General features: G+C 36.3%; 38 protein-coding genes, 4 tRNA genes and 3 pseudogenes (1 of these 45 running past the window's edge). 26 read left to right on the top strand and 19 right to left on the bottom strand.

The window, feature by feature from the left end; all coding sequences use genetic code 11:
• Nucleotides 1-71, bottom strand: partial view of a carbohydrate binding family 9 domain-containing protein gene (locus tag H4J65_RS17770; protein ID WP_182199010.1) — the start only. The gene continues 2218 nt to the left of window position 1, outside the view; the window shows 71 of its 2289 coding nt (coding positions 1-71); it begins with the start codon at nucleotides 69-71; its stop codon lies off the left edge, out of view.
• An 818-nt stretch (nucleotides 72-889) separates the two neighbouring features.
• Here H4J65_RS17770 and H4J65_RS17765 point away from each other — a divergent pair.
• The 8 genes from H4J65_RS17765 to H4J65_RS17730 all read left to right on the top strand — a co-directional run bounded on the left by H4J65_RS17765 (nucleotide 890) and on the right by H4J65_RS17730 (nucleotide 4945).
• On the top strand, nucleotides 890-1654 hold the full coding sequence (locus tag H4J65_RS17765; RefSeq protein WP_182138417.1) for a DUF599 domain-containing protein: 765 nt from the start codon (nucleotides 890-892) through the stop codon (nucleotides 1652-1654).
• A gap of 6 nt (nucleotides 1655-1660) precedes the next feature.
• Nucleotides 1661-2152, top strand: coding sequence for a DUF2919 family protein (locus H4J65_RS17760; protein ID WP_182199009.1), 492 nt, complete (start codon nucleotides 1661-1663; stop codon nucleotides 2150-2152).
• 62 nt (nucleotides 2153-2214) lie between these two features.
• The gene (dnaQ, locus tag H4J65_RS17755; protein ID WP_220460855.1) at nucleotides 2215-2949 is read left to right on the top strand and encodes a DNA polymerase III subunit epsilon; all 735 of its coding nucleotides are present in this window, start codon (nucleotides 2215-2217) and stop codon (nucleotides 2947-2949) included.
• A 110-nt stretch (nucleotides 2950-3059) separates the two neighbouring features.
• Complete coding sequence (locus tag H4J65_RS17750) at nucleotides 3060-4316, top strand: TIGR03503 family protein (protein WP_182199008.1); 1257 nt, start codon at nucleotides 3060-3062, stop codon at nucleotides 4314-4316.
• Between the two features lie 169 nt (nucleotides 4317-4485).
• Nucleotides 4486-4562: transfer RNA gene (locus tag H4J65_RS17745), tRNA-Asp, on the top strand.
• Between the two features lie 51 nt (nucleotides 4563-4613).
• A tRNA-Asp gene (locus H4J65_RS17740) sits at nucleotides 4614-4690 on the top strand.
• A 51-nt stretch (nucleotides 4691-4741) separates the two neighbouring features.
• A tRNA-Asp gene (locus tag H4J65_RS17735) sits at nucleotides 4742-4818 on the top strand.
• A gap of 50 nt (nucleotides 4819-4868) precedes the next feature.
• Nucleotides 4869-4945 (top strand) — tRNA-Asp (locus H4J65_RS17730).
• 236 nt (nucleotides 4946-5181) lie between these two features.
• Here the strand turns inward: H4J65_RS17730 and H4J65_RS17725 are convergent.
• Nucleotides 5182-5748, bottom strand: a pseudogene (locus H4J65_RS17725) (integron integrase); the annotation flags it as partial.
• A 132-nt stretch (nucleotides 5749-5880) separates the two neighbouring features.
• Here H4J65_RS17725 and H4J65_RS17720 point away from each other — a divergent pair.
• The 4 genes from H4J65_RS17720 (at nucleotide 5881) to H4J65_RS17705 (ending at nucleotide 12198) form a co-directional block, all read left to right on the top strand.
• A complete protein-coding gene (locus H4J65_RS17720) occupies nucleotides 5881-7977 on the top strand; it encodes a hypothetical protein (RefSeq protein ID WP_182199006.1) in 2097 nt (698 codons plus the stop codon).
• Nucleotides 7967-10162 carry a hypothetical protein gene (locus H4J65_RS17715; RefSeq protein ID WP_182199005.1) on the top strand — a complete coding sequence of 732 codons (2196 nt, stop codon included), beginning with the start codon at nucleotides 7967-7969 and terminating at the stop codon, nucleotides 10160-10162. The genes H4J65_RS17720 and H4J65_RS17715 overlap by 11 nt, the downstream gene beginning before the upstream one ends.
• On the top strand, nucleotides 10155-10757 hold the full coding sequence (locus tag H4J65_RS17710; protein ID WP_182199004.1) for a hypothetical protein: 603 nt from the start codon (nucleotides 10155-10157) through the stop codon (nucleotides 10755-10757). The genes H4J65_RS17715 and H4J65_RS17710 overlap by 8 nt, the downstream gene beginning before the upstream one ends.
• A gap of 142 nt (nucleotides 10758-10899) precedes the next feature.
• Nucleotides 10900-12198, top strand: coding sequence for a tyrosine-type recombinase/integrase (locus H4J65_RS17705; RefSeq protein ID WP_182199003.1), 1299 nt, complete (start codon nucleotides 10900-10902; stop codon nucleotides 12196-12198).
• Between the two features lie 532 nt (nucleotides 12199-12730).
• On the opposite strand, the gene H4J65_RS17700 is transcribed toward H4J65_RS17705, so the two are convergent.
• The gene (locus H4J65_RS17700) at nucleotides 12731-14413 is read right to left on the bottom strand and encodes a DUF262 domain-containing protein (RefSeq protein WP_182199002.1); all 1683 of its coding nucleotides are present in this window, start codon (nucleotides 14411-14413) and stop codon (nucleotides 12731-12733) included.
• Nucleotides 14414-14940: 527 nt separating this feature from the next.
• Between H4J65_RS17700 and H4J65_RS17695 the strand changes: the two genes are divergently transcribed.
• The gene (locus H4J65_RS17695; protein WP_182199001.1) at nucleotides 14941-16347 is read left to right on the top strand and encodes a GGDEF domain-containing protein; all 1407 of its coding nucleotides are present in this window, start codon (nucleotides 14941-14943) and stop codon (nucleotides 16345-16347) included.
• 677 nt (nucleotides 16348-17024) lie between these two features.
• Here H4J65_RS17695 and H4J65_RS17690 read toward each other — a convergent pair.
• From H4J65_RS17690 to H4J65_RS17675, 4 genes are read right to left on the bottom strand one after another with little or no spacing between them, the layout of a single operon-like run.
• Nucleotides 17025-18152 carry an efflux RND transporter periplasmic adaptor subunit gene (locus H4J65_RS17690; protein ID WP_182199000.1) on the bottom strand — a complete coding sequence of 376 codons (1128 nt, stop codon included), beginning with the start codon at nucleotides 18150-18152 and terminating at the stop codon, nucleotides 17025-17027.
• Between the two features lies 1 nt (nucleotide 18153).
• Nucleotides 18154-21294: an efflux RND transporter permease subunit gene (locus tag H4J65_RS17685; RefSeq protein WP_182198999.1), complete on the bottom strand. Its 3141-nt coding sequence runs from the start codon at nucleotides 21292-21294 to the stop codon at nucleotides 18154-18156.
• Between the two features lie 44 nt (nucleotides 21295-21338).
• Nucleotides 21339-22103: a thiol:disulfide interchange protein DsbG gene (gene dsbG, locus H4J65_RS17680; protein ID WP_182198998.1), complete on the bottom strand. Its 765-nt coding sequence runs from the start codon at nucleotides 22101-22103 to the stop codon at nucleotides 21339-21341.
• 4 nt (nucleotides 22104-22107) lie between these two features.
• On the bottom strand, nucleotides 22108-22938 hold the full coding sequence (locus tag H4J65_RS17675) for a TlpA disulfide reductase family protein (protein WP_024592049.1): 831 nt from the start codon (nucleotides 22936-22938) through the stop codon (nucleotides 22108-22110).
• Nucleotides 22939-23109: 171 nt separating this feature from the next.
• On the opposite strand from H4J65_RS17675, the gene H4J65_RS17670 reads away from it, so the two are divergent.
• The 4 genes from H4J65_RS17670 (at nucleotide 23110) to H4J65_RS17655 (ending at nucleotide 27995) form a co-directional block, all read left to right on the top strand.
• A complete protein-coding gene (locus tag H4J65_RS17670; RefSeq protein WP_024592048.1) occupies nucleotides 23110-23784 on the top strand; it encodes a response regulator transcription factor in 675 nt (224 codons plus the stop codon).
• The gene (locus H4J65_RS17665; RefSeq protein WP_024592047.1) at nucleotides 23781-25103 is read left to right on the top strand and encodes a histidine kinase dimerization/phospho-acceptor domain-containing protein; all 1323 of its coding nucleotides are present in this window, start codon (nucleotides 23781-23783) and stop codon (nucleotides 25101-25103) included. Before H4J65_RS17670 ends, H4J65_RS17665 begins: the two co-directional genes overlap by 4 nt.
• Before the next feature lie 780 nt (nucleotides 25104-25883).
• Nucleotides 25884-26786, top strand: coding sequence for a tyrosine-type recombinase/integrase (locus tag H4J65_RS17660; protein WP_182198997.1), 903 nt, complete (start codon nucleotides 25884-25886; stop codon nucleotides 26784-26786).
• Nucleotides 26787-26795: 9 nt separating this feature from the next.
• On the top strand, nucleotides 26796-27995 hold the full coding sequence (locus H4J65_RS17655; RefSeq protein WP_182198996.1) for an IS91 family transposase: 1200 nt from the start codon (nucleotides 26796-26798) through the stop codon (nucleotides 27993-27995).
• Nucleotides 27996-28713: 718 nt separating this feature from the next.
• Here H4J65_RS17655 and H4J65_RS17650 read toward each other — a convergent pair.
• The 10 genes and pseudogenes from H4J65_RS17650 to H4J65_RS18130 form a co-directional block, all read right to left on the bottom strand.
• Nucleotides 28714-29064 carry a DUF3147 family protein gene (locus H4J65_RS17650; RefSeq protein WP_182198995.1) on the bottom strand — a complete coding sequence of 117 codons (351 nt, stop codon included), beginning with the start codon at nucleotides 29062-29064 and terminating at the stop codon, nucleotides 28714-28716.
• Nucleotides 29065-29215: 151 nt separating this feature from the next.
• Nucleotides 29216-29548 carry a DUF6488 family protein gene (locus H4J65_RS17645; RefSeq protein ID WP_182198994.1) on the bottom strand — a complete coding sequence of 111 codons (333 nt, stop codon included), beginning with the start codon at nucleotides 29546-29548 and terminating at the stop codon, nucleotides 29216-29218.
• A 51-nt stretch (nucleotides 29549-29599) separates the two neighbouring features.
• Nucleotides 29600-30151 carry a hypothetical protein gene (locus H4J65_RS17640; protein ID WP_182198993.1) on the bottom strand — a complete coding sequence of 184 codons (552 nt, stop codon included), beginning with the start codon at nucleotides 30149-30151 and terminating at the stop codon, nucleotides 29600-29602.
• Nucleotides 30152-30209: 58 nt separating this feature from the next.
• A complete protein-coding gene (locus tag H4J65_RS17635) occupies nucleotides 30210-30908 on the bottom strand; it encodes a HupE/UreJ family protein (protein ID WP_182198992.1) in 699 nt (232 codons plus the stop codon).
• Nucleotides 30901-34044, bottom strand: coding sequence for an efflux RND transporter permease subunit (locus H4J65_RS17630; protein ID WP_182198991.1), 3144 nt, complete (start codon nucleotides 34042-34044; stop codon nucleotides 30901-30903). The genes H4J65_RS17635 and H4J65_RS17630 overlap by 8 nt, the downstream gene beginning before the upstream one ends.
• Before the next feature lie 72 nt (nucleotides 34045-34116).
• Complete coding sequence (locus H4J65_RS17625; protein ID WP_182198990.1) at nucleotides 34117-35352, bottom strand: efflux RND transporter periplasmic adaptor subunit; 1236 nt, start codon at nucleotides 35350-35352, stop codon at nucleotides 34117-34119.
• A 2-nt stretch (nucleotides 35353-35354) separates the two neighbouring features.
• Complete coding sequence (locus H4J65_RS17620) at nucleotides 35355-36770, bottom strand: TolC family protein (RefSeq protein ID WP_182198989.1); 1416 nt, start codon at nucleotides 36768-36770, stop codon at nucleotides 35355-35357.
• A 35-nt stretch (nucleotides 36771-36805) separates the two neighbouring features.
• Nucleotides 36806-37774: a M56 family metallopeptidase gene (locus H4J65_RS17615; RefSeq protein WP_182198988.1), complete on the bottom strand. Its 969-nt coding sequence runs from the start codon at nucleotides 37772-37774 to the stop codon at nucleotides 36806-36808.
• Nucleotides 37771-38160, bottom strand: a complete 390-nt coding sequence (locus H4J65_RS17610; RefSeq protein WP_182190357.1) for a BlaI/MecI/CopY family transcriptional regulator — start codon at nucleotides 38158-38160, stop codon at nucleotides 37771-37773. The genes H4J65_RS17615 and H4J65_RS17610 overlap by 4 nt, the downstream gene beginning before the upstream one ends.
• 675 nt (nucleotides 38161-38835) lie before the next feature.
• Nucleotides 38836-39722, bottom strand: a pseudogene (locus H4J65_RS18130) (IS3 family transposase); the annotation flags it as partial.
• Nucleotides 39723-39990: 268 nt separating this feature from the next.
• On the opposite strand from H4J65_RS18130, the gene H4J65_RS17600 reads away from it, so the two are divergent.
• The 7 genes from H4J65_RS17600 (at nucleotide 39991) to H4J65_RS17570 (ending at nucleotide 53140) form a co-directional block, all read left to right on the top strand.
• A complete protein-coding gene (locus tag H4J65_RS17600) occupies nucleotides 39991-42954 on the top strand; it encodes a SusC/RagA family TonB-linked outer membrane protein (RefSeq protein ID WP_182198987.1) in 2964 nt (987 codons plus the stop codon).
• A 46-nt stretch (nucleotides 42955-43000) separates the two neighbouring features.
• Nucleotides 43001-44707 (top strand): RagB/SusD family nutrient uptake outer membrane protein, encoded by a 1707-nt coding sequence (locus H4J65_RS17595; RefSeq protein ID WP_182198986.1) that lies wholly within the window; start codon nucleotides 43001-43003, stop codon nucleotides 44705-44707.
• 73 nt (nucleotides 44708-44780) lie between these two features.
• Complete coding sequence (locus tag H4J65_RS17590; protein WP_182198985.1) at nucleotides 44781-47906, top strand: FG-GAP-like repeat-containing protein; 3126 nt, start codon at nucleotides 44781-44783, stop codon at nucleotides 47904-47906.
• Between the two features lie 408 nt (nucleotides 47907-48314).
• A complete protein-coding gene (locus H4J65_RS17585; protein WP_182198984.1) occupies nucleotides 48315-48545 on the top strand; it encodes a hypothetical protein in 231 nt (76 codons plus the stop codon).
• A gap of 354 nt (nucleotides 48546-48899) precedes the next feature.
• Nucleotides 48900-50210, top strand: coding sequence for a sugar porter family MFS transporter (locus tag H4J65_RS17580; protein WP_182198983.1), 1311 nt, complete (start codon nucleotides 48900-48902; stop codon nucleotides 50208-50210).
• A 9-nt stretch (nucleotides 50211-50219) separates the two neighbouring features.
• Nucleotides 50220-51833 (top strand): glycoside hydrolase family 32 protein, encoded by a 1614-nt coding sequence (locus H4J65_RS17575; protein ID WP_182198982.1) that lies wholly within the window; start codon nucleotides 50220-50222, stop codon nucleotides 51831-51833.
• Between the two features lie 59 nt (nucleotides 51834-51892).
• Nucleotides 51893-53140, top strand: coding sequence for an MFS transporter (locus tag H4J65_RS17570; RefSeq protein ID WP_182198981.1), 1248 nt, complete (start codon nucleotides 51893-51895; stop codon nucleotides 53138-53140).
• 67 nt (nucleotides 53141-53207) lie between these two features.
• Here H4J65_RS17570 and H4J65_RS17565 read toward each other — a convergent pair whose 3' ends face one another.
• Entirely contained in the window at nucleotides 53208-54200 is a 993-nt protein-coding gene (locus H4J65_RS17565; RefSeq protein WP_182198980.1) for a LacI family DNA-binding transcriptional regulator, read from the bottom strand.
• Nucleotides 54201-54457: 257 nt separating this feature from the next.
• On the opposite strand from H4J65_RS17565, the gene H4J65_RS17560 reads away from it, so the two are divergent.
• Both H4J65_RS17560 and pgi read left to right on the top strand, forming a co-directional pair.
• Nucleotides 54458-55459 carry a carbohydrate kinase gene (locus H4J65_RS17560; protein WP_310649953.1) on the top strand — a complete coding sequence of 334 codons (1002 nt, stop codon included), beginning with the start codon at nucleotides 54458-54460 and terminating at the stop codon, nucleotides 55457-55459.
• A gap of 127 nt (nucleotides 55460-55586) precedes the next feature.
• Nucleotides 55587-57215: a glucose-6-phosphate isomerase gene (gene pgi / locus H4J65_RS17555; RefSeq protein WP_182198979.1), complete on the top strand. Its 1629-nt coding sequence runs from the start codon at nucleotides 55587-55589 to the stop codon at nucleotides 57213-57215.
• 287 nt (nucleotides 57216-57502) lie between these two features.
• Here pgi and H4J65_RS17550 read toward each other — a convergent pair.
• Nucleotides 57503-57671, bottom strand: a pseudogene (locus H4J65_RS17550) (IS110 family transposase); the annotation flags it as partial.

The following is a 57671-nucleotide window of genomic DNA, read 5'->3' as shown; positions in this document are numbered from 1 at the left end:
GCAACACTAGGCTGTATAAATAGTATAAATGCGCTGGCGAGTGCAGATAGGCCACGAATACTAAATTTCAAATTTACCACTCCAATCTTTTTATTATTTTATATTTTAACGTAATAATTTCTACGTTAACGAGAATTCCTTTTAACAAATTGTTACAAATTTGCTAAACAATGGCAATGTAAACTTCTGTTTTGGTAGAAAAAAACTCTTTTAATGATGGTTTCTTTAGCCATATAAAAATATGGCCTTATTTATATGGCTACTTATGACGCTATTTATGGTGTTATTGATGAGACGAATTATGAGGCTTATTTAAGCTAAGCATAGCTAGGTTTGATGAACAAACTTGGCCGTTCGTAGTTTGATTTTATTGCGATAGAGAGTCGTTTGGTAGATGACTTTTTGCTATGTTGGTTCATGTTTTTCGGTGCTAATTATGCGGCGCTATATCAATAGTTGAATGGGCTTGTGTGGCTATGATAAATAAAAGTACAAAATTTTTAGACTAAATTGCTAGCCAGTGTGTCAATCGGTTAATTGAGTAATATATACCTTTTGCCATCGGGATTCAGTGGGCTAGGTTTTGCTTAAGTTTACCTTAGGTTTAACGTCGAGGTACTTATTTAGGTTGCAATTAATTTGGCTGCTAAAGCGGTTTTTATTAGCTAGTTACTTGTTAACACGATTAATTTACCATCCTATTTTTTAGCTTTTTTTAGTATAACGCCAAGTAACCTCATTCGTTATTTCAATTGATATTATCATATAAAAGTTATTCAGAAATTATGAAGAATTAATGAATAATTAATGAATAATTGCTCGAATCTTAAAAAATTGTAGAGCATAATAACTTCATCTTTATTAAAAATGATAAGTCTTTGTAATTACTATGCCATTTTCTCTGCTTGATGTTATCGCGCTTTGCTGTTTTTTTATTTGTTGGGTGGGGTATACCGGATTTGCACGTAAAAAAGCAAAAACAACCAACTGTGTTGCAAGATGCTTGCATCAACATAGAATTTATTGGATGTATGAAATTATTGGTCGTGATGTTCGGGTGAGTGAGGCCGCCTTACTCGCTAATTTAGAACGTAATATTTCCTTTTTTGCTTCTTCTACCTTGTTAATATTAGCGGGTGTTTTAACATTGTTTGCTCAAGTAGAGCGACTTGAGTCAGTGATTGGCTCAATTCCATATGCTAGCTTTCCTAATCATGTCATGATCCAATTAAAGCTCAGTTTGCTCACGTTTATTTTTGTTTTGTCATTTTTTCAATTTACTTGGTCAATGCGCCAATATGGTTTTGTGAACGTCATGATTGGCGCTTGTCCGTTTGACCAAAGTGGTGAGAATGAAAACTTGAAAAAATATGCTGAACAAATGGCCGTAGTGCAAGACCAAGCGGCTCATTCTTATAACTACGGTTTACGCTCTTATTATTTCTCTATTGCTGCTTTATGTTGGTTTTTTCATCCATTAATTTTTATGATAGCCAGCTTATTTGTTGTTTATACTTTGTACAACCGCGAATTTCGCTCAAAAGCAGTCAAAGCGATTACTTTAGGGCAAAAGTATTTGGAGCTTGAGTCTGTTGCTAGGCATGCAAAGGCCAGTAATACAACAAACACTAATCAAAACGTTAGTGATAAGTAATGCTTTATGTCAGCTAAATATTACGCGCACTTTTTACCAAAACACTTTGATAGTTTTGACTGCTTAAAATTAGCACCCGGTATTTACATTATTTTACTGTTTATATTGCGTGCCTATATTATTTGGATCATGTCAGTGACTAATATGCGTGATCACGTGGGTATGATTCAGTGGGTTTTTCCACAAACTGCACTGTTTTATTTAAATTTAGCTTCAGGTGTTATTGGCTTGTTTATTGTACTTATTTTAAGTTTACGCCGACCTAAAGCGCAAGCTTGGGTGCGTATTTGTTGGCGAAAATGTAAGGTATTGCTCATTGTAGCGTTAACTTTTGATTTGTTTATTGGGGTTTTAGGCTATTTTATTTGGCAACTTCAATCGATAACCTGGTTGCTAGTACATTGTTCGTTGGTAATATCCGCGATTGTCTATATTTTATTGAGTAAAAGACTTACCATTAACATTGCAGAATTTCCTGAAGCTTTACCTGAAAAGTGACATTAAAAGCCTTCATACCACCATGTAAAAACAGGCATGACAAAAAATTAAAGGGTTAGACATTGATTGAACAAAATACACAAGACGAACGGCTGATCATACTGGATACAGAAACCACAGGTCTTAACCCTCGTGAAGGACACCGTATTGTTGAAATTGGTTGTGTAGAAATGATCAACCGTCAGCTAACTGGCAGAAATTTTCACGTTTATGTCAAGCCAACGGTGCGCGGCATACAAATGGTTATGGACCAAGAAGTTATTAATATTCATGGGTTAACCGACGAATTTTTACGTGACAAACCAGTGTTTGAGCAAGTAAGCCAAGATTTTGTTAATTTTATTAAAGGTGCTCGTTTAGTTATTCATAATGCCAAGTTTGATGTTGGTTTTATGGACCATGAGTTTTCGATGGTGCGAGGCCTGCCTAAAACAACCGATATTTGTAGTATTACCGATACCTTAAAAGTAGCCAAAGACGAATTTGGCTCACCTAAGACCTTAGATTATTTAGCCCGTTTTTATAAGGTTGATAAATTAATTGACCGTACTTACCACGGTGCGTTAATAGATGCGCAGTTACTGGCGTTTGTTTACATTGAAATGACCCGCAAACAGGCAACGTTGAACTTGCAATCAGGTGATAGCCAAGGAGAAGATGCCAACGCCATTCGCAGAGTTAATAGTAATCACCAAAAATTAAAGGTTTTGGTTGCCACTGCCGATGAACTAGCTGAGCACGAAAAACGTTTAGTTATTGTTAATGACAAAGGGGCTGCGCCACTATGGTCGAAATAAGTAGGGTTGAAATAATCAGGGCTGAAATAAAGACGACAAAAATAAGTAAAGCAAAAATAGCTTTGTTTAACACCAAACCATTATTCCTAGCACGCTGTGCTAGGGTGATAATGGCACTAATGTTCAGCCTAAGCGCAAATGCACAGCAAATAGGCGCTGAAATTGAATATGTTGATGATAGCGCCACCAATCAAATTCCTTATTTTGACAATCGCTTTCGTATTGACGAACAACTCGATGAAGTAACACTGATATTTTATCGCCGCAGTGGCGCCAAACCCATTATTCTTATCCGCCCCGATGGTTCAAAACTAAACATCAACAATTACCCTGAAGACACAGTGCAATGGTTTGATGATGAAACCTTCGATATGCTCAAGATAAAATCACCGATGATTGGTCCATGGCAAGTGATAGGACAGGTACAAGCCGACAGCAAAATTATGGTGGTATCAGAAATTAGATTAGAAGTGACACCACTACCCGAAATTATTCTAAAAGGTGAAACATTAAAAGTGGTAGCGCGCTTATTTAATGGTGATTTGATCATTGACGACCCTTTATTTCAAGACGTATTAACACTTAATGTTGATTTTTTTAGTACCAATAACTCGGCCTTCGACAATTTTGGCGCAGCGCCCATTCAATTAGCTTCATTTTATGATAACGGCAGAGATTTAGACGAACGTGCCAATGACAGCTTGTTTACCGGTGAATTTGAATTGGATTTTGCACCAGGCGAGTGGCAACCTATTTATATTGTTAAAATGCCTATGATCACAAGAGAGTTACGACAAAAGCCGATTGTAGTGCAGAAAAACCCCATCAGCATATCAGTAGTGACAAACCAAGGTGAAAATAAGACACATCTGGTTACCTTTACTATTGATGATAGTTTGGTTAAAGCTGACAGTATTCTCATTCAAGGTAAAGTGACTTTTCCCGATCAACAAGTAGAACCTTTTACTGTAGTGCAAGAGCAAGGCCTAACCCGTTCGCATACAATTGCCTTTACCGAGCCTGGAGTGCACCGGATAAAAGTAGGGGTGTTTGGTGATATTCAAAATGGCAGAGAGTTTCAAGCAATATTACCTGAGTTTACTTTTAATGTTGACCGCTTACCCGAAGGAGGTATATTAGCGGTTAACCGCGGGTCTAATAATTTAACCTCTGAGCAAAAAAGTGCACAAGCAATTGCTAATGCAGCAATGGAAGCTGAAAAGCTTGCGCAAGTAAAAGCCATGCAAGAAGCTAAAGTTGCCAACCAACAACAAGCAACACTTTTGTATATTGTTGGCGGAAACACCTTAGTGATCATAATTGCCGCATTGATGTTTGTTTTTATACGACGTAAAAAGCGTAAATAAAATTCCTTAATGGTATTGTATTATAGATTTTTGCTGTTAAAAACGTCGTATTGCTCATCAATTAGACATATAAGCAAATGAATGAAAAAAACTGGTTGACGGCATCGAATCTTAACCGTATTATCTCGCCGCATTCAACGAGTTGTGTTGAAAGCAGCGATTAATATGTGGAGTGGTAGTTCAGTTGGTTAGAATACCGGCCTGTCACGCCGGGGGTCGCGGGTTCGAGTCCCGTCCACTCCGCCAATTAATCCAAAGGTTGTAAGTCCTTTTAAAATTTACAGAAGCAAGATGTGTGGAGTGGTAGTTCAGTTGGTTAGAATACCGGCCTGTCACGCCGGGGGTCGCGGGTTCGAGTCCCGTCCACTCCGCCAATTGTTTCAAAGGTTGTAAGTCCTTTCAAAATTTACAGAAGCAAGATGTGTGGAGTGGTAGTTCAGTTGGTTAGAATACCGGCCTGTCACGCCGGGGGTCGCGGGTTCGAGTCCCGTCCACTCCGCCAATTGTTTCAAAGGTTGTAAATCCTTTTAAAATCTACAGAAATAAATACGCGGAGTGGTAGTTCAGTTGGTTAGAATACCGGCCTGTCACGCCGGGGGTCGCGGGTTCGAGTCCCGTCCACTCCGCCAATTTATTTTATTTGTATATGTGATTTCAATCTAATTAGCATTTTAATGTAAAATGTAATTGGCAATAAAAAAATCCAAAATCCAAAATCCAAAATCCAGTTATATCCTCCTTTATTATAAAAACGTAATTTTTTTAAAAGATATTGTTACTTGCCTGGCCTATCAGTTCATTTATTTGAATTTTATTCAATAGTCATAAAGCCATTATTAAAACATAGCCAGTAGGCTGTAACTGCTTATATTAAAGCCGATAATGGACTTGTAACACCGTTTGCACCTCGTTCTATGACATGTGTGTATATTTGCGTTGTTCTAATGTCGCTATGCCCCAATTGTTCTTGCACAGTACGAATGTCTGCACCTCTTTGAAGTAGATGAGTTGCGAAAGAGTGACGTAAGGTGTGACAAGTTACATTTTTATTTATATTTGATTTCATTGACGCTACTTTTATTGCCTTTTGAATAACAGTTTCGTTTATATGATGCCGTCTTAACTTATTAACTTCAGGGTCTAGCGATAATCGACTTGATGGAAATAAATAATGCCAATTAAATGTTTTAGCTGCACTTGGATATTTTCGTGCTAAAGCAAAAGGTAAATATACCCCAGAGTAGTCAGCATTATTCATATCTAATACGTAATAAGCTCTTACTTGTGATATTTGATTTTTTAGCACCTCAGTTAACTCAGGGGCTAATGTAACCGTTCGATGCTTACCCCCTTTTCCATTCCAGACTTCAATGCAATGATAATCAAAATTGATATCTTGAACTCGTAAACGTACCGCTTCCATTAAACTTAAACTTTTGTGGACATACAGAACGTATCAACTAATGAAAATCATTGAAATACACTTTAAATTTAGTGGTTTAATTTTAAAATATGCACTATACCTGATACCTATCATTTGACACTTTTTTCTGTGATATAAATTGTGAAATATTCCATTTTAAATAATGAAATTACTTTTACCATTGGTGAAATTAATAAACCAATGTATAGGTATATATCTATTGTTAACTTAAATGTAGATATTCAACTTATAGATAATATTTGTGGAAGCATTTGTCGAAATGGTCAAGGTAAATCTGTGCATACTCAATCCCAGTATATACATAACAATGGCAAGGCACTTATATACTTTTTCATACATAAAGGTATAAGTAACCCTACTAGTTCTTCAGATTGGCAATCTATAATTCTTGAATTCTTGAATTTTTATATAAGCGCCAATAATTTTAGTAAAGCAACATTATCAACAAAAATTGAAATTTGGCATACACGAATAACAGCTTTCTTAAATATTTTAACCGATGATGGAGTTATCCCGGTAGGACTTATAATACCAAACATAAAATTACAAAAAGAGTCTTCTAGAACCACCTTTAAGAAAACATTACAAAATACTTTGCCACAAAAAACCTCAACATTAGATAAATTACTTATTGATACAAGCTTTGCTTTAGACGATGAAATGTTTCTAGATAAGATTGAAGCTAGCCTTAGACGCCAAGTTTCCATTTTAAAAACGGTATGCTTACAGCATTGGGAAGCAATAGTCGCTGATAATAATTTATTTAAGAAATATACAGAACATACTGAATACTCTGAAATAAACACTCTCTTTGAACCATGTGGAAGGGTGGTGAATAATCCCCCCAAAAAATTTAGTTTGATTTGTAATAATGAAAGTACTGAAGGTTGTATTTGGACGATATTAATAATAAGAAAATTGTTATTAATAAGTAATAATACGGATTGTATCTCTAATGAATCCTTAGCCAAGCTACCTTATTTTCACTCAAGACCTTTTAATCATAAGCAATCTCTACTACTAAGCCCAGTAACTTCATTAAAAACATCTGCTTTCAATATACTGAATGCTCCAGGCGTTTTTCACCATTTTTGTGGGGTATTATCAGGTGCTGATGTAGCCGCAATATGCACACTATTGACTATCGAGCATCCTAACTTTAACCCTATGTCACTGCAAGATGCAAAACTAGTTGGTGTAAAAGGAAAAATGCACTTAATTACTACAGATGACAATGAAATTAGTATTTTTAGTATTGATAAACCTAGAGCAACAAAGAGAAAAAGTGCCGTATTAACACTTTTATCTCAAAAAATAATATTATCCATTATAAATATAACTCAACCATTAAGAAATATTCTTAAACGAAATAATAACCCTGACTGGAGATACTTGTTTTTAGGTAAACAAAATGGCGGAGAGGTAGGAAAAATGAAGGTAGCTACTTCTGACGGATTAACTTGTAAAAAATCAAGGAGTTTAATTCGTATGTATCCTGAACTTGAAAAAGCAGGTTTAACACGTGGAGTCCTCAGTTTAAGAAAAGTACGAAATACAATGGGGGTATTAAAATGGTTTGAAACTGGCTCTATCCAAGAAATGAGTAAATGCCTTGGTAATTCATATAGAGTTGTTTTAGAACACTATATTCCATCTTCTTTGATTGAGGAATGGAATACTCGAATAATAAGACGGTTTCAAAATACTTTGATTATTCTTGCGTGCAAAGATGAAGATTTTCTATTAGATGTTACCGATTTTACAACAATGGATGAATTAATTAACTTTACTTCACAATTAGTTATTGAGTATAAAAAAGGTACAAGCCCTATTGCTAACTTAATTCATATTTTTAGTTCTGAATTACCAGATAAAAAAGTTAAAAACGAGGCTGCTGTTCTTAACATTAATTTAAGTAGCAATGGAATAGCATACTTATATGCATTCCATGAATTTACACTTAAAAACATTCCTCAAATAGACAAAACAAATCAGTCAAGTGCAATATCTGACTCAGTTCAAGCCTTAATGAACCTATCTTCGTTTATAAAGCATGCATGCGAAACTAATGCTATATCACCAGCACTAAGAGATATTATTGATTATGAATCCTTACTGTTAGTTCATAGCAAGGCGCTAAAACTAAAGGATATTATATTAGATAAATTTGACAATATGCATTTATCTCATTCTTTCTGGAGTGACGATGAAAAATAATACTAATTTGTCCAACCAACATAAAAAACGTGAAAATGAAGTTATCCGACAGATAATGGAAACAGCATACAATGATTGTAATTTTTCTAATGATGATTTTACAGCTGACTGGCTATTGTCTGAATTTGATGATGATTTTTGGTTTACTACTAATAAAGGGCGAGAAGAGTTTATAGACGGTAAGTGGAAAAACACAAAAAATATAAATTTTAATATCACTTTTTCTGACGGGTGTAAATTAACAGAGCCTAAATATACGAACCTATTATTAGTTATCAAAAAAACAAGCTTTATTGTACGTAGCGGAAGAACAGGAAAAATTTACGGTTTATTACGTTGGGCTGACTTTGTCATACAATTATTGAACTTTTCTAAATGGCTTGTGTTAAATGATAAACGATTTAATCCTCAGAGATACGGGTTTAAGGCTATATCTCAAAATGATTTAGATTCACTGTTTATGGAGTTAGCTATTGGGGGGTGGTTTTACACACTAAACATTCCCTTTAGATTTATTTCAAAAATACAGAAATCTTCATCTGGTATTTCTCCTGAAATATTAAACTCATGCGATTTTTTTAATTTGAATATAAAATATAGGAATGAAGTTATTGAATGGCTTGAGGATAATGATTATTTCCTAAGAGCTCAATCAGGTACCTTTGCAGGTTTTAAATACATTAATAGAAAAAAAATATCTGTTTTTATTGATGAGGAAATGGGAATTCTATCTGGTAGTAATAGATCTGCTAGTTTTTTTAGACAATTTGAAAGAGACTATCAAATTTCAAACTTGTTATTACCAATAATTCAAAAAACCGAATATCCTGATCAAAAGACTCCTTTATTAACTAACATTAGTGGATTACGATCTTCGACAAAAACTATTGAAAGTATTTCAGAGTCTTTTAATATTTTACTTTCTACCCACCTCCATAATATAGAACTAATTCCCGACCCCTTGTCTTTATCATCTAAATCTTCTCTAAAAAAGTCAATCAAAGAAACTAAAACAGGTTCACATACTCCGTTCATACCAATTGATATTGGACTAAAATACCTTAATAATTCCGTGAAATGGGTAAACTGTTATGGTGATGCGATTATCCAGGTATTTGAACAATGGATTGGGCAAATTGATTTCATTGAATATAAAAAAGAAAATAAACATAAAAAAAGATACCGAGTAGAAATGGCAAGAGAGAATGTGGCTTTTGAAGATATAAACTTAAATGACAAAGATAATTTAAATATCGGTGAGCTTATTGATACAACTATGTATTCCCGTTATTTAGTCGAGTTGACTCATGATAAAATACGAGATAAGCCTAGTCTTTTTGAGGCAATCAATATACTTGTTGGTGCTTGCACTGTTTGTATCGGTTTATTGAAACCATCAAGAAGAGAAGAAGTACAACACTTAGATGTTAACTGTCTAATCAAAAAGAGAGGCGGATATTATTTAAGGTTTGAATTAGGTAAAAAAAATGTTGGGGAATTTAATGATATAACAGAAAAACCAATCCCCACTATCACAGCTACTGCAATCACGTTACTTCAGAGGCTAAGTAAATGTGTATCAAGATCTTACGGGGTGACAAACAAAAACTCAGGAAAATTATTTAATTTACCTTCAAATTCTTTAGGTAAATCAAAATCTATCTCAGGTTCATTACTAATTTCATATCTTAATAATTTCTGCGATTACGTGAATTTACCTGTGAACGATACGGGAAAACGTTGGTATATCCGCATACATGAAATGAGGAAGTGGTTTTTATTATTACTTTTTTGGTCTGGCAGGTTTGATGTTTTAGATGCTGCAAGATGGATTGCTGGCCATACTGATGCATCCCATATATATGAATATATTGAACGAGAATTCCCAGGTGAAGAACTTCCTGAAATTGAAGCTGAATATGCAATTGACCGGTTACTTTATTTTGAAGAAACCGGTGACGCTAGTGAGAACATAGAGTTAGATAAATTGTATCTAAATTTACTTGAGCACTTCAATGTTAAGTTTCTTTCTATGGTTCCTGATATGGAGTGGATGGATTATGTCAAAGAACTAAGAAAAGAAGAGGCATTTACATTAGAACCATATTCGATAACAGGCAAAAATGAGCGAGAATCATTGGGAATCAACGTGCTATTTGTTTTAAGGGAAGAGATAAATGGCTAATAAACTTGGTGCATATAAAAAAAAGAAAGCAAATATTGATAACTTGCTTGAGCGTGAGAAACTTCTTCTTAGAGGCTTAGAAAATCCTAAGAATATAACAAGATCTTTGTCGGACTCTTTAATAGGTCAAAAGAAATTTGCTAATTTAAAAGATGAAAAAAATAATATAACCCCCTTATCTCTAAATACAATTAAATCAATTTCTGAAGAAATATTCAGTAAAGGTGAAGATGGTGTTGATGGCTTTGAGTATATTGACGGATTACGGAAAAAACTATGTAAATTAACAGATAATAAAAAATCAGATCGAAGCAACAAAAATAATTTAGCTAATAAAAAAAGAGCTAATGATGAGTTAATGAATAAGCTACACCAAGTTGAACTTCTAAATATTCAACGTTCTAAGGCTTATTTAGATTTATTTCAAAGATTGAGAATGTTATCAAAAGAAAGAAACATTGACGATATGACATTACTTAAATTAAATAATATTTTAGAAGATCATACCATTCTATATTGTCACTTGCTATCACCAGGACCAACTGATGGTACTGGTACCATTTTACGTATTATAGACAATAAGAAAGATGAATAAACACCAGCTTTATACATGCTTAGATATTGATGTACCATGTACAGTCCTTCGTACAAATAATTCATCACGCATACACAAGCAAACAATCAGTAACTTCCCATTTATGCGTTGGTGTAATGGTAGGCCCTGCGAAGCTATAAATATGTATTTTTTAGATATTGCGCCATTAACTACAGGCGATACGATAATAACTTATGCATCACAACTGAGCCATTTAGTTAGATTCTGTAGTCACCAACGCCTTCCTTTTGATAACTTAACTGATGCTTACATTCATGATTTTTCAGTTTATTTACAAGAAGAGCCATCTGAAATTATTCCACATGAACTAGCTAGGAATAATAATACAATCAGAACAATACTAGGGAGAGTATTTTTGTTTTTGGAATGGTACCAAGATAACCTTACCCCTTTAAACAAACAATTATTAATAGGAGAAAAGAAGTCATCTCCTAAAATTACGGTTAATTATAAACTGAACAGGTATAACAATAAGGATTACATTGAACATTCATCCATGCCCCCAAATGTAAGTACTGATCCTAAAAGGCCAATAGCCCAATCTATTATTGAAAACATTGAACTTACAATTGAAAAGCTAAGCCTTATCGAAACCCAGTCTGATTATAGTTTACGTCGATATAAAAATAATATTGATGTTTATAAAATCGAACTTGAATATATCCGTTCAAGACGACGTTTTATGATTTGGATGATGAAAAGAGTTGGATTACGTCCTTCAGAGATGGTTGAGATTGATGTAGTTTTACATAAAAACATTCTATTAAAAAAAGAAATATTAATACCAACTAAAAAAAGAAGGAGAAAAACATCTCCTGTGAGGCGCTTTCCTATCACCATAAGGGATGCAGCTATATTTAAGCGTTATCTAACATCGAGAAGTAAATTTATTGAAGCATTCCCAGATAAAACAAAAGGCAGCGAGGCTTTGTTTTTAGGAAATGACGGAGGTAATATCAAGAAAACATCATTAGAAAAAGACTTTAGCCGATTAGCTGTTTTGAGTGGATACCAAGATATTCAAACTTGCTTTAGTATGTTTCGTCATCGCTTTATAACATATGAAGTTATAGTTCACTTTAAAGAGTTTATGAAAGGTACAGGTAAATCAAGGCAGTTGATGACGGATATGGATTATCGTTCAATACTAAAGCGTGTAGCAACTAAAACAGGTCATGGTTCTGTCGAGAGTCTTTGGCACTATATTGACTGGGCATGGGATGAATTAAATGTATGGGGGAACATTGATCGTGGATTAGAACGTTTACACGCTGTAGATTCTTTGTATGAAGAATTACTGGAATTACAACATGATATTAATAATAATGAAGCAGCTCCCCCTGAACAAATTTTAGATGATATTATCAGTAAATTACAAGATATAATCATGGGAGGTGAAATATTGAAAAGCTCCCAATGATAACGTTTTATTAAATTACTTTACCGGTACACTCTACCGATAACAATTCACAGTAAAAGGACTGTTGTAAGTCGACAAAGAAGTATCATACTTCACATGCTTACTATGCCAATTCTTTAGTGTTTTCTGGAAAAAGCAACAGGTCATAAGTAACATACAAATTTAGACGGCATATAATTTCAGCAGAATATTGTGACAATAAAACATCATACTTTAGAACCGTTTGGGCAAGTTGCTATGGTTATAATATTTGCTTGTAAAGACGGCTTTTTGAATTTGCAGACATTATTATCCACGAATACTTTATGGCTTCAATTAGCCAAAAGCTGACATTAAGCCTTAGCAAAACCATTATCATATACAGCGTAATGCTAACCGAAATCTACTGCTCGTTTGTGGGGCAGGTTTAAGCTCAAAGCTGCCTGTGGCAGTATCATACCTAAATGCTATATTCTCCACAGAGAAGAAAAATGTATAAGTATCAACTGTGAAGATTTAAGCTAACTGGTAGAAGATAAATAATAATATTTAATCAACCAACTTTCCAAGTTTTTACAGCAAGTTCTGATAGCCATTTCTGATGTTCATTTAACTGATCTAAATCCCATGTATTATATTCAGCTACTTTATTTGATAACCCATAGGCGGTTTCGGCATAGGCTTTTTTCTTTTGATCAAAGTTTGATCGCTTTAAATCATCTTTATCCAGTAATACCATATTACCCAAGCGGTCTTTTATATCATTTACACCTTCACCAAAATATTGCCCCCACTCTTCATCAGGATTATGTGGACATATATGTTCAAGACTAGTTTTATTAAAATCACAATTATTACCTAAGTGTTTTTCTAATTCAGATAGAAGAAAGCGAATTTTTTTAGCTGTTTGTCTACTTGGCATTCTATGGTATTCAAATGCGTTATAAAATGTATTATCGTCAGGATAAAGCCTTTTAAACTCTTCACTGTTTTTTATATGACTAGCTCTTTTAAATTCATTGTTTGAAACTTTCATCGCTATTTGATTATAAATATTTTCTTGTTCGCTAGGTGATAAATGACAAATTACGTTATACCTAATTGATAATACGTATAAATATTGAACTGTTTTAACAAATTCTTCTGGAGTGTATTTAGTAAAAGCAGTTAATAATATTGTTAAAGGTTGTTTTATATTAAATAATCTTATACCGACAAGGCAATTTAAAGCTTCTCTATATTTTACATCTTGCTCTGACCACCAAGAATCAGCGGGATTAATTAATGAAGCGTAAATAGGGGCAAAACTTATTAATGATTTTAAGTATTCGTAAGCAGTAGTAGGTTCGTTAACAACCCTTCGTAATGAAGAGAATAGTTCTTTTTTTGTAACCATTTTATTCTGTGAATTATAATGGTATCGAATAAAATCAGAAACATTACTTTCACCTAATTGCTCTATTAGTTCAGCCCAACGCTCATCAAGATCATTTAATTCACTTTCGCCAATCAAGTCACTTTTACTTACGATTGAAAATATATAATTTTTTAATAAATCAGGAGTGGAAAGCTGTACGCCTCTTGCATTTAATGTTTCAAAAACTTTATATGCGTTTAAGTCATCTTGAACAATTATTTTTGTAAAAATCATGCTTGAAGAAAAATCTTCTATGAATTGAGCTACTTCTGCACCTGTTTTTCCGAAATCTTTTTTACAAAAAAATTCAAAACATTTTCTAATTAATTTATTAGTAGAAGTAATTCCCCGTGCGTTTGGGGTGGAGAAATCTGAACAAATTCTCTGGTAAAATTTATTATTATTTCTGTTTAGTTCTAATTTACTAATAACCTCTAATGATACAAAGTTTTTACTACCTACAAATCGTTTTGTAATTTCTGTAAGTCTTTCTTGGTTTTGATCTTCATCTTCACCTTTTGAAATCATTTCTTTTATTGACTTCATTGCTGCCAGTATAATAAGTGAAAGTGTCACTAGACGTTGCTGTCCGTCAATAACTTCATATTGATATTGTTCTTTTTTTTGAAGAACAATATACCCCATATAATGAGAGCCTTCACTATCAAGAGTGTTGATATCTGACCATAGATCTTCCCATTGCTCAATATCCCAAGCATAATCTCGTTGAAATCTAGGGACAATATATTTATTAGAGCCACCTATTAGCTCATTGAAGTTTTCATTTTTTGGCTCCATAAGCATAAATTGCTTTGTCATAAAATACCTAACATACTGATTTAAATTAATGAAATTATTCTAGCATGATAAATTTAGTAGCAGGTAATTTAAACTATTATCATAATTACGTGAATGACCTCTTTGGTGGCTCAGAGCCTGTTAGGGCGGTAAGCAATCAGGTTGTCGTTCTATGCCTCCTGCAAGCTCATTGCTGCCGGTGGTATTTTATCTCTGGATGTTAATTTTCTACACTGTGGTCATAACATACAGTAAAATTATCAGGCTGTGCACGTTCGCTTTAGATGATTAGCAGTCAAAATTAATTTTGTCTGAGTTTAGAACATATAGGTCGATTTAAATTGTTCTTTTCTCACTTAACTGAGAAGACGATCAGCTAGTGCCCCCAATTAGGTCCGGCCCCAGTTTAGTGGAAGTTAATAGAATGGTTTATTTTTTTACGTTTCACCTAAAAAATCAAGCGATTACTAATTTTAATAACTATAATAAGTGAGTAATAAACAAGACAGAAAATTATAAAGTGGTCGACATTAACCCAGAAGGTATTAATGAATATTTCCACCGGTAACAAAATTGGATTTTTAGGCTTTTTGATATTACTAAGTACCTATGGTTATGTTGTTTTTCAACTAATGGGCGTTTTTGAAGAGCAGTCAATTAAAAATGAAGGTTACTATGTGCGTTCTCATAATCTCGCCAATGAGTTGCGTCAAAGCTCTGATGATTTGACACGAATGGCTCGCACATTTGTAGTAACTGGCGACGCAATATATGAACAGTTCTATTTTGAAATATTTGCCATCCGCAACGGGGATGCTCCGCGACCAATAAAATATCCACCATCATACTGGTATACCTCTCTGACTGACGATAGAACCTCTGCAATTAATCTAGGCAAGCCAGTTCCATTACAGGTACTGATGAGCGAAATGGGGTTTTTAGAGAAAGAGTTTTTACTTCTTCGTAAATCACAAAATCTTTCAGATAAATTAGTCCATTTGGAGAGACAGGCTTTTGCTGCAATGAAAGGTCGCTACGATGATGGAAGCGGTGACTTTACTGTTAAAGGGAAACCAGATACAGCTTTTGCGACCAAACTGTTATTTAGTACTCAATACAAGGAGGAGAAAATAGCGATCATGAAACCTATTCAAGAATTTCTCGAAGCTGTTGAGAACAGAATGATTTCTGAGTCAATTGCTCTTCAAGCTAAGCAAGAAAAATATTTTTGGTATATCATTGTTCTACTCGTTATTTCAACAGTTATAGTGCTTGTTATCGCTGTTTATGTGAGGAATAAAATCGTTTTACCAATATTTTTACTAGAGCACGATGCCCATATGATTGCCGAGGGGAATTACCAAGTTCGCTGCAAGCTAAACGTGGAAAATGAAATTGGCTCACTAAGTCTGAGCCTAAATGAAATGGCCGACCATATTGAGCTAGATATAAAAGAACTAGAACGATTGGCAACAACCGATGGGCTAGTTGGGATCACCAACAGGCGAGCTTTTATGGTATCTTTGGAACTTGAAATAAAGCGGTCTCATCGTTATGGGGTACCCTTATCGTTATTAATGTTGGATGTGGATTATTTTAAAAAATTTAATGATACTTACGGCCATCACGTAGGTGATGAAGTATTAAAACTTATTTGTAAAGTCAGCCAGACGGCTCTTAGAGAAAATGACCTGATGGGGCGAATTGGTGGCGAAGAATTTGCCTTTCTTCTTCCTGCTACCAATATTGACTCAGCAATCATTGTTGCTGAGCGCATACGTACGGCTGTTGAAAGTTCCTCTCTTTTGATTGATTCAGAAGAATTACGAGTCACTGTAAGTATAGGTGGCACTCAAATCATAAAAGGAAATGACATCAGTGCATTTCTAAAGCGAGCTGATATAGCGATGTATAAATCAAAAGAAAACGGACGCAATCAAACCTCTTGGCTTTAGGTCTACTCATAGGCCAGACTATTAAATATTTTGGTTTACCCGACGACAGATTTTACTCAAGTTGCAAAGTCTAGGTTCGACGACTAACGCTTAGAGCAAAGTTAGCATTATAACCTTGATGATGCATGACCGCTGTGGTGGCAGCCTGTGTGAAAACTATTTCGAACTTACGTAATTGGATAATATCAACGTAAAAAGGCTCCGTAGATTAAATTCTGTAATACGTTTGAGGTAAAACCACCTGTTAATTCACGTAGCGTCGCATAAAAAGTTTACTCTGAGAGTTTTTACACAGCCTGGTGGCTAAGGAGCCTGTTAGGATGTTAAGTAATCAGGTTGTCGTTCCATGCCTCCTGCAAGCTCAAAGCTGCCGTTGACGACTCGTATCTGAACATTCACTTTTGCCACTTTGAAGACCTAAGGTTTTAGCACCTATCGACATCTTTTGGGCTGTAAGCGGTCATAAATTAAGAGCTGAATCAATATATCTAGCAGTCACTATGAGCCTTCAGCGGACATTTTTTGGATTGATTTACCTTTAAAATCATTTCGTTTCGATACCAAAAGCAACATTAATCTATCGCTACAAGAATATATGCTTTTGGCTTTAAATTGTTCATTATGGCTACGGACTATTAAACTAATACTTAAATAATTGATGTACAAGATCTAAAATATCAGAGAGTTATATAGTCCAATAAGGCGTTCGGGTTGAGTATCACCGTGTTGTTAGGACGAATTTCACTAACAAATATAAAGCGTTCGGTTGATTGTGAAACGATGTTTATTTTTTGAAATTGAATATTATTTTCGTTTACGGTCGCAATCGCGGCTCCACCTTTATGATAAGTAAGCGCTGCTAACGGTGCTTGCCATTTAGGTTGTCTGAGCTTTTGGTTATTAATATTAATATTAATGGAAATGGTTCCGTTAAGGCCGGTTGGTAGATTATGCTCGCGATTATCAAACTCAGCTTCAACAAGCATGGTTCCGGATAAAACACTTATTGCTTGCGCCTTACGAGTAATGGTCGCAGATACAAAGATGCCCTCATAGCCTGTAAACGTGGCGTCGATTGTATCTCCAATTGATATTTTACTAACTTCGCTTTGTGGCACATAGGTGATTAACTTCAATTCGTTTATGTTTTGTAGTTTATAAAGGTAGTTATCTAATTGATTGTTAACGCCATTGACAATGTCGCCTATCTCAATATTTTTATCTGTAATATAGCCAGCAAATGGTGCCGTTATAATAAGTAATGACTGTTGAAATTGGTTTTGTTCTTTTTGTGCGAACAAACTTGCTATTTTAGCCTTTGATTTTTCTGTTTGAACGGTCAACCTATCTAATTCAGCTTTGCTAATTAAGTTATCTTTTATTAACTGCTTGGCTCGTTTCAACGTTAATCGATTTAATTCATGCTCGGCTTTGCCAAACTCAATGTCAGCCAGTATTTGTTGCTCTTGTAGTTTAATCTCAGGAGCATCAATTACTGCAAGTACATCGCCTTTACTGACCGCACTACCAATTTCTACATATTGTTCTTTGATATAACCACTGGCTCTAGAATGTAACTTTGTCGTTTGTTTAGCCTGTGAAACGGTTGGCAGACTCACCGTTCTTTGATCCAAAACTTTGGTCAGCGTGGCGGTTTGATAACTTGATGGAGGATTCGTTTCTGCGTGCACCGTTAAGGTTGTTAATATAAGTAGGCCAATAAGTGCAATGATGTGCATTACTTTATGTAATACGGAATCTTGGGCTTTAGATTGGGCGCTATGTCTGATTTTATGTTCTGTCATTTTAGTTTTCCTCGATATCTTGAAACATTGGCTTATTTCGAAAGCTCAGTATTAGTGGTACTAATGTCAAAGTTGCTGGTGTGCCAAAAATTAAGCCTCCAATAACAGCTCGTGCAAGAGGAGCGTTTTGTTCTGCTCCTTCTCCCAATGCTAATGCCATGGGGATCATGCCAACCAACATAGCTATAGCTGTCATAATTACCGGTCTAAACCTTGTCTTTATCGCAGACAATGCTGAATTTTTTGCTAGTTTTCCCGCAAGCATTTCAGCCCTGGCAAAGCTAACAACTAAAACACTATTTGCCGTTGTTACTCCCATTACCATAATCATGCCCATAAATGCGGAGACACTTAACGGCGTATTTGAGAGGAATAGGGCAAGCAAAGAGCCGCTAATGGCCATAGGCATTGCGCTTAAAGCCACAAGTGGCAAGGCCCAAGATTGGAAATTTATTACCATCAATAGAAATACTAAAATTGCAGCCATCACCATACCCGTAGCCAAGTCACTGTAGGCTAAAAGCATGTCTTTTGCTTGCCCTTCAATAATGATTTTATTGCCAGCTTTAAGAGTAGCCTTTGTCGACGCAACGTTTTTTGTGATGTCGGTATAAACCGAACCCAAATCGCGTTGATCAACGTTAATCAATATACTGATTGTCGGGGCTAACATTTGCCGTTTAATTAATGCAGGTCGAGCGCGTTTTTCTACACTCACTAGGCTTTTTAATAATACGGTTCCCTGAGCTGAATTAGTGGCTTTAACTGGCGTATTTAACAAAGTGTTTAACGAGTCTAAACGATAGGGTGGAACTTGAGCCGCAACAATATAACTGATGCCATTATTTGCCCATGTGTTTGGGAATAAGTTTGCACTCGAGCTTAGGCTCACTAATAGGGTCTGACTGATGTCAGTCATATTCACACCTAGTTTTTTTGCAAGTATTCTATCAATATTGAGATTGATATCAGGCCAGGCCGTAACTTGATCAATGATAATATCAGCAACACCTTCAACATTTTTTAACTTGCTCATTAGTTTTGTGGCGGCCTGTAAATTTCCTTTTATATCTCGGCCTGTGATTTTTACTTCAATGGCAGAACTAGCAGTGCCATTAAGTGTTTGGGAAATAATATCAGCAGGACGAAATAGCACTTGGTAGTCAGGGAATTGTAACGCTAACTGAGCTCTGATTTTTCTAATATAAAGGTCAGTTGGTGCATGAACAGGGGTTAACTGTACTAATATCTCGCCTTCTGAAGACGTGCTAATCATAGAACTAATCCAAGTTCGATTTATAGCATCTGGAGGTCCAATATTCTCAACAATGGCCTGAATTTCGTTAGCAGGGATTATCGTTCTAATTAATTGATGAACATTCGCAAACTGTTTTGCAGCCACTTCTAGTCGTACACCATTTTCAACTCTAAGGTGTAATCGAATTCCGCCCGCGTCAGATTTAGGAAAGTAGTCTTTTCCAAGCATCATAAACGAAGAAGTTAATATGATACTTGCCACGATACTCACTCCAGTGAGTACTAAGATGCGGCAACTCAATAGTCGCTTTAAGTTTAATAAATGCACCGCAATAATTCGGTCTAATTTTTTTTCAACCTTAATGTGGACTTTGTGCACTAACGAATTTCGGTTTACATTTTCACGTTCATTTTTCAGTAATAAAAATGCGAGTATGGGCACCAATGTTCTTGAGAGTATAAAAGATGCAATCATAGCGAGTAGAACCGCTAAGGCTAAAGGCTCAAAAACGTATGCGCTTGTACCACTTAACAAAAATATAGGCATTAAAACGATACATATGCTCATCGTTGAAACAAGCTCAGGAAATACCACCTGCTTGGCGCTATCAATTACGGCTTGTCGAATTGATTTGCCGTAATCTAAGTTGCGGTTAATATTCTCAATTTCCACCAAGGCATTATCGACTAATATACCGATTGCTAATCCTAACCCTCCTAATGTCATGAGATTTAATGTGTGACCAAAAAAAGTTAACCCTGTAAGAGAAGCTAAAAGGGCTAATGGAATAGAAGTAAGCACAATGGCTGTGCTGCGAACACTGCCAATAAAAATTAAAACGACGAGAGCGACTAAAAGGGCGACTATTACCGCTTCAATTAACACTGCATTTCTAGAAGCCACAACAAATTTAGATTGGTTAAATATAGGCGTTAAGGTTAAGCCTTTAGGCGCACCTTTTTGTATGTTTGGTAAACGACGGTTGATTTCATTAATGATATCTACGGTAGATGAATTCCCTAGTTTTAAAATAGAAACAATAACGCCTGCTTGCCCATCTACACGAGCTAAACTAGTTGCAACAGCGCCACCATCACGAACCGTTGCAACATCTTGAAGTTGAATTAGACCATGTTCGCTATATTTAATGGGGATAGCTTTAAACTCAGCTACACCTTCCGGACTCCCATTAGTTGAAACGGTAAAGGCCACTTTTCCTTCACGTAAAATACCAGTCGGTAACGTAATGTTTTGTTGCGAAATAGCCATGGCTACTTCTTTTGCTGTTAGTCCATGCACCTGTAATCTATCGGGATCAATATCTACCATTAGTTGTCTAGGAGCTCCACCAAAAGGTAGGCTCAATCGTAAGCCAGGTATTGACTGCAATTGTCGTCTTAGAGTTAGTCGAGCGTAATCATACAGTTGAGACTGAGTCATCGTTTGAGAAGAAACGGCGAGTTGAAGTATAGGTACGCTTGACGTCGTATAATTAACTATTAACGGTGGGGTCATTCCCTTTGGTAGCCGCTTTAAAATGGTTTGAGAGACACTGGTAATTTGCGATAGTGCAACAGCTAACTTTGCTCTGGGGTGAAAACTGACTTGGATGAGCGAGTAGCCATTACCATTTTCAGATTGAACACGCTTTACATCGTCAACGTTATTCATGATGGCAATTTCACTAAATGATGAAATTTTTGACGCCATTTCAGAGGCACTAAGACCTGGGTATTGCCACAATACGTTGACATAGGGAATATCAATTGAAGGTAAAATGTCAGTAGATGTTTTTTGTAAAGACCTAATGCCAAACAGCAACAACAGTATAACCAATACGCCAACCGTATAACGTTGACGAAGAGCGAGCTTAACTAACCACATTTATTTAGCCTCTGTTAATAAAATATAATTCATCTGACTAAACTCTACTTACCGTCATTTGGGGCAAAAATATCGGCTAATATTGACTCAGGAGGCAAGCCAATTTGTTTATTAAATTCTCCGTCTGCATTTAGATAAAAAGTAGCTGGAGTTGCACGGGCACCTAAAGACAGCATGGTTTTATAGTTGTTAATTAGCTTGTCACGGATCGTTTTTTCTGGGTTCTCAATTGGTTTTATAGACTGAAATAATCCTGAGCCAGCTAATTTTTTCAATTGTTCTTCAGGATTATCCGCGCTTAATATGGCCGCGGCTTTTCCTAAGCTGTCTGCTTTTAAAATACCGACTAAAATATGACGAATTTGCACTTTTCCTGAATCAACCCAAGGCCGTGCCTTATCCCATAACTGCTTACAATAAGGACAATTGGGATCCGTAAAAGTGTAAACAATACGCTTGGCTGACGCAGAGCCATCTCTTACCCAATGACTGTTTTCAAGGGCTTGCCAATTCTTAACCGCCTTTGGACCATTAACATAAGCATTCAGCTTTTCTTCACCTACAGAATTACCTTCAGTATCCACTAATGGGCCGGTAAATAAGTACTTTTCGTCTTCAGTGACATACAAAGTAATAGTCTCATTTTGAAAGTTAGCGATATAGCCAGTCATATTTGCCGGCGCTTTAAAAGAACTGACCACTTCACCACCTTGCTGAGTGAATAACGTTAAGGGTGCTGGGTAGTTAACTGTTTCTGTAGCAGTAAGATTTAACGGCAAAAAAAATGTAAATAAAATTGATATTTTCATAGGTTTATCCTTTTTTTAAAGGTACGACGGAATTAATTTGATTAAGGTAATAACGCAAGCTAGCTTGAGATAATTCGCCCATATGGCTAGTAACTAACTGCCCTTTTTCATTATAAAATAATGTGGTTGGTAGCCCTGCGGCGCCAGTTTCTCGGCTAACATTGCTAGTGGGGTCGATGAAAACATTTTTTAAATCCAACGCTGTTGAATCAATAAAATTTTTAACACTAAGCAGGCTTTCGCCTTGATTAACAAAGACAAAAACAAGCTCAGGGTTATGTTTTTGAGCGGCTTCTAATACCGGCATTTCTCTACGACAAGGTGGGCACCAAGATGCCCAGAAATTAATAACAACTGGCGTGCCTTTATAGCGTCTTAAATCGACTTCATGGCCTTCAATATTACGTAAAGGTGAGCTAGGCAGTTCGACTGCTGCTTGATAAATAACAGCAAAAAAAGTAGGAATAATTAAACAGAAAAAAGTAATTAATGCCGATGTAAAATAAGCTTTAATGAACAATTTATTACGTCTAGCATAAAACATCAGTACCAAGGCACCAGCGCCCCAACCTGTGCTAGGTATAAAGCCACCATCACTTATATTTACTAATTGCCACCAATTCTCTTGGTAGCTTTGCCACATAGCGATTATAAAGGTCAATCGTGCGGTTAAAAAACCAATAATAATGGCTGTGAATATATACTCTAAAAACTGTTTCTGTTTTGCATTGTTACGTGTTTGAAGATAAGTTATTCCCCAAAACATAAATAACCCTACCAGAGTAATTAATTGTGAAATTGAGAGAACTATCGGCCCTACAGCAATACTTAGCATTTATTTACCACATCTTTTTTCCATTAACTTACCAATGATAAATCGCTAATATTAAGCCAACATTAAGAAAAAGTTCATTCGCTAAACCCTGCTAAAAACTTAATTTATCGCTTGTTCTCCTGCGCTTTTTCACGTTAATCTTAGCGGCATAAGAATTGTATTTGAGCAAAAATGTATATTTTATTAGTTGAAGATGATGCCGTTATTGCTGATGCCATTAGCACTTTTTTATCGGGTGAAGGTATGGCTGTGGAACATGTTGCTTCAATAAGTCATGCAAAAAACATCTTGAATAAAAGCAACTTCGATCTCTGTATTCTTGATCTAAATTTACCGGATGGAAATGGTATAACGTGGCTAACATGGCTGCGAAAAAATCAACACTCATTGCCGGTACTAATACTCACGGCGAGTAATTCAATTGACGACAAAGTAACAGGATTAAAGAATGGCGCTGATGATTATTTGGTTAAGCCATTTGACCTAAGAGAGTTATTAGCGCGTTTGTACAGTATAAAGCGACGCACAACCGACAGACTAACAAACACCATTTCACATGGCCTGCTGACTTATCACTTAGAACAACACAAACTATTAATTAATGACAAACATATCCCCTTATCTCGGAACGAAGATTTACTTTTAAAAATATTTCTTAATAATCCACAACGTATTTTATCTGAAAGCCAATTAAAAGATGTTTTATACGGCACATGTGACGACGTAGCCAGTAATGCCCTGAATGTACATATATTTAATTTACGTAAAAAAATAGGAACTAAAGGCATCGAAACTATTCGGGGTTTTGGATTTCGACTAGGCTCAATTGAAGTAACTGAACAATGAGCTTGCGCCTTCGCCTAACAATATTAGTGGCAGCCGTATTTATTGGTTTTTGGCTATTAGCCAGTGTTTGGATGGTGACGGGTCTTAGTCATAAATTAGACGTCAGCTTTGATAAACGTCTAGAATCTACCGCTATAATGCTAAGTAATATATTAGCGCATGTGCCACAAAGTGCTATGTCAGCCTCTTTACCAGCAATAATGGAAGCCAATGAAGTTGGTACGGCAAAGGGATTAACCTGTCAAATAAGCTCTTTGCACGGCAGTATTATAGCAACAAGCAATAGCAGCACTTTTCCCAATAGCACAGCAGTTGAATCTGGGTTCCATTATATTCAAGCTGAAAGTACAGCGTGGCGTACGTTCACTTTAATCACCAGCCAACATAAAATAACCATTGCAGATAAGGTTTCTGAGCGTGATTCTTTATATTATGATCTGCTTAAAAGTATTCTTATTCCCCCTGCATTAGCGATTTTAATTACGTTAGGTTTATTATGGTTTGCAATTGGTACAGGCATAAAACCGATAATGCTACTAACTTCAGCACTCGAAAAACGCGGTAGTGAAGACCTTGCTCCCATTCAAATACAGCAACCATTAAAAGAACTGCAACCACTGATCAACAGCCAAAATGCACTAATGGCACGATTAGCTGAAGTGATATCAAGAGAGAAGCAATTTACCAGTAATGCTGCACATGAGCTTAGAACACCGTTAGCGGGTATATTGGCTCAAGCCCAACTTGCTGAACTAACAACAGGAGACAAACAACAACGAGCTTTATTGCAGGTAAGTAAAAGCACAAAGCGTTTAAATTCTATATTAGACAATTTACTTTTACTGGCAAATATTGATGCAATCACCCAAGTCCATACTGACGAAACTTGGTCAGTTGAATTACTCATTAAAAACATGATAAATGAGACAACGCAAGGTAGTGAACGTATAGCTTATTCAATACAAGGAAAAGAACTCATATCCGTTATCCCATCAGCTATGATCGCTATTGTTTGCCGTAACCTGCTCGATAATGCTTTAAAATACAGTCCCCCAAAAACACCTGTTTTAATGGCCATTAACGTTACAGAAAGCCTTTTAAATATTAATGTTAGCAACACGGCTAATGTTACCGCCACAGACATTGACAAAATGACTACGCGCTTTTGGCGTAGCGGTTCAGCAGAGGGTGCCGGTCTTGGCTTATCTATTGTAGATACCATAGCGATAAACTATAAAGGCTCAATTACACTGGCAAATAATGGTAATACTTTTGTAGCTCAGTTCTCAATACCTTTGACAGAAAGTAAAATAGCTTAAAATTAAGAACATATCGTTTTTAATACGTTAACCCTTTCACAGCCAACGAGTTTGCAATTGTATGAACGCAGCAATAGTAGATCTATCGGTCATGGAGCTATGTATAAAGGTGGTGATTATTTCCCTGTTAATTTACTAACAAAATTGCCCGTAAATTTATTAATTAAAGTTGAATCTCATGTTCAGAATTAGCTTAACTTTCAAAGTAATGATTAAATACTTTTCTATTAGGACAAAAAAAATGATGTAAAATCACGGCGACTAGGCTCGCAATTAACGTTGAACAATAGGAATAGAATGAGGGCAATAAACAATAAACTTGTGTGTCGATTTCTACAGGTACTTTTAGCTTTCCAAAATACTCATAATAACTTCTAAATACCAATTGTTTTAGGTCACATTTAGCCGTGAATTTTAATGTCTGCTTAGTAGATTAGAAGTCATAAGGGAATCATCAAAATAATGAGCGCACAATATTCGAATGAGATAGGCACATGATCTGAACACCCTAATTATAGGTTTATTCAGACTGAAAGGACTATAAAACGCACAAAGTTAGCATTAATAATTTGATGATGAACGACCGCAATGGTGGCTTTGTTGATAGTCGATAGGGTACTGGTTAAGAAATGAAATCAGTGTCTCCTGCAAGCTCATTGAACTAAACCGCTTCCGCGGTAATAGCGTTCTTTTCAAGTCTCGTATCACCTGCTAACTCCTGTATTCTTTTCTACTCTTAGTATTGAGGTATTCCTCCTCAATTTGCTAGGAGTATTTACTATGAAGATTTCAACACATTTCCCCCCAGTCCTTCGTCAACGCATCAATGATGATATGAGTTTACGTAAACTTGCCGTAAAAACTCAAATTTCTTACATCAGAGCTATTAATCGTTTATCTGAATATTTGCAACACTCACCTGAAAACACTACGCGTAAAGAATTACGTGAATTTCAGTTGTTTTTGGTGAATGATGGAACCACGGGAACAACTATTAATGGCATCATTACTGGTTTGCGATTCTTATATCAAATAACGTTAGATAAACCTCAACTCGTTTATAAATTAAGCTCCATACCTGTGGCTCGTAATTTACCTATCGTATTGAACCTCGTAGAAATTAAGCGCTTTCTTGCTGCGGCTCCACACCCAAAATATCATGCCGCATTTTCTGTAGCCTATGGTGCAGGGCTTCGGGTTAGCGAAGTGGTATCACTGAAAGTCAGTGATATAGACAAAGAGCGTATGGCACTTCATGTTGTGCAAGGTAAAGGGGGACGAGACAGATATGCAAAGCTATCTCCAGCCTTACTTGATCATTTACGACATTGGTGGGTATTTGCCAATAAGCATGGACAAATGCATCGTGAAGGTTGGTTGTTTCCAGGGCTTGATCCCATTAATCATATGTCCGCTCGTCAATTAAGCCGAATATGTGTAGAAACGGCTAAACTGGCAGGGATAACAAAGCAAGTTTCGATGCATACTTTACGTCATAGCTTTGCTACGCACTTACTCGAAGCTCATGTTGATATTCGCGTCATTCAAGTGTTACTTGGGCACGCTCGATTAAGCACTACCGCTTTGTATGCACAAGTCGCTACTAACTTATTACGCGAAGTTATCAGTCCACTCGATGCCTTAGAAAACAAGGGTAAGACAAAAGATAAGGACAAGTCGTGAGTATTCACCATGACTTGTCCTCAATTAGAAATTGCCGATATATTTCGTCATCATGGACAGCAATGGCGTGAGACTCATCAAGGGCATGTAAGCTTAAATCAATTGAAAGTCATGTCAGCGATTGAACACTGTCGAACTCAAGTGTTAGGTGGGCATTTATTACGTTGCCAAGCATGTGAGGACACTCACATATCTTACAATTCCTGCCGTAATCGTCATTGTCCAAAGTGCCAAGCAAGCTCGGCAAAAAGGTGGCTTGAAGCTCGACAAGCACAACTGTTGCCTGTGGATTACTATCACTTGGTGTTCACCTTACCCAAAGAAGTTGCCAACTTAGCGTATTACAACAAGTCGGTGATGTATGGTTTATTGCTCAAAGTAGCGGCAGAAACATTACTGACGATTGGCGCTGATGTAAAACGTCTAGGGGCTAAACTGGGTGTGACATTTGTGCTGCATACATGGGGTTCTACAATGACTCATCACCCGCATGTACATGGTATTGTACCTGGTGGTGGATTATCTGCTGATGGTGAGCATTGGGTATCGTGCAAATCAGGATTCTTTCTTCCTGTTCGAGTGCTATCAAGATTGTTTAGACGTTTGTACCTTGAAAAGTTATATCAAGCACATCAGCAACATTCTCTGTTGTTTTTTGGCAATGATGAACCGCTTGAAGATAAGGCGTCATTTGCTAAATGGCTTACGCCATTACGCAAAAAAGAATGGGTTGTTTATGCCAAGCGTCCCTTTGCTGGCCCTAAAGCGGTATTGAGCTATTTGTCGCGTTATACCCACCGAGTTGCTATATCAAATAGTCGTTTGGTTAAATGTGATAGCAATGAGGTGACGTTTCGCTGCAAGCATTATCGCGCTAAAGTGTCTAAACGATATCGTACCATGACGTTAAGCAATAATGAGTTTATCCGCAGATTTTTGCTACATACTTTACCGTTAGGTTTTCATCGTATTCGTCACTATGGCTTGACTGCTAACACAGGCTGTAAAAAGAATTTGAAGCAGGCTCGCAAATTACTCAATGTAGTTGAAGTGATCCCCGAAACTAAGGACTTAGTTGGAGATAAACCTATTAAGCAAGCGCAAGCGCCTGTTTTTGTCTGCCCTGAATGTGGTGGGCCGATGGTTATCAAAGAAATCTTGAACAGTCAGCTCAAACCTCGTGCACCACCGATGAAGCTTGTGAATTAATAGCGGTAACAAGGTATTGAAATTATCGAACATTCGATAAGGGGTCACTTTGTCTAAAACACTGTAATCGTCAAAAACATCCTATACTCAGGCTAAGACCAAATACATAAAAGTGATTTATGCTCGACAGAATAGCTCATCAATCGTTAATAGCCTCAGTGTTTTGTGACTTAACAACCAACCACCATATAACAATCCCCATAGTAAGCATCTAGTTCTCGCGGTTTCCACAATGAAGCTTTGTTCGACATCAGCCGGACTAGCGTCGAGGGTGCTTCTCGGTTTTTCTTTGTGGCTGATGACAAACAAACCTAAACAAAGCTGCCAGTGGGACTCCATTTCAGGTAGCTAACTAATGCCACATAAAAGACCTAATTCACGCGTAAATTTATCTCCATAAATAGTCCGATTTGCCACTATCCGCTTTGCCACTACAGGGCACGTTCAGAATGAATTTATAACGCCAACTAATTGCGTGTAAAAATCGTTAACTATTGGTTGTTCTTTAGGTCAACTGATCGCTAATAGAAAACATTTTTGACGGTATTGTAAAGGCTATTTGATGGCATTATCTTTTACCTGACGGACTGTTTTTTTCTATAATTAATCCTGTATCGACAGCCCCTATTTAATGAGTAAAACAACAATGGCTAAAATGTTGAAGACAAAGTACGGACAACTTATTTTCCCATTATTTAATTTATTACAGGTATTTATATTACAACAAATTTATACCAAATCGTCGCATTACTAACGCAAAAACACCAAAACATGCCATGGTAATAACAACACAAGACACTAGTGTTAGCCAAAAACCTAAACGAGGTAACAAAAGCGGGAAAGCCAAAAACATAGGGAGTGTTGGCACTACATACCAAAACGTATACCAAGCATGATTAGCTATTTTTTCAGGAGATTGATTATCTAAATAAAGCCAAACCAAGGTTAATACCGTCACTAAAGGAAGCGCTGCCACTAATCCACCAAGTCTATCGCTTCGCTTTGCTAATTCAGAAACTAAAATAACAACCGCTGCTGTAATAAAATATTTAGTAATAATCCAAGACACACTCTATCTCCAAAAAATAACAACATATATTGTAGATGCCTAAGTTCTCCCATCTACTTGATTATCCAAAACGATTAAAATAGTCTTTAGCTATTTTCAATAAACATAGTTTAAAAATCAAGGGGCTGTGTATAACAACCCTTTAGATAATTTAAAACTTCGCTTCAGAATTTACTTTTAATACTTCACCTGACATTGTCATCAGGAAATAAATTGTTTTATTTTCTGATTTATTTTTAGCACTAACAATATAACGGTTAGCTTCTGCCGCATGTAGTTTGAAATCTTCTGAGGTCAAACTCTTCCAGCTCTGGTCTAATTTTCCAACCTTGAAACCTAAATCTTTAAAAGTCAGTTGTTGGGTAGCTTTAGCTGCAATTTGTGTTGCTACTTTAGGGCTTATTTTTCCGTGATCAGTATGCGCTAATGCTGAACTTGTGCTAAATATCAATGTAATGAATAAGGCTACTATTAAAGTTTTCATTTTGGTACTCCAGTTGTTTTAATTACATTCAAAGTGTGTGTTTTTTTTCTATTATTTGAGGCCATGTTTGATGTATTCACCTTTTACAATAAGTTGAACAGTGACTGGGGAGTCAGAGGTGTTTTTCCAATACCAACCATGAGAACCAGCAAATGGTGCCGTAAAACTCCCTTTCATTTCATTCAGTGTTGCTATTGCATAACTTTCAAAATAGCCGGTTGTGTCGCCTTCTGGTTCGCCATGTAAATCAAAATACAATGCTGAACTATCTGTTATCCATTCGTATTCAAGCTTTTGGTATTGCGCCATGATAAATTTGTATTCAACACCGCGACCAGCAGGCACAATCACTTCAATGGTTTCTTTAGCAGCTTTTGATTTTTCGGCTACTTCTTGTGAAGAGAGTGGAGTAGACGTTTCGGTCTTTACGTTGTGAAAAACGGTTAGCCCAAGCTTATGTCCTATCCCTGTGGGATCGATGTTGTATTCCGCAGGTAATATAACTGTAAATAGGGTCACGGCTGCGAAGACTAAGCTGAACAGCGTGTATTTGATCAGTGCGGTATTCGTTAATGTGATAGCTTCTGGCGTTGTTTGTTGCATCGTTTTATCTCTTAAAATAGGGTGAAGTTTACTAAGTGAAATTGATTAAGTTAGCTAATTAGTTAATGAAATAACCTGTTAGTTGAAAGCCTACTAACATAAACCCTGCACTCATCAACAAACAATTCGTGTTTGTCGCAAAGCGAGTGAAGCTACTATGTTTACGCCAAAAATTAATCACTAAAAGAATAAAGGCCAAGGCGGTAAACTGTCCTAATTCAACCCCAACATTAAAGGCAATTAAATTAGTAATTAAGCCGTCATCAGGAAGTTGAAACTCTTGTAACTTGGTTGCTAAGCCAAAGCCGTGAAAAAGGCCAAAAATCAGTACAGCAAGCTTTGCATTGGGTGATTTACCAAATAGTCGATTAAAACCACCTAAATTATCAAAGCCCTTATAAACCACCGATAGCCCAATAATGGCATCGATTAAATAAGCATTAACTTGTATGTCACTGATCACGCCAAACAATAAGGTTAAGCTGTGTCCTAGCGTAAACATACTGACATACAATAAAACATCTCGACTTCTATATAAAAAGAACAGCACACCTACTAAGAACAATAAATGATCGTACCCAGTCACCATATGCTTAGCACCGATATACAAAAAAGGGATGATTTGTACGCCCGTGTTTTGTAGTAAAAATGCCCGTGTGCTTTCATCGACACCATGAGCAAAGGCTTCAATCGGTAACCAGATGGCAAGTAAAGCGATAAAACTCAACAAGCCATATCGCTGTATAATATTAGACATTAACGGTTTCCTTTGAATGAGCTGTTTTAGTGGAAGTTTCTTCGCGATGTAGCAAACGATATAAAGCAGGAAGAACGAATAGCGTCAATATAGTTGAGGAGATCACCCCTCCGATCACCACAGTTGCTAGTGGGCGTTGCACCTCAGAGCCAATGCCTGTATTAAGTGCCATAGGCACAAAACCTAATGAGGCAACAAGCGCGGTTGTTAGCACAGGTCGAAGCCTTGTCAATGCACCTTCGATAATAGCCGTATCTAAAGCAGCTCCTGCGCGTCTAAGTTCTCGTATAAACGAGACCATAACCAGGCCATTTAAAATAGCGATGCCTGATAAAGCAATAAAACCAACAGCGGCTGATATTGAAAAAGGAATATCTCTCAACAGTAAAGCAAAAATCCCCCCTGTTAAGGCTAATGGAACACCAGTGAAAATAATCATGGAATCTTTAAATGAGCCTAAAGCCAAGAAAAGCAGACCAATAATCATCACCAACGTAATAGGAACCACGATAGATAGTCGCTCTGAAGCTGATTGTAACTTTTGGTAGGTGCCGCCATATTCAATCCAATAACCCGCAGGCATTTCAACAGACTCATTAATTGAAGCCTGAATATCCTGAACAAATGAGCCTAAATCTCTCCCTCGAACGTTAGCGGTAACAACCACTCTACGTTTGCCATTTTCTCTGTTGACTTGGTTTGCACCTTCAACCAATACCAATTCAGCTACCTCTTGTAATGGAACATAACTGTTATCGAACATCTGTATTGGTAAGTAAGCCAAGGCATCAACATCGGTTCTTAGATCTTCTGGAAGACGTACTACTATGTCTGCACGTTGGTCACCTTGATAGAACTTACCCGCAATCGTACCGCCTAACGCTGTGGAAAGTTGATCTTGTAGTTGCTTCACGCTTATTCCATATTTTGCTAGCTGGGCAAGTTTTGGATTAATCGTCATTATAGGTAAACCAGTCGTTCTCTCTACTTGAATATCAGCAATCCCCTCAACATTAATAATAGCTGTGTTTATGCTCTTTCCTAACACACCTAAAGTCTCAAAGTCATCGCCAAACACTTTGATAGCCAGCTCTGCACGAACCCCTGATAACAACTCATTAAAGCGCATTTGTATTGGTTGTAAGAACTCATATCGATTACCCGGTATAGGCTCTACTACGGCTGCTAATTCCTCAACAAATTGTGCTTTAGGTTTATTAGGATTTGGCCATTCACTGCGTGGTTTTAAAATAATAAAATTATCGGCAACACTGGGTGGTACAGCATCTGTTGCAACATCGGCTGTGCCTATTTTTGCAAAGACACGTTCAACTTCTGGCATTTGATTGATTTTTTCTTCTAAGACTTTTTGTAACGCGACAGCTTGCGATAATGACGTGCCTGGAATACGCAATGCATGCATGGCGATATCACCTTCATCAAGGTTTGGCACAAATTCGCTACCGAGTTTATTGGCAGAAAACCCCGCTAAGCCGACAAGTCCAACAGCGAAAACCACAACAAACCAGCGAACTTTAAGCGCAAACGTTAAAGAAGGACGATAAAGCGCTAAAGATGATTTTATAATGATATTTTCTTTTTCTTTTACAGGGCCTTTGAACAAAATAGCAATAGCTGCCGGAACAAAGGTTACTGATAAGAACATTGCACAACATAGGGCTATAACAACGGTTATTGCCATAGGGTGAAACATTTTCCCTTCGACACCCGTAAGTGCAAAAATAGGTAAATAAACAGCAGTTATAATAAATACGCCAAATAATGCCGGACGGATGACTTCTTTAGTCGCTTCATAGACTAGTGATAATCGTTCATTAACTGGCATAGTGCGACCATTCGCAGAAGCTGAGCTGAGCTTTCTTAGACAATTCTCAACGATGATAATCGCACCATCAACAAGTAGTCCAAAATCTAACGCCCCTAAACTCATTAGATTGGCACTTACGCCTACTTGTACCATGCCCGTTACGGTCATTAACATAGCAAATGGGATAACCGCAGCAGTAAGCAATGCCGCTCTCATATTGCCTAACAATAAAAACAACACGACAATAACTAATAGCGCACCTTCAAATAGGTTCATCTTTACAGTATCGAGTGTCTTCTCCACTAACTTAGTACGGTCATACACTGCGGTAACGGTAATACCTGAGGGTAAACTCGCTTTAACTTCGTCTAATTTAATGCCTACAGCTTTAGCAACATTTCGACTGTTTTCACCAATGAGCATGAAAACGGTACTCATCACAACTTCTCTACCATTTTGGGTTGCAGCACCTGTTCTTAACTCTTTTCCTTCTTGTACTTTAGCGACATCAGAAATTCGAATAACACTGCCTTCAGTCGTCCTAACAGGAATATTAGCGATAGCCTCTAAACTTTCTACCTGTCCGGGAATACGTAATAACCATTGAGCGCCATTTTTTTCTATAAACCCAGCACCCTTATTATCATTATTATTTTCGATCGCTTGAATAATATCTTGCTGATTAAGGCCAAATTCCAGTAGCTTCTTAGGCTCAAAGGCAACAAGTATTTCACGTTTAAAACCACCAATAGGGTTAACTTCAACCACACCCTCCACTTGCATTAACTGAGGGCGAATAATCCAATCATGAACCGTTCTTAAATCTGTAGCTGTTATTAACTTCCCTTCATCATTACGTGCATTAGGCTCAGCATCCACGGTAAACATGAATATTTCACCTAACCCGGTTGCTATAGGTCCAAGTTCAGGCTCTAATCCAAAAGGTAAATCTGATTTTGCTGAGACTAAGCGTTCATTCACTAATTGTCTGGCAAAGTAAATATCAGTATCATCACTAAAAATGGCGGTTACTTGCGATAAGCCATAACGTGAAACAGAGCGTGTACTCACTAAATTTGGTATGCCTGCCAATGCGGTTTCTAATGGATAAGTAACCCGTTGTTCTACTTCAAGCGGTGTATAGCCTGGGGCTTCGGTGTTGATCATTACCTGAATATTGGTGATATCAGGGACGGCATCGATCGGCAACTTGGTAAAATTCCAAAGACCAAGTCCTGCGAAGGCGAGTACCGCCAACATAATAATTGAGTTTCTACGAATAGAAAATCTGAGTAAATATTCGAGCATTATCTTTCCTTTAAAAGTAAGTCTTTTAGGAGTGAAATTTTTTACTAACCATTGTAATTAAGAGGGAAACCCTTAATGATCATGTGATGCGCCAGATTTTTCAACATCGGCTTTGAGGATATAACTATTCTCAGTGACATATTCAGTGCCTACGGATATACCGCCTAACACTTCAATTTCATCACCCACTATGCGGCCTAATTCAAGCATTCTTACTTCATATTCATTGCCAACCTTGGCATAAACCACGGTAAAATCACGAAAGCTCTGCAATGCGTTACGCTTTACTGCCATTTCTACGTCAAATGAGCCAACTTCAATTTTTGCACTCACAAAAGAGCCTTCAGATAATAAGGAATCACTATTGCTTACTAAGACACGAAATAGCTTCGCCTGATCATTCCTAACTTTTAATACTCGGCTATCAATTTTACTTGTGTACTTTTCTTCAACACCATTAATGTTAAGCGTTGTTTTTGCGCCAATATTAACTTTGGTTAAATCCAAAGGAAAAACAGCTAGCTCAGCAACTAAGGTTTCATCATTAGTCACCGCAAGTAATATTCGGCCTTTAGTTTGCTCACCAGAAGTAACGTTAACCGCACTCACAATGCCTTTTTGAGCTGATGTCACCTGATAAGATTGCAAACTTTCATTACTTTCCAGAGTGAGTAATAATTGACCTTTCTTAATTACATCACCTAGCTTGACGTGAACTTTTTTAACCAACCCATCGAATCGAGCATAAACATTACTGGTAGCATCGGCTGGTAACGTTAACTTTCCAAACACTTCAATGCTTTCATGGAATGTTGATGGCCCGACAACTTCAGTAGAAATTTCCATTGCTTGAGCAATCTTCTCCTCAATACTTGTTCGACCTTCAAAATTGTCATATTGCCAACTGTAAGTTTTTCCCTGATATTTAGCCGTTAGAGAGACAATAAATGAGTGAGGTTCGTAGATAACCAAATCACCACGAAGATACTGGCCTTCTTGAAAAAAATTAATGTCATCAACACCATCACCTAATCGGGTTAATTTTACATTTAGCTCTACTTTCGCAGGGTCGATAGCTTTTCCATCCTCAGTTACCCACACACGAAACTCAGGGGGTACTCCCGTTTCAAAAATGGATAGTTCAATGGCAAAATTATCTTTTTTCAACATACGTCCACGATTTGGCCCTTTCTCTGGCTCAGCTTCTTCTACCTTTTGCTCTGAAACGGCAAGACTAGAGAAACTTGTACTTAAGCTAACAAAGCACAGAGTGCTTATTAGTGTTAATATTTTAAATGTTGATTTCATGATTATTTCTCGTTATTTTTTTCAATAGAATGAGCGTTAAAAGGTGCATTAGCGTTTTTATTAATGGCAACTAGGGACGTACCCGTTAATCGCTCTATTTCAATATTGTTTAAATGGGCATTTTGATAAGCAGCAATCAAGTCTGACTGCGCATCCAATAACTCTTTTTGAGTATTCGTCCACTCGGTATAGCTATATCGGCCAATCTTGTAGGCTTTTTCAGCCTCAACAAAAGCTTGTTCAAGCACAGGTATAAGGTTTTTAGTCATAGTATGAATGACATGTTGGCTGTGTTTCATTTGTTCAATAAGCACATACAACTGTGTATTCAATTGATGAACGAGTGCTTGTGATGCTGTTTCTAATTCGTTTTGGGAAGCACGTAGCGCATTTATTTTCCCTTGATTTTGATTGCTATCACCAAAAGGAATTGAAATTCCAGCGACTAAACCAAAATCATCGGTTGTTTCGTAACGTCTTAATCCCGTTGTAAATTTCCATAGTGGTTTAGTTTCAATACGAGCAAGTTCAATTTCAGACTGAGCAATGCGCTGTTTTGTAGCGAAAAGACTGACCGAAGGCAGTTGTTTTAGATGAGTAAATAATGAATCAACATCGCTGCTATTGGTTAAAGGTAAGTGTGGTAACGATAATAATGACCCAATGATATTAGTTTCTTTATGTTGCTCGCTTTGCCCCTGTCCTTGCCACTGCGCTAATAACTGATATTTACTGGCATCTACTTCATGGGTTAAGTCTTCAACAACTAATTCTCGTTTAGTTACTTCAGCTTGTGATTTTAGTTTATCAACCAAAGAAGACTTTCCTGCATTTACACGTTTAGTAACGGCTTCAAATGATTTAACCGCTTGCTTTAAGCTCATTTTTGACAGTTTTAATCGCTCTTCGTTGACCAACACTTGGATGAAATATTTTGCTGTTTGTGCGGCTAAATCTAGTGCTTTAATTTCTCGCGTAAATGCAACGGTTGATCCCTGAACCTTAGCATTTTCCACTCTATTTTTTACTAGAGCGTTATCTAAAATCCATGAGATCGATAGTGTGGATTGAGCACTTTTAAAGCCACTATGATCACCCGTACCCATTGCATCCTCAATGGTAAGTCCAACTTCTGGCCTAACCTGAATACTGGCTTGTTGCGCATACCCTTTATATATTTCAGCTTGATTAGCAAATACTTTCAGCTCTGGGTGCATACTCATGGTTTTAGATATTGCGGTAGATAAATCAATCGATTTCAGGGTGCTGCCTTCTGAGTATGCATAACCTGAGTATGTATAAGCTGAGAGTGTTGAAGTGATTATCAGTACCACAGTGCTAAATTTTAAATAACGCCTTGATAAAAACCGATTAACGGTCGGTTTTTTATTTGTGAACGATTGAGTAAATAGTTTCATTATTATTACCTTGGATTAAGCCTTAAATTATTATTTTAATGATCGAATAGCGTTTCAATAGCGTGATGGAGGCTATCTACTGAGGTCATTGATATGACGGCTAATAGTATTATGGTGAGTAAAACCACTTTCATTGGAAAAGGTTTGAGTTGAGTATCATTAAGCAATGCTAATACTCTTTGTTCAATTGACTGACGACAAAAGTGAACCAGTAATTCACTTTTGAACTCTTCATGTATGGAATATTTAGCCGCTAACTTGGTAAACCTCACTAATGTACCAGCAACATTGTGCGCCTGTTGTTGAGTTTTTACGAAGAAAGAATCAGCCGCTTGCTCCATGGTAATTGCCATCATCGATTTCAATATTTTCTTAACATTAGATGAAAAATAAGAAGACAATAATGAAAACACCCATTTTTTCAGCGGGTCAGCATAGTGTAAATGAGCAAGTTCATGTTGAATGATTATTTCAATGTCGTCTGAATCTAGTTGCTCCATTAAGCCTGTAGATATAAAGCACGATGGTTTGAGTAATCCCCCTGTGAATGCTGTCGGGATCGATGATTCTATTATAAAGACGTTCTCACTCTTCTTTATCGCTAAAGTACGCAACACACTTATCTGAGAGTAATTTTTGTAAGCTATAACTAAGCTACGAACAGCAACGGTGAGACTGAAGCCGATGAAGAGAATTAAACTAATACTATGCCAGCTTAAAAAATAATAAATATTAGGATGATGCCAGTGAGCTAATTCAGTTAGCCAAACAAACATTGCCCCTGATTGAAAAAGAGGGCTAAATAACAGCGTTACAGATAACGCAATAATCCAAGGTGAAAGCACACATAACCAGAGTAACGATTTACGGGTAGACACTGTATAACTTTGAATTTTATTTTTTACCGACCAAAAAGCAAGCGAAATAAAGCCATTTGCAACGATAAAAGCTAACACGGCAATCGTGAGTAAATTAAATACTAACGCCCAATGACCATAAATCATTTTTCGACCTTTGTTTTTAATTTTATCCGCTGTTGCTCAATCATAGCTTCCAGTTTATCTAACTGCTCCTCATCGAGATCAGATGAAATTGAAGAAAAAGCCGCGACAACGCTATTTTCATCTTTAACAACAAAATCATGAGTAACACTTTTAATTAATTGCCCTATTAATTCTTGGCGAGCAACTTTAGGAAAATATTGATATGCGTGACCGTTCTTTACACGACTTAACAGATCTTTTTTAAATAAACGTTCTAACGTGCTTTGAATAGTATTAAGAGAGCCTCCTCGATTTTTTTCGAAATAGCTATGTACCTGCTTGGCATCAGCAGGCTGGCTTTTCCATAAATATTCTAGAACTTGCTTTTCTAATTCACCGAGTAACATAATATTTATCACCATCTTTAAAGTGTCAGAATAGTGCCACACAAAAAACCGAGAGGCAATCGGTTTTTAAGTATTTCCTAAATCTGAATGGAATATTTTAAGTTAATTGAAATTGCTGAAAGATAAAAATTTAAATTAACTTTTATCTTTAATAATAAATTTCATCAAAATATTAATGATTTTTATCACGCCTCGAATGCTCAGATGAGTTTTCAAATCGAATTAACCAAAGGTCGTATCCTAGAGAACCTTTTTGGCGCTGATTTAGGGTGTTAGAAAAGGTTTCGTTTATTGCTTAGTTAGCGTTAAGAGATTGAATACCACTGTCCGCATGAGCTTAATATAGTCATTAGAATTAACGAGTGGCTAACTTCCGCACTGCGCACAAAGTGATCGTTAATAATTCAAAAGTGTATGACCGCTTTGGTGGCTAAGCAGACTATTTATTAAGACAAATTCGTGTCTAAATTAGGTCAGCTAAGTGGCATAGTGAGACTTAGATAATCACTTTAACCGCCATGAATATTTTCTGCTGCGAAGGTCTTCTTGGTGCGCAAAGTGAAAATTAACTTAAAAAGTTTCCCCATATGTTTTCTAATGAATTTATTGAGTCATATTACTGATAAGTCCATTAGCTTTAATTGTTTTTAGGTTAATAGTCTCAGGAACATCTCTACTTTCCGCAACGGCATTATCCCAACAGTAATCTTTCTTACTCATACTTTCAATAAAGCCATTATTCTTGAGTAATGTCCGGTACTGGTGACTTGCATACTGAACCTCTTGGTCGGAATAAACAATTAGCCCTTCATCAGGTTTTCGTTGCCAAATAGCCATTGTTAGCGCATCACAGACAAGTTGAGCCTTCATCCTCGACCCGATGCTCCAGCCAACAAATTTGCGAGAGTACAAGTCAATAACAACGGCTAAATAAAGCCAACCTTCTGCTGTCCAAATATAAGAGATATCACCAATAAATGATTGATTTGGCTGGGCTACGGTAAATTTTTTTTATAAAGAGGCTTATTGTGATCACAATTGGTTGTTACTTTATATTTCTTTTTATAACGAACCCACACATTCGCTTCTTTCATTAATTTGGCAATATCTTTTACTAATCCAAGCATTTCTTGGTGTGTTGCATCATCTGTTTTATCTGTACTACGCTTCTGATAACTATAATAATTATTACTTTTTACGCCTAAAACCTGACACGTTAATTTAACAGGCCAGATCTTCTTATGTTAGGTAATAAACGAATATTTCACTTCACTTCGTTTCTTTTGCAAAGAAGAACGTTACCTTTTTAATATATCGCGTTCCATTGCTAGGCGTTTGACTGAGGCTTTTAATTTACGGTTTTCATCTTGCTCTGGTGTTAATTAATCATTACCTCTGAAAGCTTGACCATCTTCACTTTCTTCTTCTTTGAGCCAAAAACCAAGCATTTACGCACTAACGCCTAGGTTCCTGCTAGCTTCTGCAATGTTGAGGTTTTGATCTCTGGCTAAAAAAATTGCATCGAGTTTAAATTCTTTGGTGTATTTGTTATGTTTTGTCATTTCTGCTCACCAGTTAAACTTATTATGTCTTAACTGGTGTAGTCGAATCCATTAAACCACGTCATGCGATGGTGACTGATAAAACGTTATATGAATATTTAAAATAAAGTTTGAAATAAAGTTTGAAATATATTCGCTAGTAGATTACCGTACAAAGACAACGTTGTTTTTATGTTGAAGGGAATATAGTTGGGGGAATATAAATATCAACTTTGTTTTAAGTTTGTACATATTATTAATAAATTCGTTTTAAGGAAATATAACTATAATGAAACACTTTAAAATTAACAAAATCACAGAAAAATTAAAGGCGGTAATCAAAGTTAGTCCTATTTTATTGTTACTCCCCATAGCATCAGTCCATGCAGAGGAAGAAAATAAATCAGCTATTGAAAATGAGAAAGAAGTTGAAGTCATTGTCATTTCAACTGGCTATAGTTCAATGAAGAAGTCTGATTTAACGGGTGCTATATCTACCGTTAAATTTGAAGATATTATTGATTTACCAGCGGGTAATGTAATGCAGAACCTACAAGGTAGGGTTCCCGGTTTACAAATCACATCTAACGGTAATCCAAATGCCTCAGCCACAGTACGCATTAGGGGGCAAGGTCTTGGTCCGTTAGGAAATAATGACCCATTATATATAATTGATGGCATTCCTACTAAATCAGGTTTACAAGAAATAAACAGTAATGATATCGAAAGTATTCAAGTACTTAAAGATGCTGCGGCCGCAAGTATTTACGGTGCTCGTTCGGGTAATGGTGTGATTATTGTAACCACCAAACGTGGTCGTTCTGACGATATCAAGGTTAATGTTCGCTTAAATCAAACTTTTCAAGATTTTAACTATGATTTAAATCCTTTAAATACATTACAGCGAGGTCAAGCGGTCTGGCAAGCGGCTGTTAATGATGGTTCTAATCCTAATTCAGCAAGTCCTCTATATAATTATGATTGGAATGGTGATTTTAGTAATCCAACGCTAAATAGTGTCATTCTACCTGCTTATACTGACCCTCAAAATGTACAACAACCTGCCGATACAAATTGGTTTAATGAGGTTACTCGTTCATCTAAAGTTACTGATTTTAATTTGTCAGTTTCTGGAAAAGGTGAAAAATCTAATTTTTATACCTCTTTTGGATTTTATGATGCCGAAGGTATCGTTGATGGCTCAAAGTTTGAACGTTTATCTTTTCGCATTAATTCAGATCACCAAGTTATAGAGGATACCCTAAAAGTTGGTCAAAGTTTTATAGTAACTAATCAAACGGCTAACGTTGTTAATGATTTAGCGGGTCAAATTTTAGGTTTATCTATTGAGCAACAGTCAATTGTTCCTATTTATAATGATGTGGGCGGTTGGGGTGGGCCTGTCTCAGGTATTACTGATAGAGATAATCCGGTACGTCTTATCCAAATGAACAAAGATAATGAAAGTACTTATAATAAAGTAATGGCAAGCTTTTATGTAGAATATTCTCCAATTGAAAACTTGACTCTCAGAAGTAGCTTAGGAATAGATTATGGGCAATTAAAGTTCCGTAATTATACACGAGCATTTGAGGCAGGCTCATTAAGCTTTTCTGATGAATTGGCAGATACCAATAATTGGAGTCGCAGTATTACCTTAGCTACAACTGCTGAATACAGATTATTAGTTGGAGAAAAAAATAATTTTACCTTTTTAGCTGGTGTCGAACAAATAGACTTTGATAGTGAAAATTCTACTGGCTATGGTGCTGGTTTTGCTTCAGATTCTCGTGATTTTACTCATCTTTCTCAAGCTACGTCTAATATAAGAGTTGAAGGCGGAGGTGATGAATGGAAGTTAGATTCACAATTTGCACGAGTTGATTATAACTATGATGATAGATATTTACTCGCAGCAACCGTTAGGCGAGATGGATCATCAAAGTTTGGCTCAGATAATGAATATGGTACTTTTCCTGCTTTTTCAGCAGGTTGGCTTATTTCAAATGAAGGTTTTTTTGATATTGAAGCGATTAGTCATTTGAAATTAAGAGCGAGTTGGGGTGAAACAGGTAATCAAGAAATTTCCAGTACGGCCACGTCTACAACTTATGAACCCCGTTATGCCACACAGTCTTTATTTACTAATGAGCAAGATGAAGGTACAGCCTATGATATTGCCGGTAATAATGGCGGCACCTTACCTTCAGGGTTTGTTCGTGCTCAAAGTGGTAATAACGATTTAAAATGGGAAACATCAACCCAAGCGAATATTGGTATTGATATAGACTTATTTAACAATACTGTTTATGCCAGTTTTGATTGGTTTGATAAAGAAACTAAAGACATACTAACGTTAACCAACCCTATAGCTACTTTAGGTGAAGGTGCTCAAAAATGGGTAAACGGTGGCACTATTGAAAATAGTGGTGTTGAATTTATCATTGGATATGCTGACGCAATCGCTTTTAATGCGCTTGATAATGATATTTTCTTTGATGCTTCTTTTAATATTTCATCAGCTAAAAACAAAGTGACCTATCTTCCTGAGGATGTAGTTAATTCATTTGGTGGTAATGGTCAAGATAAGACTATTTTAGGCCATTCAATCAATTCAATTTATGGTTATGTTGCTGATGGTTTATTTCAAAGCCAAGAAGAAGTTGATGCACATGCCACGCAAGCAGCTGCTGGAATTGGTCGTATTCGTTGGACTGATTTAAATGGCGATGGTGTTATTAATGCTGATGATCAAGACTTCTTTACTGATCCAGATCCTGACTATATCTATGGCTTTAACGTTTCTTTGTTCTATAAACAATGGGATTTCAACATGTTTTGGCAAGGTGTTGAGGGTGGCAGTATCAGAAATAGTTGGCGTGGGTTTACTGATTTCACTTCACTTAATATAGGATCTAATTACGGAGACAGAGTTTTACATGCTTGGTCTGAAACGAATACAAACTCTGACGTACCTGCTTTAACACTTGTTGACAATAATGGTGAAGGCCGTCAATCAAGCTTCTTTTATGAAGATGGTAGTTATTTGAAACTAAGAAATCTTTCTATTGGTTACACCCCCGAAGATGAATTTTTAGAGCAATATGGCATTGTTGATGCCCGATTATACTTAAGAGGCTCGAATCTGTTGACTATTACACCTGATGGTACCTTAAGCCAAGATCCTGAAACGCCAAATGAAGTATTTCCTGTTGCAAGAAGTATCAGTATTGGCATCGATTTGACTTTTTAATCGTTATTATTTGTAACATTGACAGAACAAAATTTGAGAATTAATTATGAAAAATTTAAAAAAATTATTAACAGTAAGTTTAATATCAATGGCAGTTGTTTCATGTGGTGGTGATTTGAAAGTAGCACCTAAATCTGTGTTAACTCAAGAACAAGTGGCAACAGCTGAAAATGTGGATGCCTTAATTATTGCGGCTTATTCTTATTTAGGTAACGACCATTATACTGCTCCAAACTTTCTATGGCCTACTGGAAATTTAAGAGCCGGAGATGCACATAAAGGTGGCAACGGACCAGCTGATATATTTGCTTACCATGCACTTTCACTTTATGAACCATTAGTACCTGAAATGGAATCCTTTCCACCTGATTTAATTGATCTTAATGATAAAAAATGGGGGAGAAATTATACCGGTATTTCAAGAGCTAATGCTGCATTGCAAGTGATTTCAGCCGCTGAAAGTGGTTCAATCAAAAATGTAGAACAAAAACAAGCAGAATTACGTTTTATCCGTGCTATTTTTTATTTTGATTTAAAAATACATCATAAGCACATCCCTTATATCGACGATAGTATGACACAAGAGCAAATTTTATTGACGACTAATCGTGATTTAACCGATCAGCAATTATGGGACAAAATTGTGGATGATTTTAGGTTTGCCGCTGAAAATCTACCTGATGTGCAAGACGATGTTGGCCGTGCCTCTGCCTTATCCGCTAAAGCATATTTGGCAAAAACGTTACTCAATCAAGCCTATATACAGGATGATACCCATAGTGTTATTTCTATTGATGACACTAAATTAGCAGAAGTCGTTGATTTAGTAACTGAAATACAAGCTTCTGGTGTGTATAGCTTAACATCTGATTTTGCAGAAAATTTCTTATTTGAATTTGAGAATAATGCAGAATCTGTTTTTGCTATTCAACGTTCAATTGATGATGGCAGCCCTGATGGTCGTGCAAGTTGGCCAAGCGCATTAAATGCACCGCTAGCGGGTGGATTTGGTTGTTGTGGCTTCCATGTACCCACAGAAAACTTTGTTAATGCTTTTAAAACTGATGCTAGTGGTTTACCAATGTTTGAGCACTATAATGATTCTAATTATATTTATTCAGATCCGGTTGATCCTCGCTTAGATCACACGGTAGCGATGGAAGGCAAACCATTTAAATATGATCCAACATTACTACACGGAGGTGATGATTGGGCACGTGCACCAGCAATTTACGGCAATTTTACTGGTATGAAAGATCTTGAACATCCAGATAGCCCAGCACGTGCAGAGAATGGTCCATTCACTGTTTGGGCAATGAATACGGTATTAATACGTTATGCCGATGTATTATTATGGAAAGCTGAAGCGTTAATTGAGTTAGATCGAAGTGATGAAGCATTACCTATAATTAATAGTTTGCGTACCCGTGCTAATAGCAGTTCAGGTAGGTTAAATAATGCGGGTAATTATTCAATCTCAACATATCCAAGTTTTGCTAATCAGGATGTAGCTCGACGTGCTTTACGTTGGGAGCGACGTTTAGAATTAGGTCTTGAAGGGCATAGATTCTTTGATTTAATTCGCTGGGGTATAGCTAAAGAAACTATCGATAGTTACTTAACTGTTGAAAGTGTTAGAAAGCCTTACTTAGTTGATGCGGTCTTTACTAAAGGTAAGCATGAGTATTTACCAATTCCTAACTTACAAATTAATTTAAGTGGTGGTATTTACATTCAAAATCCAGGTTATTAATTAACCCCCAACCTTAATTAGTCTTTAGGCCTGTAATTTTTCAGGCCTTTTTTTATTAATAATGTGTATTTCTATGAATGCTAAAACTAAAAAAAAACAGCTTAACCAATATTATCTAGAAAATAAAATATTAATATTTTGCTTTATTTACTTATTATGCTTTTTTACCCAAGCAAGTGAAAATTTATCTATAAGGCATGATGATCTTAGTAATAAAGAACATGCAATCGATAAATTATTAATTAAAAAAATATCTGAACATAATCTAATTCAACAGGTACAAAATTTACCAACGGGTAACGAAGCTAATGGTGCTTTGTTTGATTTAGGTAAACAACTATTTTTCAGTAAATCACTGAGCATGAATAATGATGTTGCTTGTGCCTCATGCCACCACCCTCTATTAGGTGGTGGAGATGGCTTATCCTTATCTGTTGGGGTTAACGCTGTAAATGAAGATATAATTGGCCCAGGAAGAGCACATGATGGTGACAGAAATATTGACCCACTTGCTGATGGAGGACCGAATGTTCCACGTAATGCATCAACAATATTCAATTTACATTTATTAAAACGTGCCGCCTTTTGGGACGGACGCATTGAAATAATTGATAACAAACAAACAGATACCTCTAAGTCAACTGTTTTAAGAACCCCTGATAGCTTAATGAATCTACCTGACAGCACTGTTGGCGATGATTTTATTCAAGCTCAGGCAAGATTCCCTTTATCTTCGCTTCATGAAATGTTTGGCCACGGTCCAAATAAATTTAAAAGCAATGAGCAAAAACGGGCCTTGGTTATTCAAAAATTAATAAAAAATTATCCGGATAGAAAAAACCCTTGGTTACCTTTATTTCAAGAAGCCTTTAACTCCATCACGAAGAATGCAGATCAACTAATCTCGCTTGATAATGTAACCAAAGCACTTGCACACTATCAAAAGTCATTAATTTTAGTAAATAACCCCTGGTTTGATTATATCAACGGTAACAAAGCAGCTATATCAATTACAGCTAAAAAAGGGGCTTTGCTTTTTTATAACTCATCTAAACAAGGTGGATACCAATGTTATCAATGCCATAAAGGTGCAAGTTTTAGTGATGAAAAATTTTATAATTTAGCAACGCCACAAATTGGAAGGGGTAAAGATGGTTTTGGTAATGATCATGGTCGTTTATCTCATACCTCAAATATACAAGATAAATACAAGTTTCGTACACCACTATTATTGAATGTACAAGTGACTGGACCTTGGAGTCATGCAGGAGCTTTTATCGATCTTAAAAATATAATAAAACATCATATACAACCGAAAAAATCATTACACAATTACGACTTCTCCTTAGCACACCTATCTCAATTTACTAACTATTCAGCCAATCAACAGCGCTCAAAAGCATTAAGTTTAGAGGCACTGAAACAACTAGATCAATATCAAATGAAAAGTACCGATGAACCAAGCAATATTGATCAAGATACAGCTCAGCTCGAAGCATTTTTATTTTCATTAACAGACCCTTGTATATTACAGAAGGCATGCTTACAAAAGTGGTTTTTAACCAATAATGATTTAGGGCCAGATAGCAAAGCCTTACAAGCAAAATTTGCTAGCTTTACCGAACAACCTGATACGTACAGGCCTGCCGCTTTTAAAGGTGACATAATTAAGAGTGAGGTTATTGTTAATCCCAATGAAATTAAATGGTTTAGTGATGTTACCACTGCAAGCGGTTTGTCTTACTCATTGGCTAAGCCAAGTTTCTCTGATGAATATCACTTGATGGGGGGCGGTGTTGCCGTTGATGATTTTAATCACGATGGTTGGTTAGATTTATTTATTAGCCACTCGATGCAGCCTGGAAAATTATTGGTTAACAACGGTAAAGGTTCATTTGTAGACGTGACTGAAAAAATAATGGGTAAATTGTCTGAGCGACAGTTAGGTGCTTTATTTTTTGATTATGATGCCGATGGTGATAAAGACTTATTATTAGTAGAAGATGATATTAATCAAGGTTATTTCAGGCTATACGCTCAGCTTCCAAGTGGTGTTATGCGGCCTGTGTATAGTAAAGCCGGAATAAGCTTTAAAAGGTTTACTCATTCATTATCCGCTGGTGACTATGATGGTGATGGTGACTTAGATCTATTTGCTTCTCATTGGGGAGACGTTATCACGCCTATCCGTAAAGGTTATTTATGGAAAAACAGTGGTGTTGGTATGTTTGATGATGTAAGCCATCTGCTCCCGCAGACTAGAGTATCCCCATTGTACCCAACATTAGATGTTAATTTTGTTCCGATTTTTAGTGATATTGATAACGATAATGACCCTGATTTATTGATAGCTGCTGATTATGAAACCACACAAGTGCTTCGAAATGATGATGGGCGATACGTAGATAATACCGCGGATATAATCTCTGATGAAAATGGCATGGGATCTGCTGTTGGCGATTATGACAATGATGGAGATTTAGATTGGTTTGTCAGCTCAATTTGGAACCCCGTAGAACAAAAAGCTTATAAAGGCGGTACTACAGGGAATCGTTTATATAATAACGATGGAACAGGACGTTTTAATGATGTTACTGATATTGCAGGAGTTCGCCATGGTTACTGGGGATGGGGGGCTTGTTTCGCTGATTTTAACAATGATGGTTGGCTTGATATTTTTCACACAAATGGCATGCGTACTGGCAGGATTGCAGAGAACTCTGCTGTTGGTCAATTTTATCAAGACCCAAGCCGTTTATTTATTAATAACCAAGATGGTACATTCACAGAAGCCTCACAATCATGGGGTATCACACATACCGCACAAGGAAGAGGGATCAGCTGTTTAGATTATGATAAAGACGGCGATATTGATATTTTAATTGCTAATAATGGTGCCTCACCTACGTTATATAAAAACAATAATTTAGCAGATAATAATTACCTTTCTGTTAAGTTATTGGGTAACAAGCAAAACCCAGATGCGGTAGGCGCTAAAATCAGTATCACAATTGGTACTAACAAACAGCTACGTGAAATAAGACTAGGTTCTAATTATTTATCTAATGATCCGTTAATTGCACACTTTGGTATTGGTAAAAATAAATTGATCAATAGCTTGAAAGTTACATGGCCAAATGGTGTAACTAACATTTTTCACAATATAGAAGTGAATAATCTAATCGAGATAAAACAATAAAATACCAAGTAATTATCTCAGATATTGTCATCGAAACAACTTGAATATGTTTATTACGAACCATAAAAGACAAAATTGTTCATATTTTATAAAGGTAATCGTTAAATCTTAGTTGGGTTTTATTTCTCACTGCTTGCGGTGCAAAAAGGAAGATAACCTAACTATCTAAATATACCATTCTTTGCATAGAAAATTTCGCCTAAGCGAAGCCCTTGGCGGGGAGTATTATTCATTAATGAATATCTTTACAGTTTACTTAACGCTTTAAATAACCTTGTTATAATCGCTATTTTAAATACTAATAAGGTCTAAAATTTCTGATAAACGAATAAAAAATAGAACTAGTACGTTAAAAATTATAGTGGAAATACATGATAAAAAAAATTAGCAGCCACAATTTATCTTTCGGTGCTGGCATTAACTGATTGTAAAATAGGCATTAAAGATCCTAAAGGGGATGAATTAAGCAGTGATGTTGAATTAATGATTTCTGAACCAATTGTACTTGTAGATAAAGGATTTAGTGAAGTTAACGTAGATCGAATTTTAACCCATGTGAATGTTTCAGGCGATGCCTTCATTCAAGTGATCGGTAGCTTTGATAACGCTCTTACAAATGGTTGGAAACCCTGCATCTGAAGGTTCATGGCGTGATAACGCAGGTATTGAGTGCTGATACGAGTGGTATTTGAAAGCTTTGTGCTGAATACCTGTAGCCCTTCATATAGAAATGGCGGTGATGATTGGCAAGATATTGATTTTCTGCTTGTATTGGAAAATACGTATTTATGATAATGAAACTGACGGTTGTGGTTTTGTTAGTTTTGATCACGTAAATATGAGTGTTCAGGCTAAATAAAAAACGATAGTTTAATCAATATATAATTATAATATCGAAGAAAATATTTTGCTTGGATATTATCCAAATTAATAAAGACAACGTTGTTTATATGTTGTAATATGTCAAAATAATAATTTTTCGGGGAGTAAAAAATGAATAAAATAACCTTTTGGTCCATTACCGTTGCGGTTGCTGGGTTCTTATTTGGTTTTGATACAGCAGTTATTTCAGGCGCTGACCAGCCTATTCAGGCGTTATGGCAAACTAGCCCACTATTTCATGGATTATTTGTTATGTCTTCAGCTCTTTGGGGGACTGTGATTGGTGCACTTGGTGGTAATTATCCCTGTGATAAGTTGGGCCGTAAAAAAACCTTAGTTTTAATTGGTTTTTTATATCTACTATCGGCTATTGGCTCCGCACTCGCTAGCGACCCATATAGTTTTGCTATCTTACGTTTTATTGGTGGTATTGGTGTCGGTATCTCATCAATAGTAGTGCCTGCTTATATATCAGAAATAGCACCGGCTAAAAATCGTGGTCGCTTAGTGGCAATTTATCAATTTCAAATTGTTTTTGGTATTCTAATTGCTTTTTTATCCAATTACTTACTTTCAGGCATTTCTGATGTTGATTGGCGACTGATGTTAGGTATAGAAGCCATTCCTGCTTTCATCTATTTAGTTATGATATTGCGTGCTCCTGAAAGTCCACGCTGGTTAATTCTACACGATAATAAGGTTTCTCAAGCTAAAGAGGTCATGGTATCTCTGGGTGAAACCCAAGCCGATAAAGTGGTGAAAGAGATACAACAAGATGCGCTTAGTCATCGAAAAGATCCTCTATTTTCAAAAACCTATAGCTTTCCAATTTTACTAGCACTTTTAATTGCAATGTTTAATCAGTTATCGGGTATCAACTTCATTATTTATTATGCGCCGCGTGTTTTTGAATTAGCGGGCTTAGACAGTAGCTCCTCTTTGCTTTCCACTGCTGGTGTTGGAGTGGTGAATTTATTATTTACCATGTTAGGGGTCTATTTAATTGATAGAGCGGGTCGTAAGATGCTGATGCTTATAGGTTCACTCGGTTATATTATTTCTTTGTCTGTTGTGTCGTGGGCGTTTGCTACAGGCACTGGTGGTATGTTGGTGGTGTTTTTTGTCTTTGCTTTTATTGCTTCACATGCCATAGGTCAAGGGGCGGTTATCTGGGTTTTTATTGCAGAAATTTTTCCAAATAGTGTGCGTACTAAAGGGCAGTCATTAGGTTCTGGAACTCATTGGATTTTTGCGGCGATAATTACTTTGGTAATGCCATTCTTTCTTACAAACTACGAACCTAGTCAAGTGTTCTTTTTCTTTGCAGTTATGATGGTATTACAGTTGATTTTTGTTATAAAATTAATGCCTGAAACGAAAGGTAAATCATTAGAATCCCTCTCTCTCATATTATCAAAATAGGTCAGTACTATGCGCAATTTATTGTTTTTATTAATTTTATTATCGTTATCTGGATGTCTAATGTCTAATCAAAATGTAATCAATAACCTCCCATATGACGAAAGTGGCGGTGTAAGTTATTCGGATCAGTATCGTCCTCAGTTTCATTTTACTCCAAAAGAAAATTGGATGAATGATCCTAATGGTATGGTGTATTACCAAGGTGAATATCATTTATTCTATCAATATCATCCTGAAAGTACTGTGTGGGGCCCTATGCATTGGGGACATGCTATTAGTAAAGATTTAGTGCATTGGGAGCAATTTCCAATTGCTTTATATCCTGATGAGCTGGGAACTATCTTTTCAGGTAGTGCGGTTGTTGATTGGAACAATACATCTGGATTAGGTACTACAGAAAATCCTCCTTTGATTGCTATCTACACCTATCATAGTCATGAGCTTGAAAATATTGGTAGAAATGACTTTCAAACTCAAGCTATTGCTTATAGCTTGGATAAAGGTAGAACATGGGAAAAATATAGTCAAAATCCAGTACTACCAAATCCTGGAATTAGAGATTTTAGAGACCCTAAGGTTTCTTGGCATGAAGAAAGTCAAAAATGGATAATGGTATTAGCACAAGCAGACCATATTGGTTTTTATTCTTCTACTAATTTAATTGATTGGAAATTAGAGAGTACTTTTGGAAAAGAGTGGGGGGTGCATGCAGGTGTTTGGGAGTGTCCAGACCTTATTAAAATGCCAATAGAAGGAACTAGTGAATTTAAATATGCTTTAATAGTTAGTATTAACCCTGGTGGTCCTAATGGTGGTTCGGCAACACAGTATTTTGTTGGTGATTTTGATGGTAAAACATTTACGTTAACAGATGACTTTAAAGAGGATGTTAAACAGGTTATTGGTAAGGATGGTATTGTTGAGTCAGGTGTTTGGCTTGATTATGGCACAGACAATTATGCTGGCGTGACTTTTTCAGATGTTCCTAAAAATGATGGTCGAGTGCTTTTTATGGCTTGGATGAGCAATTGGCAATATGCGAATCAAGTACCAACTGAGGCGTGGCGAAGCGCGATGACCATACCAAGATCGCTAAAATTGGATAATTCGTTGTCAGGTTTGCGAATAACTTCACAACCCGTTGAAGAATTAAATAAATTAGTCAAAAATAAGCAACACCATGGAAATTTAACGAGTGAAAAGAAATATGAACTCATCACGGCGAGTGATAGTTCGAAATTATATCGGTTGGAGCTTGATGTTGTTCCTTTAGATGCAAATTTAATTGATTTAGTGTTTGCTAATCAATTAGGTGAAAAGTCTATATTAACTATAAAGGTTAATGAAGGTGTTATTAATTTTGATCGCACTCATTCAGGAAAAGTTGATTTTGAACAAGGTTTCCCATCAATACAAAAAGCACTTACTACTAAAAATTTACTTAAATATACATTAGATATTTATGTTGATCATTCATCGTTTGAAATATTCATAAATAATGGTAAAACCGTAATTACGTCTATTGTTTTTCCTTCAATACCTTACTCTAACGTTAGCATAGAAGGTAACACCATATTCAATATAGATAACCTCACTATAAGTGAGTTGAAATCTATTTGGTAACATAATTGACAAAAGCCAATGCTATTTTTTTAGTTATAATTTTTAAAGAGTAGGAAGTGATGAGAATAGAAAAATCGAGTTATTATTTGTTAAGCGGTGCATTATTTTGTTTCTTCTTGACGTGGTCATTTTCATTTTCATTATTTTCTATTTGGTTGAAACAAGTTATATCGTTATCCGGAGAGCAAATTGGCATGGTCTTTAGTATCAATGCTGTTGCTGCTTTACTGGTAATGCCTTTTTATGGGTTAATACAAGACAAATTAGGGTTAAAAAAACAATTACTTTACGTTATTGCCGTTACATTAATATTGATGGGACCTTTTTTCGTTTATATTTATGCGCCACTATTAACTAGTAATTTTTATCTTGCGGCTTCTCTAGGTGGTTTAGTTTTTGCTATTGCTTTTAGTGCCGGTATTGGTGTACTTGAAACTTATATTGAGCGAGCAGGTCGAGCGGTAGGCTTTGAATTTGGTAAAGCAAGAATGTGGGGCTCGCTAGGCTGGGCATTAGCAACTTTTTTTTCAGGTTCATTATTAAATTTAAATCCCAACTATAATTTTTGGCTTAGTTCATTATGCGGAGCTGCATTTTTAATTCTAATCGTTTTTGTTAATACACAATCACTTGTAAAAGTTCATGACGAGTTTAATGGGGTATCTACGGCACCAAAACTTCACGATATTGTTGGCTTGTTTAAATTACCTCAGTTCTGGCAGTTTATTGTATTTGTACTTGGGGTTACGTGTATCTATAGTGTATATGATCAACAATTTCCTATTTATTTTTCATCGCTATTTCCAACAGAAGAAGAAGGGAATGTAACTTATGGCTATTTAAATTCATTTCAAGTGTTTTTAGAGGCAGGAGGTATGTTTGTTGCGCCATTTATAGTTAATAAAATAGGCGCTAAAAATGGGTTAATATTAAGTGGTGCTATTATGGCTATTCGTATGATTGGATCTGGTTTTGCTGATGATGTTATATTTATATCAGCGATGAAGTTACTTCATGCAGTAGAACTACCCATATTGCTTGTAGCTATATTTAAATACATTGCAATAAATTTTGATAAACGCTTATCATCAAGCATTTATTTAGTGGGTTTCTTAGTGTTTAGTCAAGTAGGCGCATCAATACTGTCAGTTGGTATTGGAACTTTATATGATAATATAGGCTTTGCAGCGTCTTATAAAATTTTAGGTAGTATTGTTGCTATTTTTACCTTCATATCTATTTTTATACTAAAGAATAGCTCTGAGAAACATCAATCTATTGAACTAGTTGAAGAGACAGCTTGTTAGCCCAGGATTAACAAAACTGTGATACCTCGTCGCTTGCTGCGGGGATGTCTTTGTTTGCTATTCTTTATTAAAAAGACTCCCGTTCAATTAGCTTAAATTTTTCTTTATGTTCAATTATACCGGTTTGGCCGGTTAATAAGTAATTCATTGCCCATTGCCCCATTTCATAGTGAGGTAATGCCATTGTTGATAATGTAGGATGTAGTAATGATGGAATAGGCTCCCAATTATCGAAACTTGCAATACCGATATCATCTTTTACTTTATAGCCCATCTTTTGAAGTACGAAATATACTTCAGCTGCCATAGGATCTTGACCACATATTATAGCATCTGGTCCAAAAGTATTAATTATGCGCCTTGTAGATTCTCTAGTTATTGATTTTTCTCCATCATCAGTTTCTATCATTACTGATTCTATGTATAAATTTTCCATTGGTAAATTACTTTGCTTAAACGCATTTATTACTCCTTGTTTTCTGCCCTGAGCTGCAATAATATTTTCATTCAAATTTAAAAAGGCGATACGTTTATAGCCTTTAGACAGTAACTTGTTAGTTAATACCTCAGCCGCATATACTTCATCAGGAATTACTGATGGCAGGTTGTTTTGAGAAGAACTACAGTTTACTAAAACCGCTGGGATATTTAATAACTCGTGTGGTATATCTAATTTTCTATGAAACATTGAAGCATAAATAATACCTTCTACACGATGTTCAAATAGATGTTCAACAGCTTTCTCTCCGCTATAGCGTTTTTCGTCTACGTTAAGGACCATTAATTCTTTATTATTATTCCATGCTAAATCTTGAGCACCACGAATAATATCGAAAGTATAAGGTGTACTCAGTAACTCGTCTGCAATCAGTCCAAATATGCCTGATTTCTTTTTTCTAGTCAGACTAGCAGCTCTATTTGGCCGATAGCCAAGTTCTTTTATCGATTGTTCAATTTTCTCCCTGTTGATTTTTTTTACAGTCGGATCTTTGTTAACAACCCTAGAGACTGTTTTAAAGGATACACCTGCATGTACTGCAACTTGTTTTATAGTAACCACTGTTCTTCCTTTCAAATTAACTCACATTCATTTTAAATGAATTAACATGATAATTTAATAATCTTTTCAAATTATTGTTAGGTTATACAGTTTACCATTAAACATAAGGTTTAATGGTAAACATAGCACGGAGTTTATTATAGAAATACCTTGCACTATCTAAATGAATATAGTTTAATAATACAAAAAGACAACGTTGTTTATATGTTTTGATATTAGTTATTTAATAAGTCTCAGATTAATTCAACCTGTTCAAAATGTTAGATTTATTAACTCCCCCTATGTATGTAGAGATTATCATGAAAGTTATTTGTATCGGTGAAATTTTGATTGACTTTGTTTGTACGCAAGTTAATTCAGGTTTAAAAAAAGGTTGTGATTTTGTAAAAAAAGCAGGTGGAGCACCTGCAAATGTAGCAGCCTGTATCGGGAATTTAGGTGGTGACTCTCAGTTTATTGGTGCGGTTGGAAATGATCCCTTTGGAAGTTATTTATTGGATCGCTTGCAGAGTTATAACGTAAATGTTGATTTTGTACAGGTACTATCTACCCCAACTACATTGGCTTTTGTTTCTTTAGCTGACGAAGGGGAAAGAGAGTTTACGTTTAATCGAGGAGCAGATGAACAATTAACGTTAACAGACTCAAGGCTTGAGTCATTACTTGATGATTCTATTATTCATTTTGGCTCAGCAACAGCTTTACTTGGCGGTAACCTTTTTGATAGCTATTTAGCGGCGGTAAATCATGCAAGCTCTAATGGCAACCTGATTGTTTTCGACCCTAATTATCGAATCGATTTATGGAAAAATAATATAGAACAGTTTAAGGAACGTTGCAGTATTTTCATAAAAATGGCTGATGTTGTTAAGGTCAGTGAAGACGAATTGGAATTACTGACAGGGATGAGTGTTCAAGGTGAAGCTTGTAATGTTTTGCATGAACAGGGAGTTAACTTGGTTTTTGTAACGCTTGGTAAAGATGGCTGCTTAGTTTCTCAAAACGGTAATCAATATATTGTTCCCGCATATGAAATAACTGCTGTAGATACTACGGGGGCAGGTGACTCATTTATTGGTGCAATTCTATATCAAATGGCTAATAGCTCAGGTATCGACATCTTATATGCAGATAAAATGGAAGAATTTGTAGCATTTGCTGAAAAAGTTAGCGGTATGGTCTGTTCAAAAGTTGGTGCAATGACCGCATTACCAAGTTTAGATGAAATTAACAATACACATTTTATAGTAAAAAAGTAAATTTTGAGTGGAATAGTGTAAATAGTTTTTTAATTCTACACTTTTGCTATTTAATTATTATTTAAGGTTTTATTTTTTTAGCTTAATAACTGAACAATCTCATGTTAAAAATTAGGATATAACTTGTATGTTACCAAGCACCCCTGAGTGGAAATCTCTCGTAAATCATTACAATAAAAATATACATATACAAATGCGTGATTTATTTACTCAAGATACTGAACGCTTTAATGATTTTTCGCTTTCTGCGGCTGGAATAATGTTAGATTATTCTAAGAACCGTGTGACTGATGAAACCATGCACTTGTTGATGAATTTAGCTCAATCATCGGATTTATTGAATAAGCGTGACAAAATGTTCAGTGGCTCTGCTATTAATACCACTGAAAACCGTCCAGTATTACATACCGCGCTACGTAACTTTTCAAATAAACCTGTCTATGTTGATGGTGTTGATGTGATGCCAAAAATACAAACAACACTGGCTAAATTAGAACGTTTTGTCAATGATATTTCATTAGGTAAAAAGGTAGGTTACACCGGAAAAGCGTTTACTGATGTGGTGAGTATAGGTATTGGAGGCTCCTTTCTTGGACCTAAGATAATGTCAGAGGCACTAAAGCCTTATCAACAACCGCAGTTAAAGGTACATTTTATTGCTAATGTTGATGGTTGTCATATTCACGATGTATTGGCTAAGGTAAACCCAGAAACAACACTTTTTATCACGTCATCGAAAACCTTAACCACCCAAGAAACCTTACGTAATACGTTAACCGCACGTGATTGGTTTGTCGCAACCGCAAGCGATGAAGAAGTTAAACATCACTTTGCTTGTGTTTCTTCTAATGTTGTTGCCGCACAAAAGCTAGGTATTGAGAAAGAAAATATTTTCCCAATGTGGGACTGGGTAGGAGGACGTTATTCTGTCTGGTCTGCTATTGGTTTACCCTTGGCGTTAGCGATAGGCTATGACAATTACCGTGACTTTTTACAAGGGGCGTTTGAAATGGATGAGCATTTCACCCATGCGCCGCTTGAAAAGAACTTACCGGTTATTCTTGCGGTACTGGGTATTTGGTACCGCAATTTTTACGGTGCTCAATCGCAAGTATTACTGCCTTATTACCATTATTTGCGCGGTTTACCGGCTTATATTCAACAACTGGATATGGAAAGTAATGGTAAATCAATTTCAGTTGATAATAAGTCTTTATCTTATGATACTGGCCCCATTATTTGGGGCAGTGAAGGCACTAATGGTCAACACTCGTTTCATCAACTTATCCATCAAAGCAAAACCCCCATTCCAGTTGATTTTTTGATGCCATTATTCCCATATCATGATGTGGGTAATCATCATGATATGCTCGCTTCAAACTGTTTTGGTCAAAGTCAGGCGTTGATGGCGGGGCAAGGTCTTGAAGAAGTTAAAGCCGCAATGAAAAAGGCAAACTGTGATGTCTCCGAAATTCAAAAACTGTCTACTCACAAGGTAATGGAGGGCAATAAGCCAAGTAACACGCTTTTATTTGAAAAGCTTACCCCTAAGGTGCTTGGCAGTTTAATTGCCATGTATGAGCATAAAGTTTTTGTCCAAGGTGTCATTTGGAGAGTGAATTCTTTTGACCAATGGGGTGTTGAATTAGGCAAGTCGTTAGGTAATAAGGTATTAACAAAAATAACTGACCCTACTGAAGTTTTAGATATGGATGGTTCAACGAATGCATTAATTAAGTTGTATCGAGATCGCTAGTTTCTGAAGTTAACGAATAAATTCAGTATGTAGCCAAATCTATACTCATGTGATTGGTCAGCATTCATCAGGGACCCTTAGCCCCATTGATAGATAACTTAACCATTAGAAAAAGTATCTCTTTTTTATTTTGCTGATGTCCTCAGTTAGCATTAACTATTTGATGATGAATGACCGCTTTGGTGGCTTAGTTGTCTGTCAGGGTAAAGGTAAACCTACGTCTTCTGAACATTACAAACAACTTAAAAAGCTATCGATGATAATGTCCGCTCTACGCCCTGAGACCTTTAACAAGCTTTTTCTTTAAAAAGTAATGGCGAATTTCTGTCGCTCAACGCTTTTAAATACTTGGCTTCATTGTATGGCTCTTTAGTTTTCCAGCATCGAAATACGATCCGTATCCACTTAAATGCTAACGAACGCACAGCTGCCTGGTGAGTATTGCCTTTTTCCCTT

Source organism: Colwellia sp. MB02u-9 (assembly GCF_014077085.1).
Taxonomy (GTDB): domain Bacteria; phylum Pseudomonadota; class Gammaproteobacteria; order Enterobacterales; family Alteromonadaceae; genus Cognaticolwellia.
The sequence above is the reverse complement of the archived record's forward strand: the minus strand, read 5'-3'. Positions and strand labels throughout refer to the sequence as shown.

Coding starts and splice junctions, on each gene's coding strand:
- H4J65_RS17765 (WP_182138417.1), top strand. CDS start 890: ATGCCATTTTCTCTGCTTGATGTTATCGCGCTTTGCTGTTTTTTTATT.
- H4J65_RS17760 (WP_182199009.1), top strand. CDS start 1,661: ATGTCAGCTAAATATTACGCGCACTTTTTACCAAAACACTTTGATAGT.
- H4J65_RS17750 (WP_182199008.1), top strand. CDS start 3,060: ATGGCACTAATGTTCAGCCTAAGCGCAAATGCACAGCAAATAGGCGCT.
- H4J65_RS17715 (WP_182199005.1), top strand. CDS start 7,967: ATGAAAAATAATACTAATTTGTCCAACCAACATAAAAAACGTGAAAAT.
- H4J65_RS17710 (WP_182199004.1), top strand. CDS start 10,155: ATGGCTAATAAACTTGGTGCATATAAAAAAAAGAAAGCAAATATTGAT.
- H4J65_RS17705 (WP_182199003.1), top strand. CDS start 10,900: ATGTATTTTTTAGATATTGCGCCATTAACTACAGGCGATACGATAATA.
- H4J65_RS17700 (WP_182199002.1), bottom strand. CDS start 14,413: ATGACAAAGCAATTTATGCTTATGGAGCCAAAAAATGAAAACTTCAAT.
- H4J65_RS17695 (WP_182199001.1), top strand. CDS start 14,941: ATGAATATTTCCACCGGTAACAAAATTGGATTTTTAGGCTTTTTGATA.
- H4J65_RS17690 (WP_182199000.1), bottom strand. CDS start 18,152: ATGACAGAACATAAAATCAGACATAGCGCCCAATCTAAAGCCCAAGAT.
- H4J65_RS17685 (WP_182198999.1), bottom strand. CDS start 21,294: ATGTGGTTAGTTAAGCTCGCTCTTCGTCAACGTTATACGGTTGGCGTA.
- dsbG (WP_182198998.1), bottom strand. CDS start 22,103: ATGAAAATATCAATTTTATTTACATTTTTTTTGCCGTTAAATCTTACT.
- H4J65_RS17675 (WP_024592049.1), bottom strand. CDS start 22,938: ATGCTAAGTATTGCTGTAGGGCCGATAGTTCTCTCAATTTCACAATTA.
- H4J65_RS17670 (WP_024592048.1), top strand. CDS start 23,110: ATGTATATTTTATTAGTTGAAGATGATGCCGTTATTGCTGATGCCATT.
- H4J65_RS17665 (WP_024592047.1), top strand. CDS start 23,781: ATGAGCTTGCGCCTTCGCCTAACAATATTAGTGGCAGCCGTATTTATT.
- H4J65_RS17660 (WP_182198997.1), top strand. CDS start 25,884: ATGAAGATTTCAACACATTTCCCCCCAGTCCTTCGTCAACGCATCAAT.
- H4J65_RS17655 (WP_182198996.1), top strand. CDS start 26,796: ATGACTTGTCCTCAATTAGAAATTGCCGATATATTTCGTCATCATGGA.
- H4J65_RS17645 (WP_182198994.1), bottom strand. CDS start 29,548: ATGAAAACTTTAATAGTAGCCTTATTCATTACATTGATATTTAGCACA.
- H4J65_RS17640 (WP_182198993.1), bottom strand. CDS start 30,151: ATGCAACAAACAACGCCAGAAGCTATCACATTAACGAATACCGCACTG.
- H4J65_RS17635 (WP_182198992.1), bottom strand. CDS start 30,908: ATGTCTAATATTATACAGCGATATGGCTTGTTGAGTTTTATCGCTTTA.
- H4J65_RS17630 (WP_182198991.1), bottom strand. CDS start 34,044: ATGCTCGAATATTTACTCAGATTTTCTATTCGTAGAAACTCAATTATT.
- H4J65_RS17625 (WP_182198990.1), bottom strand. CDS start 35,352: ATGAAATCAACATTTAAAATATTAACACTAATAAGCACTCTGTGCTTT.
- H4J65_RS17620 (WP_182198989.1), bottom strand. CDS start 36,770: ATGAAACTATTTACTCAATCGTTCACAAATAAAAAACCGACCGTTAAT.
- H4J65_RS17615 (WP_182198988.1), bottom strand. CDS start 37,774: ATGATTTATGGTCATTGGGCGTTAGTATTTAATTTACTCACGATTGCC.
- H4J65_RS17610 (WP_182190357.1), bottom strand. CDS start 38,160: ATGTTACTCGGTGAATTAGAAAAGCAAGTTCTAGAATATTTATGGAAA.
- H4J65_RS17600 (WP_182198987.1), top strand. CDS start 39,991: ATGAAACACTTTAAAATTAACAAAATCACAGAAAAATTAAAGGCGGTA.
- H4J65_RS17595 (WP_182198986.1), top strand. CDS start 43,001: ATGAAAAATTTAAAAAAATTATTAACAGTAAGTTTAATATCAATGGCA.
- H4J65_RS17590 (WP_182198985.1), top strand. CDS start 44,781: ATGAATGCTAAAACTAAAAAAAAACAGCTTAACCAATATTATCTAGAA.
- H4J65_RS17580 (WP_182198983.1), top strand. CDS start 48,900: ATGAATAAAATAACCTTTTGGTCCATTACCGTTGCGGTTGCTGGGTTC.
- H4J65_RS17575 (WP_182198982.1), top strand. CDS start 50,220: ATGCGCAATTTATTGTTTTTATTAATTTTATTATCGTTATCTGGATGT.
- H4J65_RS17570 (WP_182198981.1), top strand. CDS start 51,893: ATGAGAATAGAAAAATCGAGTTATTATTTGTTAAGCGGTGCATTATTT.
- H4J65_RS17560 (WP_310649953.1), top strand. CDS start 54,458: ATGTTAGATTTATTAACTCCCCCTATGTATGTAGAGATTATCATGAAA.
- pgi (WP_182198979.1), top strand. CDS start 55,587: ATGTTACCAAGCACCCCTGAGTGGAAATCTCTCGTAAATCATTACAAT.